We start from the raw sequence: 57,671 nt of genomic DNA on the forward strand, positions 1-57,671 counted from the left end.
ACCTTATCAAATTAACTCGGCTAAGGGGAACTTTTTAGATTGGCGAAGAGGGGTCAATTTGAAGCGGTTTATCCAAACTGTTATTGATGAATCTATAAACGATATATATGAAATGCCAGTAGGAGTGGGTGCAACACGTAAAAGCCATTCCGATGTGTGGGAACCATTTAAAATAAGTTGATGAACTCGTATATGATTAGAAAGCTACTAGCTAAGTTGTTCTTATCTATTGACAAAACAACTTCTTCGGTTGGTTCGAACAGCTCCCGAGTGCTAGATGATGAATTACAACGTTCAAGAAACAATGCCCGAGAACTCAGTATAAAAAATAGAGATCGTGTCTATGCAATGGTCAAAGAAGTATTAAATTATTACAATACTGTATCTTGCCAATGTGCATATCCTCGTTTCATTCAGTACACAAGTATAGACTGTAGAGACTACGATGGAACTTTCTTTGTTCTTGAGACAGAAGCATTTATCGAGCATGCATTTGAATACTTCGATGTAAGTAAAATCAATAATGGCGAGGAAAGCATAAGATCTATTTATACCTGCAAGAAATGCAAATCAACATTTGAATATGGTTGGAGTGATTTTAGTATAGCTATAAGTCGTGCTTATCTTAAGCCTATTCAGATTATGGCGATTCAGATTGGTGCAGAAGCTGATACTCCCATTCCTGTGGTTATGGGGCTTTGCGGACATAAACTTCGAACGATGGAATTTTATGATATGGTTACCTTTGATGACTTTTTAGCATACATTTATGAGTTGAAGTAAAGAGCGGATAATCACTTTGGGTTTTAGAATAGCCGATATCCAGAACTAATACCAATCCCCTTAAAAGAAAGAAATAGACTGAAAGTTGGATATAGGAAAGTAAGGGTGGGTAGTATTTATACAATATCACACAAATTTAAGCTTGTCCTCCCAATACGTTTATAGGAACTACGACATAAACGCTCAAGTAGCCCTCGCACAGTCTATTTATTTCGTTCCTCCTATACTTAATTGGTTTGAAAGCTTGATACAAGTGCCATATTTAAATAGATACAACTATGGTACAAGAACAATTTAAGGTAGCTGAAGTACAAGTAAGCTACAAACCAGATTACAAAATCAATGATCGTCCAAAGATCACATCATCCAAAGAGACATTCGCACTTCTAAAGCAACACTGGCATTTAGGTAGGATTTCCTTCCTTGAAGAGTTCAAGGTGGTTCTGCTTAATAATGGTAACAGGGTGTTAGGGATTGTAGATATATCAATGGGTGGACTTAGCGGAACAGTAGCAGACCCTAAGATAATATTCGCTATTGCTTTAAAAGGTAATGCTTCTGGAATGATACTTTGCCATAATCATCCAAGTGGATCAGTTAGACCAAGCGAGGCAGATATTACATTAACTAAGCGATTGAAAGAAGGAGGAAAGCTGTTGGATATATTAGTATGGGATCATCTGATTATAAGTGAAGACCTCTATTATAGCTTTGCTGATGAGGGAATAATGTAAAATAAAAAATAATAATATGCGCCAACAAATGCGCCAAAATCTGCGATTTAACTGTAAATTTATACCAGTTAGCTAGTAGAGCGATACATACAATTAATTATATTTGACAAGGGGTTAGCACAGCATATATCCATGTTAATTGAGCTTAAACACTCGAAAGGAAACAAAAAAGCCTTGAAATGTAAATTTCAAGGCTTTTAATCAGTAGCGGGGAGCAGGATCGAACTGCCGACCTCAGGGTTATGAATCCTGCGCTCTAACCATCTGAGCTACCCCGCCGGGCAAAAATATTTGTTTATATTATCAAATATTTAGGTGGTTATTTTTTGGAGTTGCAAATATAGAATAAATTACCTTTCTTTAGAAAAATAAAATAAAAAAAGTAGTCCGGAACTTTATTCTGGTAATGAATTAACATGGCAGAAAAGAAAAAATTTACGCTTGAGTACGAGGTTAAATCGTCACCACGAATACTGTATAGTTTTATAAGTGAGCCAAATGGCTTGTCGCAATGGTTTGCAGATGATGTAAATTTTCGCGATCAAGTCTACACATTTACTTGGGATGATGAGCAACAAAAAGCTAAGCTTGTTTCCATAAAAGAGAACAAATTAGTTAAATTTAAGTGGTTAGACGACGAACCTCAATGCTATTTCGAGATGGAAATTGTACAGGATGAATTAACTAACGACGTTGCGCTTTCAATTACTGATTTTACAACTGATGAATTACTTGCAGAGAAAAAGTTGATTTGGGACAACCAAATTGATTATCTGATTAGTGTTTTAGGTGCATAAAATTCCCCATGCATTGTTTAACTTTGTAGGGTGAAAAAAATCCATCTTCTTGTTATAAAAGCATTTATTAGGCCATTCATTGCTACATTCTTTGTAGTAATGTTTATCCTGTTGATGTTTTTTCTATTTAAGTACGTAGATGATTTAATCGGCAAAGGATTCGAATGGTACACCATAGTTGAATTGATGTACTATCAATCCATGGTTCAAATTTCTATGGCGTTGCCACTTTCCGTTCTGCTTTCCTCCATCATGACTTTTGGTACCCTCGGAGAAAATTACGAGCTAGTCGCTATAAAATCGGCTGGAATCTCGCTCCAAAAAGCCATGCGTCCGCTCATGATTCTAATCTTGATGCTCACGGTAACTTCTTTTTTCTTTTCCAATTATATGTTGCCGAAAGCCAATCTTAAATTCTACTCTCTAATGTATGATGTTAGAAATAAGAAGCTGGCGTTTTTAATAAAACCAGGTGTTTTTAACAACAGTATTCCGGGCTATTCCATTCGGGTGGATCGAAAAGATTTAGATGGGACATTATATGGCATCACTTTGTACGATCATAAAGGATCTAACGGGGTTCCGAAGATTATTAAGGCCAAAGAAGGGCAGATGAACAAAACAAGTGATGGAAAATATCTGGTGATGAAGCTAATGGATGGTGTTCAGTATGAAGAGCAAGCAAATAGTACCGGAATTTATAATCCCAGACAGATTTTATATAGAAGCAGATTTAAGGAAACAGAACCAAAATTCGATTTATCATCTTTTGAGCCAAACAGAACAGATCCCAATGCTTTTGGTAACAGTACGGTAATGCTTAATTTGAAGGGAATCGATAAAAAGAGAGCGCTCCTTATTAAGCAATTAGATACCTTAAACAGAAATACAACAGCAAATTTATCAAACAATTTCAAGCAGAATAATTCGGCTAAAGGCTATACAAAAGTTAAAATTGCGCCTAAAAAAATTGGCGATCAAATATTAAATAGTATTCCGGTTGGTGCCCGCAAACAAAGCTTAGAAAGTGCCTCTGGAATAGTATCTGGCATTGCACAAAATTTAAGCAATGGTGCGCCTCGATACAAAGACTTAGTGGGCGAAATCATTTTTACCAGTGTGGAATATCAACGGAAATTCACCTTAGCGGCTTCTTGCATTCTGCTGTTTTTTATTGGTGCTCCACTTGGTGCAATTATAAGAAAAGGAGGAATGGGATTACCCGTTGTAATTGCGATTTCCTTTTTTCTGGTTTATCATATCCTCACTACAGTTGCAGAAAAATCTGCTCGTGAAGGCTCTTTAAACCCAATCTTTGCCATGTGGATTGCCTTTATTGTACTTACGCCTTTGGCCGCCTTTTTAACTTATAAAGCCACGGTAGATTCGGCACTTTTCGATGTAAATTATTATAAGCAGTTTTTTATGAAACTGTTAAGAATTAAGCAGAAAGAAGACTAATATCCTTTACTTCCAAATGATATTTTATTAATCAGATTGCTTAAAATAGGTTGTACCTTTGCGTAAGCTAAATTGTTACAGTTTATAGCATATTCGATTGAATAAAAACTAGCGACTTATAACAATCAAATAATAGTGTTTTTATAACATGCAAACAAAATTAAATACCATACCTGAGGCTATAGCAGACATTAAAGCCGGTAAAGTTATTATCGTTGTAGATGATGAAGGAAGAGAGAATGAAGGCGATTTTTTAACTGCGGCAGAAAACGCAACTCCAGAAGTTATCAATTTTATGGCTACTTATGGCCGTGGCTTAATCTGCGCTCCATTAACAGAAGAACGTTGTAAGGAGCTTAATCTAACGCTAATGGTTGGTAAAAATACCGCCGCTTACGAAACCAATTTTACAGTGTCGGTAGATTTAGTTGGTCACGGTTGTACCACAGGTATCTCTGCAAGCGATCGTTCTAAAACTATGCTGGCTTTAGTTAACCCTAAAACAGATCCAGAAGAACTGGGAAGACCAGGACATATTTTTCCGCTGATTGCTAAGGATGGCGGTGTAATTAGACGTGCCGGCCATACAGAAGCTGCGGTAGATTTAGCCAGATTGGCTGGAATGAAGCCAGCTGGTTTATTAGTCGAAATTTTAAAGGAAGATGGTGAAATGGCTCGCCTACCAGATTTATTTAAAATTGCCGAACAACATCAATTAAAAATTATATCAATCGAGGATTTAATCGCTTACAGGTTAAATATTGATAGCTTGGTTAAGGCTGAAGTTACTATAGATCTTCCGACCGCTTGGGGCGATTTCAAAATGACAGCTTATACCCAATTGGACAACAATGCTACACATTTGGCAATCTCTAAGGGAGAATGGAATGCCGATGAACCAATCCTTGCTCGCGTACACAGTTCTTGCGTTACTGGAGATATTTTTGGTTCTTGCCGTTGCGATTGTGGACCTCAATTACACAAAGCTTTGGAAATGATCCAGAAAGAGGGGAAAGGAATTGTGGTTTACATGAACCAAGAAGGAAGAGGTATTGGACTAATCAATAAATTACGTTCCTACAACTTACAAGATGCTGGTTTTGATACCGTTGAAGCGAATATTAAATTAGGGTTTAAAGGCGATGAACGCGATTATGGAGTTGGGGCACAAATTTTAAGATCTGAAGGTGTTTCTAAAATGCGCTTAATGAGTAATAACCCAACTAAAAGAGCCGGCTTAATTGGTTATGGTTTAGAAGTTGTAGAAAATATTCCCATCGAAATTGAAAGCAATGTTCATAACGAACGTTACTTAAAAACCAAAAGAGATAAAATGGGTCACTCCATTATGAAAGGATAAATCTTTGCATCATCTTCCTTAAAAAACTTTTGAGGAAGATGATTGCTTAAAAAAAAGAATTCCATCAAAGCACAACAATATTGGTTCTCTACCTACAGTATTCTTCTCGTCTGCTAAAAAATGTGTTCCTATCGATCTGATGAAAGAATTATTTTCAATTTCTTTTTTTATAAAATCATTAGATAAAATATCCTGGAAATTTAGGAAAATTATAGGTGCTTTTAAGCTGGCAAGCAGGTTTTCAAATGATCTTAAATTTACTGAAGGCGTGATATATCTTTCTTGATACCCATCTTTCCCTGTCTCCAATAATCTAACTTTTCCTTCTCCAAACAATAGTCCAAGCGAATAGAGGTTGTCTTTAAATTCTTGTTTAAGATAAAATCCCATTGGCACACGATTAAAGGAAGATATGTTTGAAGTATGGCCATTATGAGCCCATATCACTGCATTTGCATTCTGCCTTAAATTTTTGTTGAGCCAAATCACATTCTCAGCCATGTAAGTATCCCTCAGTGATCTCCTTTTCTCATCAGATTTGGTATTCATCATTTCATAAGACTGTTCAAGCTGTCGCGTTAAGAAAATTAGTTTTTTATCCTCTTTAATAGATGCATTTTCTTTAAGTTTTGCAATGGCTTCTAAATTTCTGATATTCTCCTTTTTTGTAAAATATTTTAATTCGCCTGTTGCAAATATTCGTGTCATACCTATAAGTGTATGGTAAACATTTGTGTCGTTTTTTCCACTATCGGGAATCTCGTAAAGCACTCGTTTAGAGATCATAACCAGATCCTGCATATCAATACCGATAATGGCTACTTGATTTTCCTTTTGCTGAGTATGATTATAAGCCCTTACATCATAAAATAAATTAAATACTTCTTTTGTTTTATAGATGCTATAAATGCCTTTTTGTCCAAATCGCTTGCTTAGAGCAGTATCCTTGCTATCATTTTGCAAAATTTCATTAAGGTAAATTAGAGAAGAATAGTCAGATTCAATAAAAATGGTTTTAAAATTCCCATTTGTAATTAATCCTTTAATAATTTGAGTTTTCGCATCATAAAATTCTTTAGTGCCATGTGTGGCCTCACCTAAAGATACAATGTGCTTGTTTTTTAGAACATTAATGAGAGCGGAAATATCGAAACTTTGATCTTCGTTTGTGGCAACCGGCTTTATGTATTTGTTAAGCGAATCAACAATGACGTGTTTCTCCTGCGCAAAGAGTTTGCAACCAATGATTGAAAAGCAAATTATTAAAATGTAAACTTTCATGTAAGATGGATTGACTGCACATAATTTCATTTGTCAGCTAGTCAAAATACTTTATTAATTGGTGAAAGTTATCTCCTCGGATTCCCTTTACTCTGATTAATAATTGCATCCTTATTAATCGACTTGTTCGTTTTGACAGGTTGTTCGGCCTGTTTTCTTTTTAAGTTTCTACGATAAGCTCCAGAAAGTTTCTGAATAAACTCTTTAAATGTATCAAACTGTTGCGTGTACACCAAGCCAAAGGAGGTTACATTTGCTGTTGCACTAATTCCACTATTTAAAAAGATACTCTGTTGTGTTGGTGGTTTATTGGCCACCTTTCCAGTCAAGCTTCCATCTTTTTTAATCAAGAAAAGCGCTTCAACTTCGCTGCCTACATTTTTAGAAAAATCGATAATGGTTAAATCATTCAAACTATTTCGATCTACAATTCCGGCATTTATAATTAAACGGTCGTTAAAGAATTTAAATGATGCATTGGCTTCGCTTAAAGATCTTACGTTTAAATCGACAAAGTTTAAGTTTAGCGAGGATAGCACATTATTGAACTGATTGAAAACCAGCTCGGTTGCCGTACTGGAAACTGTAGATTGTAATTGATTTCCAATCGATTCACCTCCATTTCCTGGGGCAAAACTTCTTCTAATAATTAAACTGAAAGCCTGTAAGTTTAAGTTGTTTTGATCACTAAAATAGGTTTGCAACTCTTCCTTAATTGCAGGTTGAGATGGGAAATAAATATCTAATTTAATATCAGGTTTCAATAACAAGCCTGTTAATCCCATTTCCACTTCCGTATTTACCCTTTGATTTGCATTGCTACTGGCATCTCGGTTTGCCGCCTTGAAGAGCTCGTTTAAGTTAGCTCTTAAAGCGTAAACTGCTTTTAAGTTAATCTGTGCTGCGGTTGGATTGCCGGTCCATCTAATCGTTCCACCTTGTCTTATGTCGAACTTCTTATTGATTACTTCCTGAGCCGTGAAATCAAAACTTCCGGTTTCGATAATGTAATCTCCAGACATTTCGAAATCGCCCAAACTATTAATGTTTAGGTTTAATTCTGCATTACCTTTCCCGCTTAAATTACCCAGCGTAGTGTAAATATTTGCTGTGGTATTGGGATCTATCGTTAATTTGAAAGTAAGCGTTAAGCCATCAAAATTGGTGGTTTTTTTAACTATGGTTGTAGAATCTCTGCTAATAAAATTAATAAAATCTTTGTCTGAAACGGTTTCAGAACTGTTTAATGGAAGATTGAAAATGGTACCCTTTTCGGTTTTGGCCTTAATATCAATCTTCATTTTATTGGTTGGTCCATTAAACTTAAATACACCAGTTCCATATGCTCTACCGTAATAAACAGAATTATCCTTTGCAGTTGTATTTAAGGCCATAAAGCTGTTTGCCTCAAGTATTACATTTAGGTTTGGATAGTTGATATCGTTTAAATCAACCGTACCATTGGCAACCGCTTCATGTCCTTCAAGATCATTCAATTTAAATTTATCTAGCTTTATTACGCTCTTTTCAACCTTAACCTCATCGGTAATTATGTAAGTTGTTTTCAGATAATTAACCATAAGCTGGCCTTTGTCGAGCGCTAAGGTTCCGTTAATTTCAGGTTTATCAAACTTGCCTTTTACGGTTAAATCTGAAGAGATATTTCCTTTAAGATTGGATACCAATTCCTTTACAAAAGGCTCAAGGATGGTCAATTTACTTTCGTTCATCCTTACATTTAAATCGATTTCTTTTTCTTTAAGATCTAAATTTCCAGTCAGTTTAAAGGTTTCATTGCCATCGGCCATAATCCTAGTGAAAACATTTATTTTATTATCTTCGTTATTGAATGATGAGGTGTCGGTTAAGGTTCCTATGTAGATGTTATTAAAGTTTAACGAATCTATTTTAAGATCATCGCTTACCCTTGGAGCCTTTAAAATTCCATAGAGATTGGTTTCGCCATTTACGTTTCCAGCCAATTTAACACCGAAGCCTTTGGTAAAAGGGTTAAGTGTTCTCAAACTAAAATCCTTAAAGCCAACCTTAATCAAATCTTTTGGATCTTCAGAGATCAGTCCATCAATGGTAATTTGTTGGTTTCCATTGGTTAAATCAAAATTGGTAATTTCTGTTTTTCCGTTATTTAAAACAATGCGTACCTTTTCTTGAATCCGCCATTCTTCACTATTAATTTTTAAGATTGATGGTAAAATACTCAACCTTGCCGTGGTATCCTGGTTTTTTGTAAACTCAACCAAACCGTTCAAATCCAGCTGATTTGCATCGTCAGAATTCGACATTTTAACGTTGAAAGCTAAACTGTCATTTCGCAAAATATTCGAAATGTTAACATCCTTGATAAACAAACTGTCGTTAATTTGAACCCGATCAGAAGTTACAATTAATTGTAATTGTTCTTTGGTGGTGTTTTCATCCAGAATGATATTGTTAACCACAACGCCGTTAAACTTTAGTGTTTTAACAAAGCCATTCAAAGTGGCCGTGTTGTTTCTGGAGTCAAAATCGCCAATAAGGGTTGCACCTTCATCAAGCTCCAATCCGGGTGAGATAAATTGAGCCAGTGGTTCAAAGTTTTTAACCTGCAGATTAAACTGAAAAATTTGGTTTTTATACTTTATAATATCTGCCTTGAGGGATGGTACATAAGTTTTGGCAATTGCTTTGTAGTATGAAGCGATAGAATTCAGGTCATATTCACCCTTTATACTGGCATCTAAAATGTCAGATTTTATGGTTAAATTTCTATTTGCTCCAGTTCCGTTAGCTAGTAATTGTACCGAATCTACATTATAAACGCCTTTTGGATTTTGAAGTCTGATTTCTTGAATCAGAAGCGTTCCCTCTATATTATCGAGATTAGTTCCAGAGAAATTTGTGCTAAACTTTGCATCAACCATCAACGAATCTTTAAGCAGTTTCAAAGCTTTTAACTTCGCTTTTGTGATCGTTGCCTTAAAATTAAATACCGGAAGTTTTGGATTTAGGTTAACGCCTCCATCAAATACGAGCTTTACATTTTTATCGTTGATACTTAACTTTCCATCGAAATATTTTTTGTTAAAAGTACCGTCAATTTTTACATTTCTGTACCTGTAATTGTTAAAATCGATATAATCAACATCGCCATTAATATTTTCTGATAAGCTTTTAAGTTCCGTACCTCTTCCTTTAACATATAACGATGAGCTTATTCTGCCTAAACTTTTTTCATCCAATAGGTTACCAATATTAAAATCGTAAGTTTTAATGTTACCTGTGTACGAAGGAACATCATTTTTGTCGATCTTCATATTTACATCAGAAACAAAGCGACCGAGCTTCGTTTTGAATTCGCCATAGGCAATAAAATCGTTTTGGAAACCTGTAAAACTTCCATTGAAATTAATGTTGCCAAATTTGTTAACGATGCTTGGAATCAGTTTTTTCTTGCTGTTTGTAATGCCTGCCAAAACCTCGTCTAAATCCGTTTTATTTGTTCCAGCCATTTCAATGTTCAGATCCATAAAAGTTTCTTTCCATTTTGGAAGTCCTTTAATAATGAAATCGCCTTTGATGTAGGTGGCTTTGCCAGATTTTATTGATAGTTTCTTGGCTCTCAAATTATTCACCAAACCCGTTATTTGGCCATCAACATCTAAGTCGAGTTTCATTTCGTTCAGCTCTGGTGCAAAGAAAGCAACATCTCTTGATGTAATGTGGCTTTCTTTAAAAACGGCCTTCATCCTAACATTATCGATGTAATGGTTAAAATCTTTAAAAGTGTTAAAACGCATCTGGAAGTAATTTGTTAGGCGACTTTGGTTAGTCTCCAGCAACAAATTCTTTAACTCAATCGAATTGCTATCTACAGTAGTTTGGGCAGTCAGATTTTTTAAATAAAAACCACTTCTCTCTTTAAAGGTTAGGTTTTTAATGTTCGTTTTGAAAAGATGCGTTTTGGTATCCAAGCCTTCAAAAATCCCGCTTAATTCCTTAACATCAACATTATCAAAGTTTACACTTTTACCCTGCGATTGATCTTTAGCTTTATAGTTTTTATACTTAAAGCTCATTTTGTTTAAAATAATTCGGCGGAAATCGATTTTATAAGGTTCTGATTTTTTTTTCTTTACAGTAGGCTTACCACTATCAAAATAATTGATGATGAAATCAAGATTAGAAGAATTATCTTTGAAGTCTTTTAAGAAAAAGCTTCCATTGTTAATTTGAACGGTGTTAATATCAATTATCTTCTTATCGATCGATAGTTGGTTAATATCGACCATAAACTGTGGCGTACTTAACAAAGTGTCTTTCTGTAAATCGAGCACAAGTAAATCTTCGAGCACGATGGATTTGAAAGGCTTAATGTATAAGCTTTTAATTTTAATGGTAGTATTAAGCTCCTTTGATAAATATGCGGCAGCTTTCTGAGCAAAATAAGTTTGAACAGGCTTAAATTGTAAAGAAAAGATGATTAGCGCAAGCAGCAAAATTATTGATGCAATTACCCAAAGGAGTATTTTAAATAGTTTTTTAATAATTTTGCAGCTTAAATATTAATAATTTGTCTGTTATACTTGCTATCGAGTCCTCTTGCGATGATACTTCAGTTGCCATATGTAACAACGGCAAAATTACTGCCAATGTTATTGCAAACCAAACAATTCATCAAAATTATGGTGGTGTAATCCCTGAATTAGCTTCAAGAGTGCATCAGCAAAATATTGTGCCTTCCGTACAGCAAGCATTAATTGATGCTAAAGTTACAAAACAGGACATAAACGCCGTAGCTTTTACTCGCGGACCAGGTTTATTAGGTTCGCTTTTAGTTGGAGTTTCTTTCGCCAAATCTTTTGCTTTAGCTTTAAATATACCTTTAATTTCTGTCAATCATATGCATGCGCACATACTGGCGCACTTTATTGATGATCCCAAGCCCAATTTTCCCTTTTTATGTTTAACCGTTTCTGGTGGGCATACCCAAATTGTTTTGGTTAAAGATTACTTTGATATGGAAATTGTAGGAGAGACTTTGGACGATGCAGCAGGAGAAGCTTTCGATAAGACAGCAAAAATACTGCAATTGCCTTATCCAGGCGGACCATTAATTGATAAGCATGCCAAATTGGGAAATCCGCAAGCGTTTAAATTTGCAGTTCCGCAGATTCCTGAATTAAATTTTAGCTTTAGTGGTTTTAAAACTTCAATCTTATATTTTATCCGAAAGCAAGAAAAGGAGAATCCCAACTTTATTGCAGAAAATTTAGATGATATTTGTGCCTCAGTACAATACAGCATTATTCAGATTTTAATGAATAAACTTAAGAAAGCGGCCAAGCAATATGGCATTAACGAAATTGCGATTGCAGGTGGGGTTTCGGCCAATTCTGGTTTAAGAAATACCTTGCAAGAAATGGCTACTGAACTTGGATGGAAAGTTTATATTCCAGCTTTTCAATATTGTACAGATAATGCAGGGATGATTGCCATTGCAGGATATCAAAAATATCTTATAAATGATTTTGTTGGGCAAGAAGTTTCGCCAATGGCGAGAATGGAATTTTAAAGGAGGTTAACCGTTTAATGTTTGAATTGGTTATTTGATTATTGTAATTTGTTTATTGAAATTTTTATATGACTGGAGCATCGTTAGTATTTTGGATTGTTTGTGCCATCCCTTTAACCGGAATTTTATATTGGTTAATTAGAAAAGACAAAAATAAGCTTAAAGGAAGCTGGGGAATAATTATTCTAGGTGTTTTGCTAATTGCTGCACTTTTGGTAATTGTTTATGTTACTAAAGATTTTGATGCTGTTTTTAGTCAGGATAATAATTAGGTTATGATGGAATCTTTTCAATAATGCTTAACGTACTGCTCCTTCGATTTCTGATAAGATGGTAAGCTATAGTGTTGTTTGATCCGGATTTAATCAAAAATTATAATTTTTTTTAAATTACACTCGTAAATACTCGCTACTTTTCTTCACTGGTTTAACACAGCTTACTGAAAACTTCTCATTTAGAAAGGAAGTTTTTTTAATTTGTATATATTTATTTAACTGCTAACCCCTGGGCAGTTTTCACATCCCAAAGAAAACTTATTGGTTTAATATTTTGACAACATGTTACATGTTATGTAAATATTGTTTTCTTTAAGCTTATAAAACATTAATATGAATGTTATTAATATTTGGGTTTTAAATCTTTTTTTGATTGTATTTGGAGTTTTTACTAAGCCCATAATTGTGATTGCTCAGGATACTATAATAGTTAACACTTGCAGTGTTAAAAAGAAAATGGCTTTTATCAATGAGAAATTAAATTCTTGTGAAGATCAAGTTTATCCGAAGTTTAACTATTTTCAATGCATAAGAAAATCTAATGCAGATACAGAAATTAGGTTTTATTCACAGCGAGGAAATTTAGGAAATCTAAGACTTTATCAATTTTATAAGGATTCAATAAGAACAATTGATTTTAGATTTTTATTTCTAATTGATAATATAAATCATAAGAACCTTGAAATCCCGAATTATAAATTTCTGGGATTATTTAAAGAACAAAGATTATATGTGAAAAAAGTATCCGAAAATCTTATAGAAGAGAAAGAAGAGGTTTGTCGTTTTTTTTCTCAGATAGTTGATTCCGAAATATCCTCAGTGCTAGATGGTTCACTTTTAGATGAAGACATTCGATCCAAGTTTCCAGAATTAAATCAATATGCAGAGGCATTAAATTATGTTGAATTTAAATTTCAAAACCATTTTAAAGATTTAAAAATCCCGAGTATTATTTATGATTCCAATGTTGAAAATCAAATCCCCGCTCTAAAAAAGATTAGAAATTTTTACGCAGTTTTAAAGGAAATAGATGAAATGGAATAAAAAATGTCTTGGCAATTTAATTGCCAAGACATTTTATAAAATACTTTTAAAAATCTTATTTTTCTTCCAATTTATCGCCTGTAACTTCGGCTTTAATTTTAAGTTCTAATTCATCTGCCAATTCTGGGTTATCGCTTAAAAGCTGTTTAACGGCATCTCTACCTTGTCCTAATTTGGTATCTCCGTAAGAGTACCATGAACCTGCTTTTTTAATAATTCCGAAATCTACACCTAAATCTACAATCTCTCCGTTTTTTGAAATTCCTTCTCCAAACATTACATCAAATTCTGCAATTCGGAAAGGTGGCGCAACTTTGTTTTTAACGATTTTAACTTTAACACGGTTACCAGAAACTTCATCAGAATCTTTAATCTGAGAAATACGACGGATATCTAAACGCACTGAAGCATAAAACTTTAAAGCATTACCACCGGTAGTCGTTTCAGGGTTACCGAACATTACACCAATTTTATCACGCAACTGGTTAATGAAAATACAGCAACACCCAGTTTTAGAAATTGTACCTGTTAGTTTACGTAAAGCCTGGCTCATTAAACGAGCATGTAAACCCATTTTACTATCGCCCATTTCGCCTTCAATTTCACTTTTAGGTACCAATGCAGCAACAGAGTCAATTACGATTACATCAATTGCGCCTGAGCGAATTAAATTATCTGCAATTTCCAAAGCCTGCTCTCCATTATCTGGTTGAGAGATTAAAAGATTGTCTGTATCAACACCTAACTTTTTCGCATAAAACTGATCGAAGGCATGCTCTGCATCAATAAAAGCTGCAATACCACCCTTTTTCTGAGCTTCAGCAATAATATGTGTTGCCAAGGTTGTTTTACCTGAAGATTCAGGGCCATAAATTTCGATTACTCTCCCCTTAGGAACACCACCAATACCTAAAGCAATATCCAAACTAATAGAACCTGTAGAAATAAAATCTATTGGTTCAAAAGCGGTATCACCTAGTTTCATTATGGTACCTTTACCGTAAGATTTTTCTAATTTATCTAGCGTTAACTGTAAGGCTTTTAATTTGTCAGGATTCGCAGTGCTCATTTCTTTTTTCATTTTGATTGCGCAAATATAATTGATTGTCGGCTAAAGTGCTCGGATGTTTATAAGTAATAATGCTAAAATATTTAGCTAAGTTAATAGTTTTTTAGCTAATGTCAATAGCAAAGTAAAAATAATTTATGCTTTGTGTTTATCTCGTTCATTTTGTGCCATTTGGCGTTCAAAATATCTGCACATATAAGTAATCTCACAAACCGCACATTTGGGGCTTCTGGCTACGCAAACGTATCTACCATGAAGAATAAGCCAATGGTGTGCAATGTGAATATCTTGCTCCGGCAGGTTTTTAACCAAATCTTTTTCAACTGCTAAAGGTGTTTTGCCATTGGTTAAGCCCAAACGGTTTGCCACACGAAATACATGCGTATCAACCGCCATTGCGGGAGCGTTGTAAATAACAGAGGCAATTACATTCGCTGTTTTTCGCCCCACCCCAGGCATTTTTTGAAGATCATCTATATCTGATGGAACCACATCGTTAAATTCGTTAACCAAAATATTGGCCATTCCAACTAAGTGTTTGGCCTTGTTATTTGGATAGCTAATGCTCCTTATGTAATCAAAAACGATATCTGGCGTAACTTCTGCAAGTGCTTTAGCATTTGGGAAACGCTGAAATAGGGCAGGAGTAACCATATTTACCCTTTTATCAGTGCATTGAGCCGAAAGAATTACGGATACTAAAAGCTGGTAAGGATTATTGTAATGTAATTCAGTTTCAGCATCGGGTTGCTTGGCCGAAAAATGTTCTACAAAAAGTTTATAACGTTCTTTTTTAAGCATGGGCAAATATAGCTATCAAGATATGAGTATCAAGGGCTAGGTTGAGCCATTAATTTCTACAAGTAATTTATCGCATTCTGCAAAGGCATTGTAAAGGAACTTGTTCCGGTGTTTTTCACCCTGTCCGCTAAATGAAACTGATTTTCCAATCAAACTTTGCATCCATTTCTTGGTTTGTTGGCAATAAGATTGATCTTCGGTTTTTAAATAATTAAAGGTATTGAATCTGTTATAGCACGACATTGAATCTTTGTAGTCAACTAAATAAGAAATGCTCCCCAATACATCGCAGTTATACCAGTTAAAGGTATGGCTTGGATCGATGGTTTTTTTACTGCTAATGGCGTACATATTCATATCAGTTAAGCAATATCGAACCTGCTCAATAATCTGTTCTGCCAAAATTTTAGAGATGTAACCTGCTTCATAAGCATATCTAATCTGTTCGATTGTGCCGTGAACGGTATCCTTCGCCCAAATCTCTGTACAAGGAATCTCTAGATAAATCTGGTTAAGTTCCTTAGAAATTGAGATCACTTCCTTATCAAATAGACTTGGGTCGAATTTAACTTCAGTGTTCATCACACTATCCGACCAAAAGAAGAGCTTAAAACAGGTAAGTTCTGGGTATTTAAAAAAGTGAAATAAAGGTATATCATCTGTGGTAATGGTGATGTGCTTACTTTTGCTTTGCTGAATTTGCTTTAGATTTTTTAAGAGATCCTTTAAATACAAAAGCATGTTCGGAATTTCTTGATCAACACTTAAATAATCGAAAGTTACGGTTGGCAGTTGATCCGGCTTATATAAAAACGGAACGCCAAAGCTATCAGAGAGTTTTACAATCTGTTGCAGATTTAGAATACTCGTACCTCTAATTTTCTTGTAAGCCTCATTCGTGCTAATTTCCAAAACATCGGCAACGCTGAGCGCAAGGTTTTGATAATCTGGCAAGGCCGATTTAATCGAATCAAAAAATAGTAGTTGTTGATTAATCATAAAGAATATCTTAATGATTGAATTTACACATTATTAATATTTAATAAAATTTATTTAATTAAAATATTCAAATTTATTAATCTTTAAAGTTTATTAATCTTTAAAATGTATCTCTATTAATGATTGATTTCATTTTCTGAATCCTAAAACAATAATTCTCCTTTTTATTCCTCGCTATCTTCGATTAGATATTAATTCAAGTATCCTAATAATTGAAATTGAAATGAAAAAGATAATTTTAGTACTTGCATTTGCATCGTCTATTGGCGTGGCAAATGCCCAAAATAATTCTGACGGATTTTTTAATGCCTTAAGTGGAGGCATCGAGTTTGGTGCAGCTACCTTAAAGGAGCCTTTGATATCTGGCTTTCTTGCCTACAACAAACCAAATTCTTATTTGAAATTTAAATTTTCTTCTCTTTCTCAAGAGATGTACGAAATTAATGTAAATGGAGAAAAGACAACTACTCCAGGTTTTTCTGAGGCAGCATTTATGCTGGGAAAACGAATAAAATTTAACCCGAATAACAGATTGGAATTTGGAGGAGGCGTGGGCTTGGTGGCCGATTTGCGGAAATATGATGAATCGAATAGCAATACGTTAAGGGAAAAAATTATACAGAAAAATGCAGTCGGCTTAATTGGAGAAATTAAATATATTTTTCGATTCGTAGATGGAGTTGGTGTTTCTGTATCCATAAATGGGAATCTCAATCAACAGAAAAGTTTTGCGGCTGCAGGTTTAGGTTTGGTTTTAAGTTCAAAATTAATCCAATAATATGAAAAGGTATATGCTAACTTTAATACTGGTTTTGGGTTTTTGCTTGACTTTTGCTCAAAAAGATACATTACATAAAAACAGTAAGACTTACTTTGGTATAGGTTTTAGTTTGGGCAGGGGCAGTGTAAGCGGAACTTATGGGGATGTATTCTTATATGCTGAACAAAAAAGTTATTATCTGGTACTTAAAACATCTGCTATAGAAGAAATAAAGCTTTTTGGAAGTCAGCCGGATTTAATAGTATCTGACTTTAGTTTAATTGCTGGAAAAAGGATTAGTTTAGATCAGTACAATACATTTCAGGTAGGTTTAGGTATTTCCATGTTTGAGCAACAGACTAAAGGAGCAATTATCCCAAGAGAAGGGAAGGAATGTCTTTTCTGTTCTACCAATTATGAAATAATCAAGAAAAGGCAATTTGCTGTTCCTTTTGAGGTTCGATATCACCTTAACTTAGATCACACAGCTTCTTTAAATCTTAGTTTTTCTGCCAACTTAAATAAACTCAATAGTTTTTACGCTATTTCTATCGGAACAACTTTAGGGCGATTAAGGGATCGAATTAAAAAACGCTAGTGTATGGTTGCATATTTGGATTTAACAGGAGACGCGTTTGTTTGTAATGCTTCTGATGCATTTCTTTTAATCAACCAGAATGCAAAGAAAGAACCAATTAGAGCCATTGCGGCGCCAACATAGGCAGGAGAAGTATAATCAAAACCATAAACAAGTGGAAGTCCGCCGAAAAATGCGCCCAATGCATTTCCTATGTTAAAACTCGCTTGACTGGCAGATGCCGCAAGCATTTCAGATCCTTTGGCGGTTTGGATCATTAACATTTGAATGGGTGCAGCAAGAGCGAAAGAAACTGCGCCTGTAATAAAAGTCATGATGAGTGCCAATACTTGGTTGCCCGATATAAAATGAACAATTGTTAAAGTAATTACCATAATAATTAATAGTGCGGCTGATGCTTTTGCAGGTGAGTATTTATCTGCCAAAATGCCACCGATAAAATTACCAACCATCATCCCTAAACCGGCCAACATTAATATATAGGTTACGTTTTCGGCAGAGAAATCGGCAACTTCTGTCATTAATGGGGCAATGTAACTATACCAGGTAAATAAGCCACCGGTACCAATTGAAATCATGAAAATAATAATCCATGCATCTCTCTTTTTAAAAAAGCTGAGCTCTGCTTTTAAATCTCGGTTTTTTGTGGCCTCTAGTGCCGGTAACCATAATTTTAAGCTAAACAATGTAATCAAGCCTACAAGTACGACAACGGCAAAGGAAATTCTCCAAGAAAAATTATGGCCAATAAACGTTCCCAGCGGAACGCCCACCACGTTTGCAATGGTTAAACCCATAAACATGAGGGAAACTGCCTGGGCTTCTTTCCCTTTTTTTGCAATGCGACTGGCAACAACCGAACCAACGCCGAAGAATGCGCCATGTGGCAAGCCCGATAATAATCTAGCTATAAATAAGGTATCAAAGGTTGGAGCAAAAGCAGAGAAGGCATTAAAAACAGTAAACATTACCATTAAGGCAATCAATATTTTTTTTGGTGGATATTTTCCGGCAATCATAATCAGCAACGGAGCGCCAATTACAACACCTAAAGCGTAAGCAGAAATTAAATGACCAGCTTGAGGAATGGTTACCTTCAAATCTTTTGCTATATCTGGAAGTAGGCCCATCATAACAAATTCTGTTATTCCAATGCCTAGTCCGCCTAAAGTAAGTGGGATTAAATTCTTATTCATAGGATGCTTAGTGTTAAAGTTACACTATGTAAAGGTAGCGCTTTTTTAACTTATGAATTGTAAAATTCAAGCCATTTTGATTGCGATAAACCTTGATAAAACTAAAGCTATTTAAGGTCGGATTGGCTAATCAAAAAGTGCTAAAGCAATTTTGAGTGCAAAAAAAAAAGCTGCCTCACTTTGTAAGACAGCTTTTTTGGCTCGTGTAAAATTTACTTCGATTTGCTATAGGCTAAAATCCTGTTGATGGTTTCATCTTGAGGATTTGTGAGTAACCCATCTAACTTACTTTTGATCTGATCGTAAAATAAGTCAATTTCGGCATCGGATTCATTATCAGTTGTAGACTGAAACATGTTTTGGGATGGTAAATTTACATTTGTTTTTGATGTAGAGGTTTTTGTCATAAGCAACTAAATGTTTTTGTTTTATAAACTTAACGATAGTTGCTATGCTTTATTTCAATCACTAAAACATTTTACGTAACTTTTTTATTACCCTTTATAGGTCATCTCCTTTGTCTTAAGCATTTTGCGCAAATTGCTCAGTGCATAACGCATTCTACCTAAAGCTGTATTGATGCTTACATCTGTTAAATCAGCTATTTCTTTAAAGCTCAAATCTGCATAATGGCGCATCAAAAGTACTTCCTTTTGCTCATCAGGCAATAAATGAATCATCGCTTTTAAGTCTTTATGAGTTTGGTCGCGAAGCATTTTTTCCTCTGCACTTTCATCGTAAAAGTGTAGCATATTAAATACATCCATTCCATCAGAACTCGTAATAATTGGAGTTCTTTTCTCTTTCCTGAAGTAATCGATAACTAAGTTATGCGCAATACGCATCACCCAAGGTAAGAACTTGCCTTCCTCGTTGTATCTTCCAGATCGCAACGTATTTATTACTTTGATAAAAGCATCTTGAAAAATATCCTCCGCCAGATATTGGTCTTTAACCAATAAGTAGATAGAAGTATAAATTTTGCTTTTATGTCTTCGTAAAAGTTCCTGCAATCCATTCTCGTTCCCGGTAACGTATAACTTTACCAGGTCCTGATCATTGTATGATTGTAAATTCATAGGTTTACCTACACTAAATCCCGTACTATTTGCTAAAAATTAATTTGTAGATGTTTAATTTCTATAGCTTCTCTCCTATGTTTTTGACTGTTGTTAGTTTGGTTCTGAGGTTGTTAATAATCAAAGAAAGTGTTTTTTTTATCAAAAAACAAAAAATAAAATGTTAAAAAATAAATTAATCGTCTCAGTACCCTATTTTTGTATGTTTTTAAAACCCTTGTTAAACACTGGGGTTTATATTTTATATTCTTGATAATACATGAGCAAAAACGAAGCCGAAAAAGATCCGCATAAAAATATAATAATAAAAGGTGCCCGTGTGCACAACCTAAAAAACATTGATGTTGCCATTCCAAAAAATAGATTGGTGGTAATAACAGGTATGTCTGGTTCGGGTAAATCATCACTTGCATTCGATACTTTATATGCTGAAGGTCAGCGTCGTTACGTGGAGAGTCTATCATCTTATGCCCGCCAGTTTATGGGCAGAATGAATAAGCCCGATGTGGATTATATTAAAGGTATTGCGCCTGCAATTGCTATAGAGCAAAAGGTGATTACCTCTAACCCACGTTCTACAGTAGGTACATCGACAGAGATTTACGATTACTTAAAACTTTTGTTTTCCAGAATTGGAAAAACCATTTCTCCGGTTTCTGGGAAAGAAGTTAAAAAGGATTCGGTAAGTACCGTAGTAGATTATGTGAGCGCACTCCCAGAAAGTACAACAGTTACTATTTTTTGTCCTTTATATCCACATAACAATAGAACAATTAAAGAAGAGCTTGCCATTTTATTGCAGAAGGGATTTTTAAGGGTTCTGATTGAAAATAAAATTGAGAAGATTGAATCCGTTTTGGATGATGCTGATTTTAAAGATGCCGAATTGGTAGATGATAAGACGGTTCAAATATTAATCGATCGAATCGTTACCAACCAAGAAGAGGAAACTTTAAGTCGGTTGGCGGATTCTGTTCAAACAGCTTTTTTTGAAGGTAAAGGCGATTGCTATGTAGAAGCTGATGGCGTGACCAAACATTTTAGCGATCGGTTTGAGCTGGATGGAATGCGTTTTGAAGAACCAACTCCAAATTTTTTCTCATTCAATAATCCATACGGCGCCTGCAAACGTTGCGAAGGTTATGGAAATGTTATTGGGATTGATGAAGATTTAGTCATTCCTGATAAGAGCAAAAGTGTTTATGATAACGCAATTGCACCTTGGCGTGGAGAGAAAATGAACGTTTGGTTGCAGAACTTTGTTAAAGCAGCACCTAAGTTTGATTTTCCAATTCACAGACCTTATAGCGGGTTAACCGAAAAGGAACAACAATTGCTTTGGACGGGAAATAAATATTTTGCGGGTTTGGATGCATTTTTCAAGGAATTGGAAGAGCAAACCTATAAGATTCAATATCGTGTAATGCTGTCGCGTTATCGTGGAAAAACCACTTGCCCAGATTGTAAGGGTTCGCGTTTGCGTAAAGATGCATCTTATGTTAAAATTGCTGAAAAATCTATTATCGATGTGGTTTTAATGCCATTGGCTAAAGCTTTGGTATTTTTTAATGAGTTAAAACTGAACGAAAACGATACTAAAATAGCCAAACGTTTATTGGCAGAAATAGACAATCGTTTCTTATACTTAAACAATGTTGGTTTAGGTTACTTAACATTGAACAGGTTGTCCAATACCTTATCAGGAGGAGAATCTCAAAGAATTAATTTAGCAACCTCATTAGGAAGTAGCTTAGTGGGTTCCATTTATGTTTTAGATGAGCCAAGTATTGGATTACATCCTCGCGATACCAATAAACTGATTGAAGTTTTGGTTTCGTTAAGAAATGTAGGTAATACCGTAATCGTAGTAGAGCACGAAGAAGAAATGATGCGTGCGGCCGATTACATTATTGATATTGGTCCTGAAGCGGGTACACATGGTGGAAACTTAGTTTTTAGTGGGAATTACGAAGAGATTTTAAAAGATAAAAACAGTTTAACTGGGCGTTATTTAGCTGGGATAGAGAAAATTGCCATTCCAGAAAAACGACGTAAGTGGAAAGATCATATTTTAATTAAAGGTGCAAGGGAAAATAATCTTAAAAATGTTGATGTAAAGTTTCCATTGGGCGTTTTCACTGCGGTAAGTGGTGTTTCTGGCTCGGGTAAAACGAGTTTGGTTAAAAAGATTTTATATCCGGCTTTACAAAAAGCAATTGGAAACTATGCTGGCGAACAAACTGGTGCTTATGATGGCATTTTCGGTAATTACGATTTGGTAAGTGCTGTAGAAATGGTCGATCAGAATCCTATTGGTCGTTCTAGCCGATCAAACCCAGTAACTTATGTTAAAGCTTGGGATGATATTCGTGCCTTGTTCTCTAATTTGGCATCTGCAAAAGCTGCAGGTTTAAAACCAGCAGCATTTTCTTTTAATGTAGAAGGAGGTCGTTGCGATGTTTGCCAAGGCGAAGGCGAAGTTAAAATTGAAATGCAATTTATGGCGGATATTTATCTGCCTTGCGAGGTGTGCGGAGGTAAGCGATTTAAACAGCAGGTTTTAGATGTAACCTACAAAGAAAAAAATGTATCCGAGATTTTGGATATGACGATTGAAGAAGCTGTTGATTTCTTTAAAGACGAGCAGAAAATTCTGAATAAATTAAATCCTTTGGTTGATGTTGGCTTGGGCTACGTTCATTTGGGGCAATCATCCAATACTTTATCGGGTGGAGAAGCACAGCGGATTAAATTGGCTTCCTTTTTAATTAAGGGAAATAATGCCAATAAAACGGTATTTATTTTTGATGAGCCAACTACTGGTTTGCACTTTCATGATATTAAGAAACTGCTTAAAGCTTTAAATACTTTAATTGAGCAGGGTAATACCATTTTGGTTATCGAACACAATATGGATATGATAAAATGTGCCGATTGGGTAATTGATATCGGTCCCGAAGGAGGAGATGGCGGTGGTCATGTTGTTTTTGAAGGAATCCCAGAAGACCTTGCCAAAGAAAAAAATTCTTATACAGGAAAATATTTAGCCACGCATTTGAATTTAAATCCATAATTTCGGCAATGCTTTTTCTAACGTTTTTCATAGGCATCCTTCTCAACGCCATGGGTTATATTCCCCCTGGCAACATTAACTTAACCGTAGCGCAGCTTGCCATTAATAAGGGCATGCGCCAGGTTTGGTATTTCATCCTCTCTTTCTCTTGTGTAGAAGTGTGTTTCACTTTTGGCATGATGCGTTTTGCCCGTTGGGCGATGAGCGATATCAACCCGAATGAAGCTGTAAGTGAAGTACGACTAGGTACTTTGGTAGATGGCTTTATGATTTTGATGTTCTTGGTGATGGGAACCATTACATGGAAAAATAGAAAAAAAGTACCCAAGACGAGTAGCAAAAAGGAAGATAAGCGGAGTGGAAGCGTTTTATATGGCTTAATTTTAGGGGTTTTAAATCCAGTTCAAATTCCTTTTTGGCTGTTTTTTGGTAATTATGTAATTCTCCACCAATGGATAGAGACAGATTATTTATCACTCATAATTTTCGCTCTAGGTTCGGGTTTTGGTTCAGCAGGTGCTTTATATCTTTATGCTCATTTTGCAACCTATATCCAAGAGAAGTTTGCTTTGAGTAGCTTAATTGTAAATAAATCTATTGCGATATTTTTGTTTGTTTTAGCTGCATATTTAGTTGTAAAGCATGCAATAATACTCTTATAAGCCTTTAAATAAGTTTTGGTTTCCTTTTTATAGTAAAACTGCAACAGCTCTTGCGTCATGTCGATTCGTGTATCCAATTACGTTAGAAAAATATTAAAGCGATGCATTTAGGTAAATTCTTATTTAGGTGCTTATCTCGAAAGGCGCTTAACTTCCTTAATTCTTAACCAACAAACCACACCCAACAAAATCCACGAAAATCCCCAGCAACCGATTAAAGCGGCTGGTCTTTGTCCTGTTATAAGCAACAATGGATACATAAAAAAGAATGGAAAAACACCTACAAGCAATGGTGAAAAGCGTTTCCAACCTAACCAAAGTTTTGTTTTTAAACTGGCAATCCCTATCAATATCATCCCAAGTGCACTTAAAAAGGCTCCAAGTGGCGCAAAAGGAATAAGCATCCAAGTAGATAAAAAATAACAGAATCCACCCAATAACGCTACATAAAAAAACCTTCTTTTTGTACCAAAGCCAGTAGGTTCACCAACTTTATAAAGCGAATAAGAACCTATTAACAGGCCAATTGAGCATATGGTTACGCTCCAGAATTTTAAATTCATTGGAAAAAGATCATCAACTATAATTACAAAGGGTAAAAGGTTATGGTGTTTGGGTATTTCATCTACTGCGTTTAAAAACCAAAAAGGAAAACCAAAGGATATAAATGCTAGGCCGGCAATAATATAACCAGTACCAGCATATTTTAAGTAGTTAATTTTAGTTTGCGTTGTAATTTCCATAATTAATTATTTCACTGTCAATTTTTTCTTTTTTTATGGCGCTCTGATAAAGGTTTTAATTGACCAGTATTAGTTTTCATCATTGTTATTTTCAGATATCCTTTATTGATAATGTGCTGTGTTGAAACTTCAATATTCAACCTAAAATAAATGCACAGCTATAAACTTTGCAAAGGCTTGCCACCAAACCGAATGTCCGTTTGGGATGATTATAAAGGTGGTGGCAATAATGGCTAAAAAAACGGCCATCGGGAATGCAGATCTTCTTTTTATGATGTCGCTTATCATCCATACCAATGTAATAAGTGCAATTGCTCCAATCATAACGGGGATGGCAGTAAAGGGTAGATTGCAAACGGCAATCAAGAATCGACCCAATCCAGGACCCAAAATCATCAAACCTATAGAAGCAAAAAAACGGAGATGATAGGAGGTTTTTTTCTTATAATAAATGCCTAAACCGTACAAAATGCTGATGTAAAACATATCGGGAATGCCGTTGGCCATACCCGATAATGCATCGGCCTCACTGCCGAATTTAATATTCCTTAAATAGCTAGCCCTTGCAACCAGAAAAAAGGAGAGTACCAAGAAGGGGAATATAAAATAGGAAGCTTTGCCAACTGTTCTGTGCCATTCTAGCTTTTTGGTTTTAATTAAAATAGGTTGAGCAACCAATATTAAAACCCAGGTAAGCATTACAACTCCATGAAAATGGTGTGCCCAAGTAAAACCCTCAAAACTTGGGAATTTAACAAGATATGTTTTGTAAAATCCAGCAAAAGAGATGATCAGCAGAAATATAAAAAAGCAAATCAATCGGATTGTTATCCTATCGGTTTTTTTAAAGGGTTCTTGTAGGTTATCCATAAGTTTGTTTCTTGCCTAAAATTGCACAGTTTAAAAATTGCATAAAAACCAATAGGGGCTAATGCGATTTATTGTGAGTGAGCAGTAAGATTTCTTGGAGAAAGACAATAAAGCCCACATTTTTTCCATTCCCTCAAAAAACCTGTTGTTTACCATAAAGTTTCTCGAAAGCATTCTGCTTTTGTTTATATTTAAGCATATAAGCTATTTATGTATAACCGTTTGTTTTTGCTATGTTTTTTGGTTGCAACCGTTCAGGTTTGCAAGGCACAGCAACCAATTGTTTTAAATGGACAGCCAAACTGGAAAGCTGATGTAGATATTGCCGATAAATGTTTGTTTTTTGAAGATCTATCGGATAAGCCACTATCTTTTGAAGCCATACAGAAACAAAAATTTATTCCTTTTAGTAAAAACCTGCAAAAACAACGTTTATCTAACAGGCCGTTAATTACTCAATGGCTTAAAGTTATTGTTAGCAATATTTCGACAAAAGACACTATAAATCTTCATTTAGATGCTTCTGCGCATTATTACACCAAGCTATACGCCAATAATAAATTAATAGCACGTGGTGGTGCTTACGAAACCAATGCGCCTAATGATGCGCTTTTTGCAATGCCATTTACCGTTCTGCCAAAAACCACAGTTACTTTATGGGTGTTTACACAAGACCGCCAAAATCAGTTGGTCGATTCTCACCTATTTCTCAAAACACCCAATAATGATGCCGTTGGAAATGTAAAAAACAACTTTGAAGTGAGGTACCTTTTCTTGTTGATGGCCGCCATAGCTGGCTGTTTGTTTTTTATAAGCGTGTATGCCATTTATCAATATTATCTGTATCGAGATACGGCCTTTAAATGGTATATAGGCTACACCATAGCTTCGTTTTTCATCACCTTGTATTGGATGGATATTCGCCTGCATATTATGATTTTCAATCCTTTTGTAAGGGATATTATTTTCTCTATATTTTTATTTTTCGTGCCAGTACTCTATACTTTTTTTATTGGGAGTATGTTGCAACTTCCGCATCACTTTAAAAAAGGTTGGTTACTTGTAAAAGTTTTGGTGGTAATTGCTATTCTGCAAATGTTAATCGAGTTTGTGCAGGTAACTACAGGTTGGTTTATGTTTCCAGCCAATTATTATGGAGTGGTTTTATCGGTAATTCCAATTATAGTTTTAAATGTTATTTTGCTTATACTAACTGCTAAAAGCAAGGATGCTGTTAAGTGGTTTTTGTTTAGTGGGCTGGTTAGCATGTTGCTTTTATGGTGTGTGGGTTTAACTGGTTTTTTTGCTTTCATTCCGTGGCATAGTCCTGAGTGGTTTGTTATCGTAATTTTTCCGCCAGTTTTTATGATGTTAGGTATTGCTATAGAAGCGATTTGTTTCTCATTTGCGTTATCTTATCGAAGTAAGCTTGTGTTGGTTGAGAAAAATAACCTGCAAAAAAATTATAACCAGCAATTGGAAACTGCGCTACAAAAAAGAACAACCGAATTAGAAACGCAAGCCAAACTTATAGAGGCGCAAAAAATTAAGCAGCTACAAACTACATTTGAACATCAAATTGCCGAAACACAAATGACTGCCTTGAGGGCTCAAATGAATCCGCATTTTATTTTCAACTGTCTTAATTCCATTAAACTTTACACGCTTGAAAACAATGCTGATCTCGCCTCGGAATACCTAACCATGTTTTCGCAATTAATTCGGTTGGTATTAGAAAATTCACATGCTGATAAAGTTACGCTTCAAAAGGAATTGGAAACCTTAAAGCTTTACATAGAGCTTGAAGCCATGCGATTTAAGGATAAAGTGAGGTATGAGATTAACATACAATCAGATCTCGATCAGCAGTACATAGAAATTCCCCCTTTGCTACTTCAGCCTTATGTTGAAAATGCCATTTGGCATGGATTAATGCATAAAAAAGAAGGCGGTATAATTAAAATTGATGTAGTACAATTATCAGAACATCTTTTACAGGTCGAAATTACGGATAATGGAATTGGTCGAGAATTAGCCAACAGCATTAAAAGCAAATCCGCAACCAAGCAGAAATCATTCGGTTTGGAAATTACCTCAGAGCGAATCCATTTAATAAATCAGTTATATCAAATTAATACTGATGTAAACCTAATTGATTTAAAGGATGAAAAACAAAATCCTATTGGTACAAAAGTGATTATTAAAATACCGATTTAAAAACTTAAGTAGAAAGGCCAAAGCAAAATGAATGTTCTTTTAAAATTCAGAAACTATTTAAAATGCCTCGTTTAATTTACTTTCGGTTGTACGTGAGGACAAGTACAACGGCTGGTGGATTTAAAGGATGGAGAACAAAAGACTAAAGCAATAGAATAATATTCGCTTTGCACTCCCTCCCTTCTGGGGAGGGTTGGGGTGGGGCCAGTTATTTAAACAAGATGATTTACAAAATAATACAACCCGCCATTCATTTAAAAAGCATCGTTAAAGATTATTTGTTGTTGCATTATGTATTTGATCATCGTAATTCGACACCAATTAAGCCTTTTCCAGCCAACACTCAGCATTGCTTGGTTTTCTATTTAAGAGGTAGTATAACTGCCTTTAACCCTAAAACTAAGTTATACACAGCTTTCCCTAAAATTTCAATAAATGGGTCGCAAATTTCGCGGTTCGATTTTCATCTTTCACCGCAATATTCAATGTTTTCGATAAATTTTCAGCCTGGCGCCATGTCTAAATTTCTTAAAACCCCACTTACAACATTTATGGATGAAAGAATTGATGCCGAAGCTGTATTAGGTTCGGGAATAAGCGAAATATATGAGCAAATGGTAAACACAAATTGCTATGAAAGCTTGATTCAAATCGTTGAGGAATACCTCAGCAAAAGCATCCAAAAACTAAAAAATGATGACCAACCGATTGATAAAATTGCTCAGTTAATTACTCAAAATCCGAGCAATTACACGGTTGATAAAATGGCCGATTTGGCCTGTTTGTCTATTAGCCAGTTTGAGCGCAGATTCGTACAGCAATTGGGGATTACCCCAAAATTTTACGCCAGGATTAATCGCTTTTATCAAGCCTATCAAATTAAAGATCAGAATCCCGAAGCAGATTGGTTTAGTATTGCTATTAAAACTGGATATTACGATTACCAACACTTAGTGAAAGACTTTAAAGAATTTGCGCATACCTCTCCGCATTCCTTAATTGAGGCTCAAGCACAATCGCCAGAAAGATTTTTTGGAATCGGGTAATTCGCTGATTTTATACCACTAAATTGTTTTTTATGAAATCTATTTTTGTTCTATCAATCTATTAATTCATCAAAAAAACAAAAAATGGAACGTAGAAATTTTATTCAAAGTACAGTTGCATTATTGGCAACATCTAGCATTACATTACCAGTATTCGCTCAAAATAGCGTGCCACTAAAAAAAGGTTTTAAGGTGAAAGCTTTAGCGACGCGTTACAAAGAAAAAATTGTTTATGGCAAAACACCCATCGATTTTAAACTTTTAAGCAATGATACACATAACCAGTTGTCTATATTTATAAGTACAAACAACTTAAAAGGGTTTGGTCCACCATTACATATTCACCATACTTTTGATGAATTTTTCTGTGTGTTAGAGGGCGATTTTTTATTTGAGTTGGATGATCGTATTTTAACTTTAACCAAGGGGGATAGCTTATTTATTCCTAGAAATACGAAACACCGCTTTAATTATAATGGAGAAACAGCAGGAACATTATTGGTTGGGATAACCCCGGGAAAAGGAATAGAAAAATATTTTGCCGATATGGGCAAATTACTCACGAATGATGGTGTGCCCGATATGGTTAAAATGCAAGCACTCTATAAAACTTATAATTCTGAAATACTTGGTCCACCAATGAAATAAAACGTTATATGCTAAAAGCAATTATTATTGATGATGAGCCTGATTGTGTAAAATTGCTTGCATTACAACTAAAAATGTACTGCAAACAAGTTGATGTTATTGGTGAATATACACATAGTGAAGATGGATTGTTGGGCATAAAAGAATTGCAACCGGATCTTGTTTTTCTGGATATTGAGATGCCAATGATGAATGGATTTCAACTGTTAGAGAAGTTGGGCGATATTAATTTTAGCTTAGTTTTTGTAACTGCTTATGATCAGTTTGCGGTAAAAGCATTTAGATTTAGTGCTTTAGATTATTTATTAAAACCCATAGCAGGCAATGATTTAACCACGGCTGTAAAAAAAGCAGAAGCACGTAAATGGCCGGAAAAACAACAGTTGGAAATTTTGAAGCAACAATTAAAAGGTGACGAAAAAATTTGGCCGGAGAAAATAGCGTTACCTTTTCAAAACGGGGTAACTTTTGTAGAGCTAAAACAACTCATTTATTGCAAGTCTGACAATAATTACACTCATTTTTACCTAGCAGATAATCAGCAATATACAGTTGCAAAAACATTGGGAGACATACAAGAAATTTTAGAGGAAAGGAATTTTCTACGTGTTCATCGCCAATATCTAATCAATTTAGATCACATTAAAAAGTATGTGCGTGGAGAAGGCAATTATCTTATCCTTTCAAACGGACAAAGTATTCCTGTAGCTCGCAATCAAAAAGAGAGGCTAATTGAGAAATTTGGGTGGTTGTAAATTCGTTTTTAAGTCTTTAGTTTGGGAAAAATTAGAAAATCAGGTTTCTGTAATGCTTAGGTTATTGTAGCCCTGCTTTTGGTACAAGCCAAACAGAAAAGTTTGGGCTTTTCCCGCCAATCAGGTTTAATGAGGTTAAAACTGTTCTTATTTGGTAACAAATTAACTATTAACCTGAGTTCGGCAATTAAACCGCCTTTTACAATCGCTGTGAGCATGTTACAAGAACGGCCGTCATTGCGAAGCTGGCCTTGTGCGAGCTGAAGCAATCTTTTTTGCCTAAATAGATTGCTTCGTGCCTCGCAATTACGAACAATTGCTGGTAAAGTTATTGTTTACTTCAAAAACTCCACATTCCAGATTTTTTCTGCCTTTCTGCCGATGAGCCAAAACGATGCTGCCAATACAGAAAAGAATAAAGCCTTATGCCAGCTATCCCAAAAATATTCAAAATAACGGGTGTAAAGGTTTATGAATAGGAAGGTAATTCCGAATTCTCTGGCAATATCATCATGGTATTTTAAGCCAAAAACGGTGCTAATTACACAAACTGTTGCAGAAATTAATGCCCAATAAAATAAACTTAACTGCCGCACATTATACCATTCTTCCAAGCTGGCAAAGTTGCCAAAAACTGATAATGCCCAAAGCGATACAAATAAATAAACCATTCCGGCGATATATGTAACCTGAAAAAAATGTTGCGTTTTTGGTAGCGCTTTCATAATAAAGGAAGCTGCGGTTAAGATTGCTCCAAACACCACAAAACGCAAAGGATAATTCATTCCGAGGAAATAATAATTCCAGCGACTTAAATATCCGGTTTCCGTTCCAAACCAAGCCCCAAGTGAAATTAAAGCGAAAATCCAGATTAATCTCGAGCTGAAAATATAACCCAATGCGCCGTAAATAAATACCGAAATTAGAATCAGAATCGAGAAATTACCCGATCCATTATCTATCGCTTTGCCAAAGTAAGCTATTGCATTTGCAGTTAAAAGGATGGCCGAAAATACAATCGCTTCATTACTAAATTTTAAATGCGCCAGTTTTTTCTTTCTTCTAAAACCTAAAATGTACAACCAACCAGCTAAACCTCCAGAAACAATAGCAATAACAATATTTGGCGTGTTATAAACCCTCTTTAAGTAATTCAGGATAGAATTATCAATTAAAAGCGAACCCAATGCAATGAAACCACAGGCGAGCGCTACCCAAAAAGCATATTGTGCAAGGCGAAGCCAATCGAAATTTTTCGCCTCATAGCTCTTTCGAAGTTTTGTGCTGGTTTCTTCATTAATTAAGCCGTCGGTTTGCCACTGCTCAATTATATCATCAAGAAATTCACTTTTCTCTCTATCGATTTTCATAGGTTAGGTTGTATACGAAGATATAAAATTAGTATCAAGATGAAAGTACCAGATATCAACACCAATTCTTCAATCAAATCACTTCCTTAATTTTCTTATTATTTCCTACAATCCAAATTACATCACCATTATCAAAAACAAAATCGGATGATGGATTTAAAATTTTATCTTCTCCACGCTCAATACCAACAATTAATGCTTGTGCTTTTTCTCTAATTCCTGCATTTCGAATGCTTAAACCATAAACCGGAGATTCAGAATTTACAAGCACTTTTTGAAGCGTCATTTCTTTATCTGGAAAACTTTTTTCTGATTCTGTTTCTGGAATATCTACTTCGAGAAGACCTTTTACCGAAGCGAGTTGATCATCCGCACCAATTAAAAGAAGCTTATCATTCGGATATAATCGTTCATCTCGCCCGGGTGTTGGAATGTTGTTTCGCCCACGTTCAATCATCGCGATGTTTACACCATACTTCTCTCGGATCATCAACTCTGCCAATGTTTTACCAACCACTTCAGATTCTGGTGAAACCGTTAATTCGGCCAAGTGAGTGTCCCAAGGCAATATTGCAGGTTTTTCGTTTTCTCTGGCATTTAAATTTAACATAAAGCGTTTCTCCAATTTATCGTAAAACGATTGAAGTTTTCTTGAAAAAATAATCATCCCGAAAACAATTAAACCTAAGGCAATTCCTGCTGCTACCCAAGTATCAAAGAATTCGTACATCAAAAATCCGACAAAGAAGATTCCAAGCGCTATTCTGAAAAATTCTATTGCGATTAATGGTCCACGGGTATATTTTTTATTTAGCCAAAGATGAGAATACGCTGTTTTTTGGATTCTCCTAATGGAAAGTGCCCATAAAAAAGGCGACATCAAAACGAAAGAAACTACAACGCTAATAATGATTGAAGTTAGACTATTGGCGATGTTTTTTGCAATAAAAGGTTGAACGTATCTGTAGGCCAAAAAGATAATCGCGATAATAATAACGGAGTGAATAATGGTGTTGAAAATGTAGGAACGCAAAAGAACTTTCCAATCGCTTAGCGTTGTTATTCCTTCTGTACTTGAGCTGTATCTTTCAATTCCATCTAGCCATTTTTTAGGTAATACACGATTTAAATATTGATAAAATGGCTCAGATAATTTGATTAAATATGGCGTTGTAAATGTAGTGATGGCTGCAACTGCAACTGCAATTGGATATAAGAAATCACTAGTTACTTTTAGGGTTAATCCTAATGATGCAATGATGAAAGAAAACTCTCCAATTTGCGCCAAACTCATGCCCGATTGTACAGAAGTTTTTAAAGGTTGGCCAGATAATAATGCACCCAGTATGGTAAATATGATTTTACCCAAAATAACAACTAATGAGGCTATAAGAATGGGAACTGCATATTTAACCAACATGGAAGGATCTATCAGCATCCCAACGGATACAAAAAACACAGCTGCAAATAGATCTTTAACCGATTTAGTTAGATGCTCAATTCTTTCGGCCTGAGTAGTTTCAGCAAGGATTGAACCCATTATAAATGCACCAAGGGCAGGAGAGAAGCCTACCTTATCTGCCAACAGAACCATGACCAAACATAAGGCTAGAGATACTACCAGCATGGTTTCATCATTCATAAGCTTTTTGGTTGCCTTTAAGAAAGAAGGAACCAAAAATATTCCCCCTAAGAACCAAAGTACAAGGAAAAAAGCCAGTTTTAAGATGGAATAAAGCATCTCTGTACCTGCAGATTGTTGACTTACCGCAAGAGTAGAAAATAAAACAAGCAGTAAAATGGCAACTAAATCTTCTACAATTAAAACGCCGAATACCAAGCCAGCAAATTTTTTGTGCTTTAGGCCAAGTTCTTCAAAAGCCTTTATGGTAATCATAGTTGATGAAATGGATAGAATTCCGCCGAGGAACAAACTATCCATGTCTTTCCAGCCCATGCCCTTACCAACTAAATAACCCGCTAGGATTACAAATAAAACCTTCACAATCGCGGTAATGGAGGCCGAACCGCCAACCTTAACCAGTTTTTTAAAACTAAATTCTAACCCAAGGCTAAACAATAGGAAAATAACACCAATCTCTCCCCAAATATTAATGCTTTTGGTATCGGTAACGGATGGAAAGAAGCTTAAATGAGAACCAACTAGTAGTCCGGCTAAAATATAACCCAATACTAAGGGTTGCTTAATTCTTTTAAATATGAGTGTGGTTATTCCAGCGGCGGCAAGAATTAAACCTAAATCGGCAATTAAATCTGGTAAATGCATCTATTAAAAATATTATGATCTTGGGTAAATAACTTTGTACGAGCAATTTTAATTTGCTCGACTTTTGAAAAATACGACTGCGTTCTGCAGTTTAAAAAATCAAATTACTTACCAAAAAAAATGTTTTGGATAAAGCATTTTAAACAAACACCAATAATTGTATTTTAATCTTTTAATGAGGATTTTGGAGTTGATATTTCTATTAAATGTTTGTAGAAATACCAAAAATAATAAAATGAGGAATGATCCTGTAGAAATTTTTAAAGTGGTATTAGAAATGAAATCTCTTTGCAAGCTTTCATTATCCTGCTGAAAATTTGAATGCAATTTTGAAATTGCTTTGGTAGAAATGAAGCTTTCTTTATAGCCGTTATTTTTAGCATTAAATTCTTTTTTCTGCGATGCGAAACCTGCAAAATTTAATGAAATTAGCAAAAAGAAAAGGATGTAAAAAAGCCTCATTGCCGTAAATATAGCGAAAATGAGGCTTTTTTAAAAGGGAAAGTTCGTTTAAGTTGTTAATAAAGTTTTTTAAAATAATCTAAAGTTGCCTCTTTATCTTCATGTAATTTGAACGGAAAATGCCTCTAATTCGATTTATTAGTTTCTTTCGCCTGCTTAATTATTTTATGAAAAGTCTCTTTATAACTTTCTCCCCAGCCTTTCATAGCGTATAGTACTTGCAAAGCGCTTTCGCCACCTTTTGTTAATGAATATTCTACTTTCGGAGGCAAAACACTATGAATTTTCTTCTCTACAATACCATGAAATTCAAGTTCAGAAAGTTGCTGATTCAAAACTCTTGCTGATGCTTGTGGAATAGATTTATGCAACTCAGACGGTCGTTTTAAGCCTTTATTGATATTTGCCAGTAAATTGGCTTTCCATTTTCCGCCAATAATTTCAATGGCGATATTTAATCCACAGGATAAATCTTTAGGTATTTTCTTCTCGTACATTTTATGCAGTTTTTAAACCTGTAAACTTCATTAATATACGTATTTTTAATGTACGGTTAAAATTATCAGTACATGACAATTTTAACCGTACTTGTATTTAACGCATCTATGTTGAAACTTTGGCTTTAGTATAATCTACTGCAAATTATGGGTTTAAGCCGGTTTACCAAAGTATTGGTTGTTTTTGTGATTTTCGATTTTTTTATGTTTTTTATTCTGGAAGCCATTTTTTGGATGCAACCTTTTGTGCATAATCTTTTGCTTACATGGTTCGATAATCCTCCGGTAAGTTTAGGTTTCGAAATGCATGCATTAGTTTTGAAAAAACTTTTTATTAACCAAGGTTTCTACAATCTTTTTTTTGCTGTTGGGGGCATTGCGGGTTTGTATCAACTAAAAGTGAATCGTAGTGTAGGTTATGCATTAATTTTGTTGGTTTGTTTTGCTGCTGTTGGAGCGGGTATGGTTTTGGCAATCACATCAAAAGCTTATTTACTCGCTACCTTGCAGGCCGTCCCAGCTGCTATAGCATTTTACAATATTTTTATCCTAACCAAACATTATAAAACTGAAAGAAAATGATAGAGAAATTGCCTGTATTTATATCGATTACATTTGGGTTGATAACGCTAATAACACTTTGGCTTTTTTATAATTTGTTAAAAAAATCAACTGTTGAAAAAATTGCAAATCCTGTGTGCATAACCTTGATAATTTGGCTGGTTTTACAAGCGGTTTTAACACTTAAAGGATTTTATAATACCAATACTACTGTATTGCCACCAAAAATAATGCTGTTTGGGATTTTGCCAGCAATTTTTGTAATTATATTATTATTTGCAACACCCAAGGGGCGAAGATTTATTGATGCTTTACCATTGAAAGATATTACCTACCTAAACACAATTAGACTCCCGATTGAAATTGTATTGTTTTATTTGTTTTTGAACAAGGCTGTTCCTCAGTTGATGACTTTTGAGGGGCGAAATTTTGATATTATTTCTGGTATTACCGCACCTTTTATTGCATATTTTGGTTTTACAAAACAGATGCTGAGCAGGAAATTAATTTCAGGTTGGAATTTTGTTTGCCTTATACTTTTAATAAATATAGTTGCTAATGCTTTGTTATCAGCGCCATTGGCATTTCAGCAATTTGCATTTAACCAACCCAATATTGCAATTTTAAATTTTCCTTTTAGTTGGCTTCCAACATTTTTAGTCCCAATAGTTTTATTTGGACATTTAGTTTCAATAAGACAACTTTTAATTGCTCGCTAACAATGGCGTTTATTTTAAATAGCTTGATTAAAATAATCTAAAGTTGCTTCTTTATCTTTTTGTAATTGAAGGGTAAGTGCTTCTAGTCCGGTGAATTTAACATCATGACGGAGGAATTTCAGGAAATTCATTTTAATATCCTGACCATAAATTTCTTGATTGAAATCGAAAATATTAACCTCTATGTTTCTCGTCATTCCGTTTATGGTTGGGCGTTGCCCGATGTAGGCCATACCTCTATAAGTCCGAAGTCCGGAGTATGAGGCCTGAAGTGTATTTGCCGATTCTAAACCTTCTTCTCTAAATTCTGCACTCATGTCTACCGTGACAGCATAAATGCCATCGCCTGGGATAAGTTTGTAGGTTTCTTCAATAAAAATATTTGCTGTTGGGAAGCCAATAGTTCTGCCAATTTTATCGCCTTTAATTACTCTTCCAAAAATGGAAAATGGATAACCTAAATAATCGTTGGCTAAACTTACATCGCCCGCTAAAAGTGCCTGACGGATTTTAGTAGAACTTACGGCAACATCGTGAATATCCTGTTCCATAATTTCTTCTACCGTAAAGCCATAATGTAATCCAGCGCTTTTTAAATCGATTAAATTGCCCGAACGATCTTTGCCAAAACGATGATCGTAGCCAATAATAATATGCTTAGTACCAATATTATCTACAAGAGTATTTTTAATATAATCTTCTGGAAACTGATTTGAAAAATCTCTTGTAAATGGTGTAATAATTAAATGATCTACACCCAAACTTTCTAAAATTTCGGCTTTTTCATTAATGGTATTGATCATTTTTAAATCCTGATTTTCAGGATCGATGATCATTCTTGGATGTGGGAAAAAAGTTAGAATGACGCTTTCTCCTTGATCGCTCTTGGCCTTTTCTACCAATTGTTTAATAATTTTTTGATGTCCAAAATGAACACCATCAAAAGTACCGATGGTTACAATTGCTTTATCTAACTTTTTAAAATCGGAAAGGTTGTTGTATATTTTCAAGGGTGAAATTTTTTTAATAAACTGGGTTTTACATGAGTGATGGAAGCGATATCCTTTTTTGTTATTCCTTCGACAATCTTCGAATAACAATAACAAAAAAGATTTAGCGTACAGCCCGACCCCTTGCGCAGCTTGGGGGCATGCCCAAATTCTTTTTATTTATTTTAATGTAATGCATGGCGTTTAACTACACCACCTTTTAAATCGGCTATTTGTTGTTGGATTACAAAGGCATCGGCATCTATTTGCCTAATTGCTGTTTGTAATTTACTCATTTCTAGCTTTGTAACTACTGTAAATATAATGTCGATATCTTTTTTGTCGCCATAACCACCTTCGCCTTTGTAAATGGTTACGCCACGTTTCATTTCGTTAATTATAAAAGCTTTTATAGCATCTTGATGCTCGGAAATTATGGTTACGCCCGTATATTGTTCGATCCCGTTAACGATAAAATCTATCGTGCTTGAGGCCGATAAATAGGTTAGAATTGCATAAAGTGCGGTTTCGATATTTAAAAAATAGGCCGCAAAAGCGAAGATGATGATATTTAGAATCAGGATGATGTTCCCTACGGTTAAAATACTGTTTTTACTGATGTATAGGGCTAAAACTTCTGTTCCATCGATAACGCAACCGCCACGCATGGCTAAACCAATTCCGCCACCTAGAAATAAGCCACCGAAAAATGCAATCAATAATTTATCGTGGGTAATTGGCTGAAAAGGAAGAACGATCAATGCAACTGATAAGGCCGCAATGGCTACAGCCGTTTTAATAGCGAATCCTTTTCCTATTTGCCTGTATCCCAAAATTACAAATGGAATATTGATAATAACGATTAAGTAGGAAAGTTTGAAGCCTGTTAAGGTGCTGATTAAAAGAGAAATACCTGTAACGCCACCATCAATAAAATGGCTCGGCATTAAAAAACTTTTTAGTCCAAAACACGCTGAGGTAACACCGGCAATAATAAGAAGAACTTCTTTTATAAATCTGGTGTTTCTGTTTTTAATGTGGTTCATACTTCGGCCTGTGTTTTAGCTTCTTCTTTCTTACTGCGAATATAATCAACGAGTTCTAAAACCTCAAATGCATTACTGAGCAAAAAGTTTCCGCTCCGTGTACGAACGAGTTTGGAAAGATATGCGCCACTGTTTAAAGATTTTCCAAAATCGGAAATGAGCGAACGAATGTAAGTTCCTTTACTGCAAACAATTCTGAAATCGATTTCGGGTAACGCTATGCGGGTAATTTCGAATTCGGGAACGGTTACAAAACGTTTGCGAAGTTCTACTTCTTCCCCCAAACGAGCTTTAACATATAAGCGTTCGCCATTAACTTTTACCGCAGAGTGTGCGGGTGGATATTGTTCGATATCGCCTGTAAATTGTGGGGTAGCCGCGTAAATCTGCTCTTCAGTAATCTGGCTAATATCGAAAGTAGAATCTACTTCGGTTTCCATATCGAAAGATGGCGTTGTTGCGCCTAAAATCATGGTGCCGGTATATTCTTTTTCTTCTGCCTGAAATGTATCTATCTGCTTGGTTAGCTTGCCCGTGCAAATAATTAGCAAACCGGTTGCCAGCGGATCTAATGTGCCGGCATGACCAACTTTTAACTTTAATGGCTTTAACGAATTGCGGATTTTGCCAACCACATCAAAAGATGTCCATTTGTATGGTTTATTAATTAAAAGGAGTTCGCCTTCGGCAAAATTGAATTCTTTAAACTTTGAATTTTCTGTGCTCACAAATCTTTTTTGCGCAAAGATACAGATTATATAATTTGCAAGTTGTGGCCCGCTAGCAACAAGATAATAATTGCCAAACCTGCCACAATTCTGTACCAACCAAAAACCCTGAAACCGTGTTTGTTTAAATAACCGATAAAGCTTTTAATAGCAAGTAAAGCTACTACAAAAGCAATTACATTGCCTATAATTAGCAAGTTGGTTTGATCGTGAGAAATGGTATGACCTTCTTTATAAAAGTCGTAAAGCTTTTTACCTGTTGCAGCAAACATGGTTGGCACTGCTAAAAAGAAGGAGAATTCTGCTGCAACTTTTCTGCTCAACTTCTGGCTCATACCACCAACAATAGTCGCACCAGAGCGGGAAACACCCGGAATCATTGCGATACATTGGAAAAAACCGATTTTTAAAGCCGTTAAATAAGTTACATTCTCTTCTTCGTTAATTGTTGGCTTGTTAAACCATTTATCAACGAATAATAAAATAACCCCGCCAACTAGTAAAGAGATTCCAACGGCCATTGGGCTTTCCAATAACTCGTCGATTTTTTTGCTTAATAATAAACCAAAAACCGCTGCAGGAATGAAAGCTACAATTAGCTTTAAATAGAAGTTAATCGATTTGAAAAAACGTTTAAAGTATAAAACCAAAACTGATAGGATTGCACCTAACTGTATTGCGATGGTAAATAGTTTAACAAATGGATCAGAGGCAATTCCCATAAAAGAGGACGCTATAATCATATGGCCGGTGCTGGATACTGGTAAGAATTCCGTTAATCCTTCTACAATGGCAAGGACAATGGCTTCGAAATAGTTCATATTATTTGGGGTGTGAAGAGTAGAAATGAAGAAAACGCTTAAAGTAAATTAAGCGTTCTCAAAATATAACCCGTTTGGATAAATTACTTTTTTAAAACAGCGTAAATTCCAAAACCGAAACCAGATAGCACAACAAGAGGTGCTAATAAAGTTCTTCTGAAATCATATATGTCGCCAGTTGTTCCCATCATTAAAATGAAACCAACCGCTACAATTGCAATGCTGATTAATAATAATTGATAGTTTTTTTTGCTAAAAACCAATTCGCTTTGTTTAGCGTCCTTAACAATCGGACTTGCTTTTTTTTCTGCCATTATCTATATAGATGATAAGATTTTAAACGTAAATATCTGCTTACAGCAAACCAAGTACTAATACCTGTTATAAAAATACCAATGATTATTAGTCCGACAAATACGAAACCAAATTCTTTGTAGTTGTTCAAGATTATAATTTCTGGTACTTCTTTGCGTGCATAAATTAATGTAGCCAATAAGATGATGATCGCTATAAAGGCAGCAATTAAACCATGCAAAGCAGCGAATAATAAGAAAGGACGTCTGATAAAATTTTTCGTTGCACCAACCAGTTGCATACTTTTAATTAAAAAACGCTGAGAGTAAATGGCTAATCGTATCGTGTTGTTTATCAGCGCTATAGAGATAACTAAAAGTAATAGTGCAAAGGCTAAAATGATTAATCCGATGGTGTTAATGTTTTTGTTTACCATATCAATTAACGAGCTCTGATAAACTACTTCTTTAACCACAGGGTTTTTAGAAATGCTTGCTTTTAAACCATCTATACTTTTATTATTTGCATATTCTGCTTTTAAGTACACATCAAAAGTTGAAGTTAAAGGGTTGTAACCTAAAAAGTTAACAAAATCCTCACCTAAATCTTGAGTTAAATTTCTAGCGGCCAATTCTTTATTTACATATTGGGTTTGCTTAACCGCAGGGTTAGAATTTAGTTCTTTTTGGAAAGCCAAAACATCTGTTTCCTTAGCGCCTTCATCAACAATTATATTTAAAACGATATTTTCTTTAACGTAATTAGACAGGTTTTTGGCATGTACAAGTACCAACCCAAGTAGCCCCAGCATTAATAAAACCAATGCAATACTAATAATAGTAGAGATATATACGGTTTTGGTTTTCTTAGATGCATCACTTACTTCGAATTCTTCCATGTATTTCAATTTTGTTTCTGCGAAAATATAAATTATACCTGATAAACACCAATTTAATGAGGGTTTAAATCAACACTAACGCATAAGTTGAAGTTTTAGTTTTGCCAAAAATCCAAATCAAAATTGGTCTATTTTTTAATATCGGTACGAAATTTGGTTAAAGGGCGTTATTAATCATATCTAAACCCTAAATATTTTATCATGAAAAGACAAATTACATTCTTAAGCCTTTTATTCCTTGTCACGACGGGCCTTTTTTCTTGCAAGAAAGATACTGAATCTACAAAAGCCCGAATTATGGGTAAATGGACAGTGAATAAAATTGTAATCACAGGCAACACTACTGATGCAGCCAACGGCACTTTTACTTATGGTAAAACAAGTGACTACATGGAGTTTAAATCCAATGATGATGATCAAGTAGAATTAAGTTTATCTGGTCAAAGAACCATCGGGACTTATGTTGGCACCCAAGATAGTTTTAATATGGCTTTCCCAGAAGAGGGAGCGTCTTATTGTACAATTAACAGCTTAACTGAAAATGTACTTCAATTTACAGCCAAAGTTGATAAAACTAACCTTGTTAAGGTGTATTATTTATCACGCTAAAAAACCTTAATTCCGATTATTTGCTTGCGCCATTGGTTTTTACATCAATGGCGCATTTTTTTTATCAAAATTGTCGTCATTGCGAGGCATGAAGCAATCTTTCTCGTAAATAGATTGCTTCGTGCCTCGCAATGACGATATCGTTAATAACTGGTTTTTGATCCTCTTTGCGGTAAAATCTGTGTTTCCGTGGCAAAAATTATGTTTTACTAAACCCCTTAATTTCCGTAATTTCGCCCCTTTAAAAATTTAAAACTTGCAATGGATTACCAATTCAAAGAAATAGAACAAAAGTGGCAGAAATTTTGGGCCGATAATCAAACATTTAAAGCTGAAAGTAATTCTGAAAAGCCAAAATATTATGTGTTAGATATGTTTCCTTATCCATCAGGAGCAGGTTTACACGTTGGTCACCCACTGGGTTACATTGCATCAGATATTTTTTCGAGATACAAACGCCTTAAAGGTTTTAATGTTTTGCATCCGATGGGATATGATTCTTTTGGTTTGCCCGCAGAACAATATGCGATACAAACTGGTCAGCACCCGGCAATTACAACTGAAGCAAACATTGCAACTTACCGTCGCCAGTTAGATCAAATTGGTTTTTCTTTCGATTGGAGTCGTGAAGTGCGCACCAGTGAGCCATCTTATTACAAATGGACACAGTGGATTTTTATGCAGTTGTTCAACTCTTGGTATAACATTGAAAACGATAAAGCGGAAGATATTTCCACTTTAATTGAAAAATTTAACGTTTCCGGCACAGCCGATGTAAAAGCGGTTTCCGATGAGGATACTATGGAGTTTTTACCAAGTGATTGGGCGACATTTACGGAAGAAGAAAAGCAAATCGAATTATTAAAATATCGTTTAACATATCTTAGAGAAAGTACCGTAAACTGGTGCCCTGCTTTGGGAACCGTTTTAGCAAACGATGAAGTGAAAGACGGCTTCTCTGAGCGTGGTGGTTACCCTGTTGAGCAAAAGAAAATGATGCAATGGAGCATGAGGATCACGGCTTATTCTGAAAGGCTTTTGCAAGGTTTGGATACCATCGATTGGCCAGAACCAATAAAGGAAATGCAACGTAACTGGATTGGGAAAAGTGTGGGGGCATCAGTAAAATTCAAAATCCTCACCCCAACCCTCTCCGAAGGAGAGGGAGCTACAGGCTACGGTTATGAAACTGGAGACCCGATGTTATGGGATATTTTAAAAGCTAATGCCAGAGAAAACAGAGGAAATCAAACAGCTGCAGAAGATGCACTTTGGCAAGAATTAAGAAACAATAAAACTGAGCATAAAATTAGGAGACAACATCCAATAGGTACATATATCGCCGATTTTATTTGTTTAAATAAGAGATTAATTATTGAGGTTGATGGTGGCTATCACCTTGAAAATCAAAAAAATGATGAAGCTAGAACTGGAGCTCTTAATCAATTAGGCTTTGATGTTATTCGCTTTTCAAATGAAGAAGTTTTAAGTAATCCAATAACGATTGCAAATAAAATAAAACTAGTATTAGACATCAGGAAGGATAGTGCAAGGGAAAAGCTAGGCGATTCGAACTCCCTCTCCTTCGGAGAGGGGCGGGGTGAGGCGAGTATAGAAGTCTTCACCACCCGAGTAGATACCATTTTTGGTGTTTCTTATTTAGTTTTAGCACCCGAGCATGAATGGGTTGCTGAACTAACTACGCCGGAACAAAAGCAAGAAGTTGAGAACTATATTGCGCAAACGAAAAAGAAATCGGAATTAGACCGCATGGCGGATACCAAAACCGTTTCTGGAGCTTTTACAGGAAGTTATGTTATTAATCCAGTAAATGGCGAACGCGTGCCATTGTGGATTGCCGATTACGTTTTGGCTGGTTACGGAACGGGTGCGGTTATGGGTGTGCCAAGTGGCGACCAACGCGATTGGTTGTTTGCAACGCATTTTAACTTACCAATTATCCAGATTTTGGATGGACAAAAGGATATAGATGTTCAGGCAGACCATACCAAAGAAGGAAAATATATTAACTCTGGTTTTATCAATGGATTAACTTATCAAGAAGCTGTTCCGTTATTGAATAATTGGTTAGAAGAAAATGAAGTTGGAAAAGCAAAAGTAAACTTCCGCCAGCGTGATGCGATTTTCGGTCGCCAGCGTTATTGGGGAGAGCCGATTCCTGTTTATTTCAAAGATGGTTTACCTTACTTAATCAAAGAGGAAGAATTGCCTTTAATCTTACCAGAAATTGATAAATATTTACCTACCGAAACAGGAGAACCACCTTTAGCGAGAGCTGAAAACTGGGTTCCGAAAGATGGCGGACATTACGAATTAAGCACCATGCCGGGTTGGGCCGGTAGTAGCTGGTACTGGTACCGTTATATGGATGCTAATAACGATGCTGACTTTGCTTCAAAAGAGGCTGTTGAATACTGGAAAGATGTTGATTTATACATTGGTGGTTCTGAGCACGCAACCGGCCACTTGTTGTACAGCCGTTTCTGGAACAAGTTTTTGAAAGATTTAGGTTATACAAAGGAAGAAGAGCCTTTCAAAAAGTTGATTAACCAGGGGATGATTCAGGGGAGGAGTAATTTTGTTTATAGATTAGTTAAGACCAATACATTTCTTTCAAAAAATATCTATAAAAATCTATTAGAGTACGAAAGTGCACTGAACAAGAGTAAAACTGGGCAAGTATTTCAAACTTTTATTGATGATATCAATTACGCAAATTTATTATCTGAAAATACTTACAATGAAGAAGATAATACTGTTTTCGACTATAATGGTAAGTTTTTTTCTCAACCTTTACATGTAGATGTAAATATTGTAAACAACGATATCTTAGATATTGAGAAGTTTAAAAAATCAAGGCAGGAGTATTCTGACGCTAAGTTTATTCTTGAAGATGGAAAATACATTTGCGGTGTTGAAGTTGAAAAAATGTCGAAATCAAAGTTCAACGTGGTTAATCCCGATGATTTGATTGAACGTTATGGTGCCGATACTTTGCGGATGTACGAAATGTTTTTAGGTCCGTTGGAGCAAAGCAAACCTTGGAACACGAATGGTATTGAGGGCGTATTTAAGTTCTTGCGTAAGTTTTGGAGGTTGTTCCACAATGAGGCTTGGGAATTTACTGTTTCGGATGCTGAGCCAACTAAAGCGGAATTAAAAACTTTACATAAAATCATTAAAAAAGTTCAGGATGATATCGAGCGTTTCTCTTTTAATACTTCGGTATCTAGTTTTATGATTGCAGTTAATGAACTAACAGATTTAAAATCTAACAAACGAAGCATCTTGCAGGATATGGTAATTTTGTTATCCTCTTATGCACCACACATCTGCGAAGAACTTTGGGTTCAATTGGGTAATGAAGCAGGAAGTTTGTCTTACACGGCGTTTCCAACTTTCAATCCAGAACATTTGGTAGAAGATGAATTTGCTTATCCGGTTTCGATTAATGGAAAAATGAAAATGAACCTGAATTTGAGCTTAACTTTGGCTCAGCCAGAAGCGGAAGCCATTTTGTTTGCTGATGAACATTTTCAGAAATATTTAGAAGGTAAAACACCAAAGAAAATCATTTTTGTAAAGGGAAAGATTATTAATGTGGTGGTTTAAGCAGAAAGCTTAAAGACCAAAGCTGAAAGGTTTCCAGCAAAGTTTTATAACAAAACCCCGAGTTGAGCAATCAATTCGGGGTTTTTTATGCTTTCCGTCTTTGCGAGGAACGAAGCAATCTTACTACAATAGGTTTTATAGTGACCGCATTTGGATTGCTTCGTACCTCGCAATGACGACAGTTTTTGTAGGGTGCATGAATATGATAGATTCTGAATCAAGTTCAGAATGACGGCCGTTTTTGTAAGGTGTATAAGCATGAAAAACGCTGAATAGGCTTATGGTTTTTAATGCTTTCCGTCATTGCGAGGCACGACGCAATCTTACTACAATGAGTTTTATAGCGATCGCATTAAGATTGCTTCGTGCCTCGCAATGACGACCGCTTTACACTGCATCAAGTTCAAAATGACGGCCATTCCTTGGTAAACAATTCACTTATTCATCGCCGTTCGGCTTCAGCCAACGGATATTTTTTAAGGCTAAGATCATTCCCAATTTTATTAGGAATTTTAAAGCTAATTGCATTAGGATTCCCGCCTGCGCGAGAATGACGGCAATTCTTATTAGGTGCATGAGAATGAAAACCCTTAAATAAATTCAGGGTGACGGCCGTAAATGGAAAGTGTTTCAGACCATTCACCTATTCATTGCCGTCTGGCTTCAGCCGACGGATAACAAACAAAAACCCGAGCTGTAATTTACAACTCGGGTTTTATATAATTGGCAGGAAGGCTTTATTCTTTCTGCTTTAGTCTTTTATCTTTCAGCTTTTCTTCTATTACCACCGAACTTTCTTTGTCCGCTGGCATTACGAGGTTTGCCACTCATGTTACCATCACCACTTCTTTTAGCTCCACCGCCGCCACCACCTTTCGATTGTGCTTGAGGTTTGCGTTTAACTTGGTTTTTGGCCATCATACTTTGCCACGATAATGGATAAGGATGATCTTCAACAATTGGTAAAGTAATTTTAATCAGCTTCTGAATATCTAATAAGTATTCATTTTCTTCCGCATCGCAAAATGAAATTGCGATTCCATTTGCACCAGCGCGGCCAGTACGACCAATTCTGTGTACGTAAGATTCTGGAATGTTTGGCAATTCGTAATTGAAAACGTGAGATAACTGATCAATATCAATACCACGGGCAGCAATATCAGTTGCAACCAAAACGCGGATTTTTCTATCTTTAAAATCAGTTAAAGCTCTTTGTCTTGCGTTTTGAGATTTATTGCCATGGATAGCAGCCGATTTAATTCCAGCGAAACCTAAATCCTTAACAATCCGATCTGCACCATGTTTGGTACGCGTAAAAACCAAAGCGGTTTCAATTGCTTTATCATCCAAAAGGTGAATTAATAATTTCTTTTTATCAGGTTTATCAACAAAGTAAATAGACTGATTAATGGTTTCAGCAGTTGAAGAAACTGGTGTAACTTCTACTTTAGTTGGGTTAGATAAAATTGTGTTTGCTAACTTCTGAATTTCATCTGGCATAGTAGCTGAGAAAAATAAAGTTTGGCGTTTTGCAGGCAATTTAGCTACAACTCTTTTCACATCGTGAATGAAACCCATATCCAACATACGGTCGGCTTCATCTAAAACAAAAAGTTCTATTGAGTTTAAGTTTATAAAACCCTGGTTCATTAAATCTATCAAACGGCCAGGTGTAGCCACTAAAATATCGATACCTTTTTTTAAAGCTTCTACTTGCGAATGTTGATTCACACCGCCGAAAATTACAAGGTGGCGTAAGTTTAAATTGCGACCATAAGCTTTAAAGCTTTCTTCAATTTGAATGGCAAGCTCGCGTGTTGGGGTCAAAACTAAAGCTTTAATTGTTTTTGAAGCTTTGGTGTTAATGTGTTTTTCGTGCAGTAATTGCAACATCGGGATGGCGAAGGCAGCGGTTTTTCCGGTTCCTGTTTGTGCGCAGCCTAATAAATCTTTTCCTTTTAATATTGTTGGGATGGATTGCTCCTGTATAGGCGTAGGTTGAGTATAACCTTCTGTCTCAAGGGCCTTTAAAATAGGCTCAATGAGGTTTAATTCTTTGAATAACATGTATTTTTTTGTGTAATATTTATCGAAGAAGCTAGAACAATCATTTGTTGAAGGACTAACTTGCGGATTGCTTTAAATGATAAAGAAATTCTGCTTCGGGGGCAAAGGTAAGTAAATTAATTGTTTTTTGCTAAAACTAGATCGGAAGCTTCACAGTGAAAGTAATTTCGATTAATTTTTGGAAATGAAAGTTAATGACTTTTGGCGAACAGCAGGTCCAGCCCTCGCTTCAATCCCCGAAGAAATCCTGATAGCTATCGGGACGGGGTATTTCCGCTAAGTCAGGTTTATAAACTATGGATAGTATTTCAAATATCGAGCATAGACTATGATTCAAGAAAGGAATGCCCTAATCCTAAAATCCTTTAATCTTTTTAAATCCTGGTCAATCCTTATTCTCCTTAAACCTACTAAAAAACAAAAGCGCAATTAAGCAAAGCCCGAAGCCAACAACACCATTTAATCTTAATCCAAAATCATTGCCTGGATCTTTACCATAAATGGTTAACATGGCAAAAATGGCAATCCCCAAAGTTTGACCAAGCTTAACGAAAAGATATTTTACCGCGAAGAACATCCCCTCATGATTTTCTCCTGTTTCTAATGTATCCTTTTGAGCAATATCGGCTAAAATGGCTGTTGGTAAAATGCCCAATGCCGCCAATGGAAAAGAGGCAGAAAGAACCAATATGTAGATTTGAGTATAAGGACCAAAAGGCAATTTTCCTAAGAAAAATATGGTTACAAATATTAGGCAAAGTACACCGAAAGCAATCAGCACAAATGGCTTTTTTCCAATTTTGGCCGAACCAAAGTTTACCAGCGGATAAAAAAGTAGTGAAGCGAAAACCATTGCCCCCATAAACTTTCCGCCCTCCGATTCGGGCAAGCCTAAAAGTACGGTACAGAAAAATAATAATCCGCTTGAAATAATACTCAGCGCTGTATAAAAAGCAAAATCAGAAATCAGGTAATATTTGAAGTTGCTGTTTTTAAAGGTGTTTTTTATCGCTGGCCAAAGCGGAACATGCGTAGGTTTAGCGACAGAAAATTCCTTTTCATTGATAAAAAATATTGGCAAAAGCATCACTAAGCCAGATAAAATACACAATCCCCAAATTGCAATTTGAACAGCCTCACTGCGATTGGCAACATGAAAATTGTGCTGAACCAAATCGGCGAAATTATTTGTGCAAGCAGAGAGAATAATTCCAATTACAAAACCAACCTGTTGGTAACTAGATAGTTTTACTTTCTGTCTTGGTGTATTCGTTACTTCAGCAAGTAAGGCATTGTAAGGAATAATATAAGTAGTTACTGACACGAAGAATAAGCATAAAGTGATGGTTAACCACCAGGCATTATGCAAACTTTCTCCTTTTTGAATAGGATAGAACACCAATGCACAAAAAATCATTGCAGGCACTATGGCAACTTTCATAAATGGCATTCTGCGTCCATTTGGGTTCCTGCTTGCATCACTTTTAGAAGCAATAAAGGGATCGAAAACGGCATCGACCAATCTGCCAGAAGCGGCAATAATGGAAAGAATATTAAAAGCACCCAAGAAAACAAGTTGTGGTACCAATGGAGGCAAACCTGCATTACTTGGTGGAAGATAAAAATAGGGTAGCATTACGATGATGATGTTGGTCATCGTACTCCAGCCAATCATGCCTGCTGCGTAAGCAATTTCTTGTTTTAAAGAGAGTGTTTTGTTCATTAATTAATTTTAACGATTAAGTTGTTGTCTATATTTTTAAGCCGTCATTTCGACCGAAGTGGAGAAATCTTTGTAAAGAGAAACCTGGTTCAAAGACTTCTTTTTTGACACAGGTTAACTTAAATATTTAAAAGCACACCATCAAATCTAAATCTCACGGAACCTTGAAAAACGGAATCGAAATTTCAGTTTTTAGACGCTTTACAACTTTCTATTTCAGCAATAATTTGCATTTTAAACCCGACAGTAGCGACAGCCCCGAATTTTTTTTATGAGGGCTATAGCAAATGGCGGGACTATCGAAACCGATGAGCACCGAAATTGCTTTTCAAATAAAAATTTATCTACTTCCTTTTCATTATTCTACTGATAAAATATATTACCAAAAAGCCAATAAAAATATACAATCCATTTAACGCTGCATTTGGATCATCAGCATAAATGCTAAAGGCTACAAAGGTATAAGCTGCAATAAATATTATTGGCAATATAGGATATAATGGGACAGTATAAATGGTTTTTTTATCAAGATGTGCAGTTCGTTTCCTCAAGATAAAAATTGTAGCTGCGGAGCTCGCCATACTAATGCTTTCTAAAAAGATAGTGTAGTTTAAAATTTTATCGAAAGTTTTGGCAAAGAAAATAATCACAATTGCAACCACGGTAAAAACCGTTAAGCTTAAGGTCATTACTTCGGTTTTCTTATTTATTTTACTGAAAACTTTTGGCAACGCACCTTCTTCGCCCATAGCAAACATGGCTCTTGGGTTGCTCAATAAATTTACATTTACATAGCCCATCACCGAGAAAAAAATAATTACCGAAAGTAGATTAAAGCCAATTGGGCCAAATATTTTCGATGCCAATATGGCGGCAATACTCTCTGCGGATTTCAATTCTTCGAACCCGATTATTTTAACGTAAACGTAATTAATGGCTAAATATAAAGTTACAATAATGGTTAAGCCGATGATGATAGAGCGGGGAATAACTTTTTTGGCTTCCTTTACCTCGCCTCCAAAATTTATAGTTTGCGCATAACCCGCATAAGAGAATGAAACGGCAATTAAGCACAACCCCAAAGCTTTGCCATAGTCAGACCAGACTGGGAGCGCTCCACTTACGGTTTTAAAAATAGGGGTAATGGTTTCTGTTTTTCCACCAAAAAAGATAGCACATATTAAAGTAAGCACCATGCCTATTTTAATTACTGTTAATACGTTTTGGGTTTTGGCACTTGCTTTTAAGCCTAAAAGATTAATTAAATAAAAAATTAAGATGGTTGTAATGGCAATCGCAACGCGATAAGTCTCGTTTTGCTTATCTATTGGTAAGATTATTTTACTTAAATATTCTGCCCCAATAATTGAAATGGCCGCTACCGATGCCGCACTCGAAATTAATACAATACAATTAATGGCAAATGCAATTGACGGATGATAAGCAATGGAAAAAATTTTATAATAACCGCCAGTAACCGGGTAGCGTGAACCAATTTCTGCATATGTTAATGCACCACAAAAAGCTACGAAACCTCCAATTACCCAAGCCAAATAAAACAGTTCTGGAATTTGTGCTTTCGACGCAACATTAACAGGTGTACGGAAAATACCCATCCCAATAACTAAACTAACCACAATCATGGATAAATCGAAAAGAGAAAGTTGCTTTTTTTGTTGCATTTAAGAAATAATAAAGGATGGGATGAAGATAAGGAAAATAGGTTAGATGGAAGATGGAATGTGGAAGATGGAAAGCAGATTTTTGTCCTGGCCGGACGGGCTCTTTTCTTTTTGATGTCAAAAAGGAAACAAAAAACACCGGCTGAAAATTTTTCTATTAAAGTTAGTGCTTTGGCTTTGCCTAGCTATGCCGAAAAATTTGTTAGGCCGGATTAAAGTAGAACGTAGATGAAGTACTAAGGCTAAGTTGGGTTGCATATTAAGTGTACCTAGTTGTAGTCAGAAAAGGAATACACAGCATATTCTAATATCATTTACTTAAGATTTTTTACCACAGATATCCAAATATTTTATTTAAAAATTACTTTATCTGTGCCTATCCTTTTCATCTGTGGTTGATTAATACTAATAACAGCGCCTTAAGGCCATCATCCATCTTACCTTTTACATCTTCCATTGTTTCCCCTCTTTTTTGTTGAAATTTTATTTTGCTACCCTCGAAGAATAAATCTATTATTGTATAATAATTTTTGCTATTTGAGATTTTCGAAACTACAACAACAATAATTTTCAAATTCTCAGTATCAATCATCCCTAAATACTTGTCATGTTGAACGTTAAAGCTTGCTCCGACCATCCCTCGGTATGGCTGCTTTGTATCCAAAAAAAAATACAATGCTCAATCAACCTGATAACAACAAACAAAATTTATGGCAGAAGTAATTTATAACGACGACAGTATTCGATCATTAGACTGGAAAGAACACATCAGACTACGCCCTGGTATGTATATCGGTAAGCTGGGTGATGGCTCTGCGCAAGATGATGGTATTTATGTTTTGTTAAAAGAAATTGTAGATAACTCTATCGATGAGTTTGTGATGGGTACTGGAAAAACCATCGAAATTACGGTTTCTGAGCAAAAGGTAAATATTCGCGACTTTGGTCGTGGTATCCCTTTGGGGAAGGTTATAGATTGTGTAAGCAAAATTAATACGGGCGGTAAGTACGATAGTAATGCTTTTCAAAAATCTGTTGGTTTAAATGGAGTTGGTACGAAGGCTGTAAATGCACTTTCAACAAATTTTGTTGTACAATCTTACCGAGATGGCAAAACGAAAAAGGTAGAGTTTTCTAAAGGTGAAATTGTAAGTGAGCAACCGATTATTGATACTACACAACGTAACGGAACTGCGATTACTTTTTACCCTGATGAAAGTATTTTTAGAAACTACCACTACATTCCAGATTTTGTGGAGAGTATGGTTTGGAACTATGTTTTCTTAAATACCGGTTTAACTGTAAATTTTAACAACCAGAAATATTTCTCGGAAAGAGGTCTTTACGATTTACTTTCGAAATTTAATAAGCCAGAAGAAATTCGTTATCCGATTATCCACATGATTGGAAGCGATATCGAAATTGCAATGACTCATGGTCAGCAATATGGCGAAGATTACCATTCTTTTGTTAACGGACAGCATACTACGCAAGGTGGAACGCATCAAGCAGCTTTCCGCGAAGCCGTTGTAAAAACAGTAAGGGAATTTTATAAAAAGGAGTTTGAGGCATCCGATGTTCGTTCATCAATTATTGCTGCAATTTCCATTCGTGTTCAGGAGCCGGTTTTCGAATCGCAGACGAAAACTAAATTGGGTTCTCAAAACATGGGACCAGAAGGGCCTTCGGTTAGAACTTTCATTATGGATTTTGTAAAGAAAGAACTGGATGATTACCTACACAAACATGCTGATGTTGCCGATGCGCTTTTGAAACGGATTCTTCAATCAGAAAGAGAAAGAAAGGACATCGCTGGAATTAAGAAACTGGCTAATGATAGGGCTAAAAAGGCTTCGTTACACAACAAAAAACTTCGCGATTGTAAAGTTCACTTTAATACAACTCACGAAAAGCGTTATGAATCTACCTTGTTTATTACCGAGGGAGATTCTGCGTCTGGATCAATCACTAAATCTCGCGATGTAGATTGCCAGGCCGTATTTAGCTTAAAAGGAAAGCCATTAAATTGTTATGAGTTAACCAAAAAAGTAGTTTACGAAAACGAAGAATTTAACTTATTACAACATGCTTTAAATATTGAAGATGGCTTGGAAGGTTTGCATTACAACAATATTGTTATTGCGACCGATGCTGATGTTGATGGAATGCACATTAGGTTGTTAATGATGACGTTCTTCCTTCAGTTTTTCCCTGATTTAGTTAAAGCGGGGCATGTTTACATTTTACAAACTCCACTTTTTAGAGTTCGAAATAAAAAAGAAACCATTTATTGTTATAGTGATGAAGAGCGCCGAAATGCGATCGAAAAATTAGGGAACAAACCAGAAATTACTCGTTTTAAGGGATTGGGAGAGATTTCTCCAGATGAATTTGGATTGTTTATCGGAAAGGATATTAGGCTAGATCCTGTTATTTTAAAAGATCAAACGATTAAAAGTTTGCTAGAATATTACATGGGAAAAAATACGCCCGATAGACAGCAGCACATCATTAGAAATCTACGTGTAGAAAAAGACGAGATAGCGGAAGAACCTAAAATTATTGATGAAGTAGCATAAAATTCGGCGTTGATATGATCCAAAATTAAATCAACACATTTGAAACCCACTAAAATTTCTGCAACCAAGTATCTATTAGTTGTATTTTTAATTCTCATAATCTTCGGGATTACCGTTGGATTGTTTGTGAATTTCTCCAAGATACCGCTTCTTAAATCAGCAAATAAAATTGTTCAGGTACAGAGCGATTTTACCAAACTGGATAGCTGTATTTTTAAGCTTTATAATGCTGAAAATAGTTGCAGAATGTATGTGGTAAGTGGTAATCAGAGTTACTATAACCAATTTTCCAAAGAGATTAAAGAGATTTCTTTAATCATGGATACCATCGAAAGACAAAACCAAAGTGAAAAGGCAATCTCTGCCGAATCTTTTGATAACTTAATTAAACAGAAAAAAATACGAACCGCACAGTTCATCGAGTTAAAAAAGCTTTCTGATAGCTTAATCAATTTTTCTATTGCCGTAGATAAAAATGTAGAAAATATAAATCCGAAAAGCAAGCTTTTCACATTAAGACAGTTTAAAAGTATTGTTAAAGTTGATACGATAAAGCCAAGCTTAATCGCAAAACCGAAGAAGAAATTTTTTGGAAGAATCTTCGATGCGATTAATGATAAAGGCAAAAAAGTAATAGATAGTTCGAAATCTACCTATGTTAAAACCGTAATTTCTGCCGATACCTCTTCTTTAAATGTAGAGTATAATAAGATGCAGCTTAAAGCCATTAATGACTATTATTTAAAATTATATCGCATTAATAAAAAGCTTAAGGGAAAGGAGAAAGAACTTTTAGATGTTAATCATCAACTCATAAACAGCATAGTTAATGGCCTGAAAGCTTATAAAGTAAAAGAAAAGGATTACTACACCTCAGTTCAATATTTAATTGGAACCTCTACCCTTAGTAGAGTGGAGAATCTAGATCGCTTTACCATAATCCTGTTATTTTTAGCCACAGGTCTTCTTATTTTTGTTTTCTTTACCATTTATAATTTCTACAAAAACGAAAAAGCTCTAATAGATTACAGCAATAAAGCATCACTTTATGCGCTTTCAAAAAGTAGGTTTTTAGCGAATATGAGTCATGAGATTCGGACCCCACTAAATTCTATAGTTGGATTTTCCGAGCAATTAACCCATGCTGATTTAGAAATTGAGCAGAAGGAGCAGATTGGTGCCATCAGAAATTCGTCTGTTATGTTGCTTGATGTTGTAAATGATATTTTAGATTTTTCAAAATATGAAACTGGTAAAGTTTCTATGGAGCGGATTCCTTTTTCTCCAAACTTGGCCATTCAAGATATTTTTGAGAGCATGCAAATTCAGGCCACTAAAAAGAAAATAGGCTTTGTAATTAATATGCCAATTGAAAAGGAGATTTATATTTTGGGAGATCCATTACGATTAAAGCAAGCAGTGATGAATCTTTTAAGCAATGCGATAAAATTTACCACCAACGGCCATGTAACTATAAATGCAAACTTAATCAAAGGACAGGGAAGTAGCTCTGTTCTAAAAGTAAGTATAGCGGATACAGGAATGGGAATTAACCCTGTAGATCAAAAAATTATTTTTGATGAATTTGCTCAGGTTTATTATGCATCTACAAAAGAAAAACAACAAGGAACAGGTTTGGGATTAGCAATATGTAAGAAAATTGTTGAATTTCAGGGTGGCGTAATTGATGTAAAAAGTGAAGAGGGCAAAGGTTCTACCTTTTCTTTTGAACTTCCTTATGAAACTACCGAAAAACCCAAACCTAACAAATTACCAGTTTCTAGATTGAATAATGAAGCAAAGGCTTTAGAGGGTAAAAAGGTTTTATTGGCCGACGATAATATGCTGAACATCTTGCTAGCCAGTACAATTTTAAAGAAATATAAAGTTGTTTTTGATGCTGCTTACAACGGTAAGGAGGCATTGGAATTATTCAACGAAAATGAATACGACATTATTTTAACGGATATTCAGATGCCTGAAATGGGTGGAATTGAACTAACTCAGAAAATTAGAAATAGCGATAATATGGCTAAGAGAAGGATTCCAATTTTAGGGGTTACGGCAAATGTTATGCAAGAAGATAGGCAAAAGTATTTGGCATCGGGAATGAATGAATTGGTTTTAAAACCATTCCTAGAGCAGGAATTACTCGAAAAGATTTTGAAATTTATTAAATAGTTAAATCTTTTCAGTCTGAAAGAAATTTCCACTAATGGCTAATGGCTAATGGCTAATGGCTAATGGCTAATGGCTAATGGCTAATGGCTAATGACTAATTGCTATCCTTTAGGTGCATTAACCGTATCTTCAGGGTGTTGAGGAGGGAGTACATCAACTTTCTTCTCAACAATGGTAATCTTTGTAAATACCGCATATTTACTGGGTACAATTCCACCATCATATTTTTCTGCATAAGCTTGAGTAAACTCAGCACCAAAATATAAAATTATGGAGGTGTAATAAATCCAAAGTAGAATAACAATGATGGAACTTGCTGCGCCAAATGCCGAACCTGGATTTCCTTTTTCGATGTAAATTCCAATTAAATATTTACCTAAGCTGAATAAAACCGCGGTAAAAAGGGCACCAATAATTGCCGATTTCCATTTGATTACCACATCTGGAAGAACTTTAAAGATTACGGTAAATACAGCGGTAACTGCTGCTAAGGTTATAACGTTGTTTAAAATGTAAATTAAAAGTGCCATTGTATCATCAGCAACAGGAACTACTTTATCTATTTCGCTCTTAGAGAGCAGTGAAATCAGTTTATCACCAAGGCCAACTACCACACTATTTACAACTAAAGAGACCAGTAATAAAAAACCCATTGATACAATAAGCGAAAAGGATAGTAACCTATTGGTTAGCATTTTGAGCCAACCTTTCTTGGGTATGGCCTTTACCTTCCAAATCATGTTGATACTATCTTGAATTTCGATAAAAATCGCTGTTGAACCAATAACTAGCGTAGCAATACCAATAATTAGCCCAATGGTAGATTGCCCAGTTTTATTTGCATGCTCCACAAAACCCTGTATTTGTAAAGCAGCATCTTTTCCCACCATTTCAGTAACCTGAATAAAAAATCTATCTCTGGTATTTGTGTTCATCTTATCACCAAAAAACAACGTAGCTGCAGATAGTATGATAATGATTAATGGCGTTAACGAAAAAATGGTATAATAAGCAAGTGATGCGCTTAGCTTAGTAATTCTATCTTCCGCAAAACCTTTCCCCGCGGCTATAAATAGATGGTAAAGGGCAATAAAGAAATGCTTGATTTTATGGATTACTTTCATTGAAAAATTAAAATGGATAGCCTATTCCAATATTAAAGATTAAGTTTTGTTTTCGCCAATCTTTATTTCCAAAGGCGATATCATCTAATACCCAACGTTGTCCATCAGGCAAATAAGGTTTACGTACTGGAAACGCAACATCTAATCGTATAACAAAAATTGTTGCATCTACTCGCAAGCCAGCTCCAGTACCAACTGCAAGTTCATTAAGTGCGTTTTTTAACTTAAATCCAGATCCTGGTCTACCAAGATTTGTGGTTCCGGGAACGCCTAAATCTTCCTTTTGTAACCAGATATTTCCTGCATCAACAAATAGTGCTCCATATAAAACACTCACAATTTTAAACCTAAGCTCGGAGTTTAGCATTAATTTAATATCTCCACCTTGGTCTGCAAAAATTGCATCATCCTTAACTTTAAAAGTTCCGGGCCCTAAAGTTCTTGCAGCGAATGCTCTGATATCGTTACTTCCGCCAGCAAAAAACTGTCTAACAAAGGGTAAGGAAGTACTGTTTCCATAAGCATAACCATAGCCTAAATTTAAGCGGTTTGCCCAAATTAGGTTTCTGCTAATTTTGTAATAGTCTCTTAAATCTGCTTCAACCCTAATAAATTGAGATAATGGTACATTAAAAAGGTTACGTTTTCCTTCTTCATTTTTTGGAACAAATGCACCCCAAACATTACCTCCAGTTTCTAAGCCTCCATAGAAGTAAGTATTATTCCTTCTATTCTGTTCCATTTGGTTGGTATAGGTAAAGTTATAATTACTTCCAATAATGAATTGATCTTCCAAGGTTGTTCTTAACAAAGGATTTTCTTTATAAAGTCTTTCTTGAGTTGCTAAGTCTGGAAAACTTGTAGAAATATAACTTACCGAGATGGGATTGAAGTTATGTTCTTTATATAGATTCTCTTTAAAGTTATACCCAAACTCTGCCTTAAATGCATTTAGCGTATATTCAGAACCACGATTTAGCATTTGATAAGAAAGTGATGCAATGGTTTTCGGAATAAAAGCTGTCGTGCTGTTCGGCTTATAAAAAGGAACAATAAATCTTGGGAATGTTAACTTTCCTTCAGCTGTGAGTGATAATGAGTTTTTGCCCAAAGAGGTTCCGGAAGTTTGTGTTTCGAAGCCACCGCTTACACTCACATCCAATTGTTCTGCACCTCTAAAAAGATTCCTTGTTGTTTGTGTTAATTTAACTTCTGAACCCACAAAGTTGTTCGATTTACTGGTTCCGGTAACTGAAAATGTTAGTGAATTTTTCTTCAGTGGAGTTAAGTAAATATTAAGATCCAGTTGATCATTTTTAGCACTATCGGGCAAAAATTCAGCTCTAACATCTTGAAATGCTCCGATATTAACCATTCTGTTTAACGATTGATTATGATCTCTCCGATTATATGGCTCGCCCTTTTGGAAGAAAACCAATCGATCGAAAAGCCTCGGTTTAAAAGTGTTTTTATCATCGTAAATGTTGAAGTCTTTATATTCAAGCGGTTTCAGTTTTCTTAAAATACTATCTCTTCTTAAGGAGTAATTTGGGTAGATGTTAATGTTTTTAATGGTAT

Annotated in this window: 50 protein-coding genes and 1 tRNA gene (1 of these 51 running past the window's edge); 24 read left to right on the forward strand and 27 right to left on the reverse strand. The window is 35.3% G+C overall.

All coding sequences use genetic code 11. The features are described from left to right. The 3 genes from H7U22_RS22900 to H7U22_RS19705 form a co-directional block, all read left to right on the forward strand. Positions 1–181, forward strand: a 181-nt coding sequence (locus H7U22_RS22900) for a hypothetical protein (protein ID WP_222621910.1), incomplete at its 5' end; no start/stop codon positions are given. Then, entirely contained in the window at positions 181–783 is a 603-nt protein-coding gene (locus H7U22_RS19700) for a hypothetical protein (RefSeq protein WP_222621911.1), read from the forward strand. The genes H7U22_RS22900 and H7U22_RS19700, both read left to right, overlap by 1 nt. Positions 784–1,061: 278 nt before the next feature. After that, positions 1,062–1,517 (forward strand): JAB domain-containing protein, encoded by a 456-nt coding sequence (locus tag H7U22_RS19705; protein ID WP_187073061.1) that lies wholly within the window; start codon positions 1,062–1,064, stop codon positions 1,515–1,517. A 205-nt stretch (positions 1,518–1,722) separates the two neighbouring features. Here H7U22_RS19705 and H7U22_RS19710 read toward each other — a convergent pair. Further along, positions 1,723–1,796 (reverse strand) — tRNA-Met (locus H7U22_RS19710). Positions 1,797–1,933: 137 nt separating this feature from the next. Here H7U22_RS19710 and H7U22_RS19715 point away from each other — a divergent pair. The 3 genes from H7U22_RS19715 to H7U22_RS19725 all read left to right on the forward strand — a co-directional run bounded on the left by H7U22_RS19715 (position 1,934) and on the right by H7U22_RS19725 (position 5,135). Continuing rightward, the gene (locus H7U22_RS19715) at positions 1,934–2,314 is read left to right on the forward strand and encodes an START-like domain-containing protein (protein ID WP_109932622.1); all 381 of its coding nucleotides are present in this window, start codon (positions 1,934–1,936) and stop codon (positions 2,312–2,314) included. A gap of 30 nt (positions 2,315–2,344) precedes the next feature. After that, complete coding sequence (locus tag H7U22_RS19720) at positions 2,345–3,775, forward strand: LptF/LptG family permease (protein ID WP_187073062.1); 1,431 nt, start codon at positions 2,345–2,347, stop codon at positions 3,773–3,775. A gap of 148 nt (positions 3,776–3,923) precedes the next feature. Continuing rightward, on the forward strand, positions 3,924–5,135 hold the full coding sequence (locus H7U22_RS19725; protein WP_187073063.1) for a bifunctional 3,4-dihydroxy-2-butanone-4-phosphate synthase/GTP cyclohydrolase II: 1,212 nt from the start codon (positions 3,924–3,926) through the stop codon (positions 5,133–5,135). Positions 5,136–5,153: 18 nt separating this feature from the next. Here H7U22_RS19725 and H7U22_RS19730 read toward each other — a convergent pair whose 3' ends face one another. Together H7U22_RS19730 and H7U22_RS19735 are read right to left on the reverse strand one after the other, a co-directional pair. Next, positions 5,154–6,416, reverse strand: a complete 1,263-nt coding sequence (locus H7U22_RS19730; RefSeq protein ID WP_187073064.1) for an erythromycin esterase family protein — start codon at positions 6,414–6,416, stop codon at positions 5,154–5,156. Between the two features lie 68 nt (positions 6,417–6,484). Continuing rightward, a complete protein-coding gene (locus tag H7U22_RS19735; RefSeq protein ID WP_187073065.1) occupies positions 6,485–10,912 on the reverse strand; it encodes a translocation/assembly module TamB domain-containing protein in 4,428 nt (1,475 codons plus the stop codon). 74 nt (positions 10,913–10,986) lie between these two features. Here H7U22_RS19735 and tsaD point away from each other — a divergent pair, with 74 nt between their 5' ends. The 3 genes from tsaD to H7U22_RS19750 all read left to right on the forward strand — a co-directional run bounded on the left by tsaD (position 10,987) and on the right by H7U22_RS19750 (position 13,307). After that, on the forward strand, positions 10,987–11,988 hold the full coding sequence (tsaD, locus tag H7U22_RS19740; RefSeq protein WP_187073066.1) for a tRNA (adenosine(37)-N6)-threonylcarbamoyltransferase complex transferase subunit TsaD: 1,002 nt from the start codon (positions 10,987–10,989) through the stop codon (positions 11,986–11,988). A 68-nt stretch (positions 11,989–12,056) separates the two neighbouring features. Further along, positions 12,057–12,260 carry a hypothetical protein gene (locus H7U22_RS19745; protein ID WP_187073067.1) on the forward strand — a complete coding sequence of 68 codons (204 nt, stop codon included), beginning with the start codon at positions 12,057–12,059 and terminating at the stop codon, positions 12,258–12,260. 336 nt (positions 12,261–12,596) lie between these two features. Beyond that, positions 12,597–13,307 (forward strand): hypothetical protein, encoded by a 711-nt coding sequence (locus tag H7U22_RS19750; RefSeq protein WP_187073068.1) that lies wholly within the window; start codon positions 12,597–12,599, stop codon positions 13,305–13,307. A gap of 55 nt (positions 13,308–13,362) precedes the next feature. On the opposite strand, the gene recA is transcribed toward H7U22_RS19750, so the two are convergent. The 3 genes from recA to H7U22_RS19765 form a co-directional block, all read right to left on the reverse strand. Beyond that, on the reverse strand, positions 13,363–14,376 hold the full coding sequence (gene recA / locus H7U22_RS19755; protein ID WP_131562243.1) for a recombinase RecA: 1,014 nt from the start codon (positions 14,374–14,376) through the stop codon (positions 13,363–13,365). Between the two features lie 135 nt (positions 14,377–14,511). Continuing rightward, positions 14,512–15,177, reverse strand: coding sequence for an endonuclease III (gene nth / locus H7U22_RS19760; protein ID WP_187073069.1), 666 nt, complete (start codon positions 15,175–15,177; stop codon positions 14,512–14,514). Between the two features lie 36 nt (positions 15,178–15,213). Further along, positions 15,214–16,176 carry a helix-turn-helix domain-containing protein gene (locus H7U22_RS19765; RefSeq protein WP_187073070.1) on the reverse strand — a complete coding sequence of 321 codons (963 nt, stop codon included), beginning with the start codon at positions 16,174–16,176 and terminating at the stop codon, positions 15,214–15,216. A gap of 223 nt (positions 16,177–16,399) precedes the next feature. Here H7U22_RS19765 and H7U22_RS19770 point away from each other — a divergent pair, with 223 nt between their 5' ends. Together H7U22_RS19770 and H7U22_RS19775 are read left to right on the forward strand one after the other, a co-directional pair. Beyond that, a complete protein-coding gene (locus tag H7U22_RS19770) occupies positions 16,400–16,954 on the forward strand; it encodes a hypothetical protein (protein WP_187073071.1) in 555 nt (184 codons plus the stop codon). A 1-nt stretch (position 16,955) separates the two neighbouring features. Continuing rightward, positions 16,956–17,534, forward strand: coding sequence for a hypothetical protein (locus tag H7U22_RS19775; protein ID WP_187073072.1), 579 nt, complete (start codon positions 16,956–16,958; stop codon positions 17,532–17,534). On the opposite strand, the gene H7U22_RS19780 is transcribed toward H7U22_RS19775, so the two are convergent. The 3 genes from H7U22_RS19780 to H7U22_RS19790 form a co-directional block, all read right to left on the reverse strand. After that, a complete protein-coding gene (locus H7U22_RS19780; RefSeq protein ID WP_187073073.1) occupies positions 17,531–18,730 on the reverse strand; it encodes an MFS transporter in 1,200 nt (399 codons plus the stop codon). The two genes, H7U22_RS19775 and H7U22_RS19780, sit on opposite strands and share 4 nt — an antisense overlap. Positions 18,731–18,942: 212 nt before the next feature. Beyond that, the gene (locus tag H7U22_RS19785; RefSeq protein ID WP_187073074.1) at positions 18,943–19,137 is read right to left on the reverse strand and encodes a hypothetical protein; all 195 of its coding nucleotides are present in this window, start codon (positions 19,135–19,137) and stop codon (positions 18,943–18,945) included. A gap of 87 nt (positions 19,138–19,224) precedes the next feature. After that, complete coding sequence (locus H7U22_RS19790) at positions 19,225–19,809, reverse strand: RNA polymerase sigma factor (protein ID WP_121950469.1); 585 nt, start codon at positions 19,807–19,809, stop codon at positions 19,225–19,227. A gap of 259 nt (positions 19,810–20,068) precedes the next feature. Between H7U22_RS19790 and uvrA the strand changes: the two genes are divergently transcribed. Both uvrA and H7U22_RS19800 read left to right on the forward strand, forming a co-directional pair. Continuing rightward, a complete protein-coding gene (gene uvrA, locus H7U22_RS19795) occupies positions 20,069–22,882 on the forward strand; it encodes an excinuclease ABC subunit UvrA (protein WP_187073075.1) in 2,814 nt (937 codons plus the stop codon). 8 nt (positions 22,883–22,890) lie between these two features. Continuing rightward, positions 22,891–23,544: a LysE family transporter gene (locus H7U22_RS19800; protein ID WP_187073076.1), complete on the forward strand. Its 654-nt coding sequence runs from the start codon at positions 22,891–22,893 to the stop codon at positions 23,542–23,544. A gap of 131 nt (positions 23,545–23,675) precedes the next feature. Here the strand turns inward: H7U22_RS19800 and H7U22_RS19805 are convergent, their stop codons facing one another. Further along, the gene (locus H7U22_RS19805) at positions 23,676–24,287 is read right to left on the reverse strand and encodes a hypothetical protein (RefSeq protein ID WP_187073077.1); all 612 of its coding nucleotides are present in this window, start codon (positions 24,285–24,287) and stop codon (positions 23,676–23,678) included. 141 nt (positions 24,288–24,428) lie between these two features. Continuing rightward, entirely contained in the window at positions 24,429–25,157 is a 729-nt protein-coding gene (locus H7U22_RS19810) for a hypothetical protein (protein ID WP_187073078.1), read from the reverse strand. A gap of 210 nt (positions 25,158–25,367) precedes the next feature. Here H7U22_RS19810 and H7U22_RS19815 point away from each other — a divergent pair, with 210 nt between their 5' ends. The 4 genes from H7U22_RS19815 to H7U22_RS19830 all read left to right on the forward strand — a co-directional run bounded on the left by H7U22_RS19815 (position 25,368) and on the right by H7U22_RS19830 (position 29,823). Next, positions 25,368–27,374, forward strand: a complete 2,007-nt coding sequence (locus H7U22_RS19815; protein WP_187073079.1) for a sensor histidine kinase — start codon at positions 25,368–25,370, stop codon at positions 27,372–27,374. A gap of 221 nt (positions 27,375–27,595) precedes the next feature. After that, the gene (locus H7U22_RS19820; protein WP_187073080.1) at positions 27,596–28,420 is read left to right on the forward strand and encodes a helix-turn-helix domain-containing protein; all 825 of its coding nucleotides are present in this window, start codon (positions 27,596–27,598) and stop codon (positions 28,418–28,420) included. An 84-nt stretch (positions 28,421–28,504) separates the two neighbouring features. Then, positions 28,505–29,068, forward strand: a complete 564-nt coding sequence (locus tag H7U22_RS19825; protein WP_187073081.1) for a cupin domain-containing protein — start codon at positions 28,505–28,507, stop codon at positions 29,066–29,068. A gap of 8 nt (positions 29,069–29,076) precedes the next feature. Then, on the forward strand, positions 29,077–29,823 hold the full coding sequence (locus tag H7U22_RS19830) for a LytR/AlgR family response regulator transcription factor (RefSeq protein WP_187073082.1): 747 nt from the start codon (positions 29,077–29,079) through the stop codon (positions 29,821–29,823). A 335-nt stretch (positions 29,824–30,158) separates the two neighbouring features. On the opposite strand, the gene H7U22_RS19835 is transcribed toward H7U22_RS19830, so the two are convergent. From H7U22_RS19835 to H7U22_RS19850, 4 genes are all read right to left on the reverse strand, one after another. Next, entirely contained in the window at positions 30,159–31,193 is a 1,035-nt protein-coding gene (locus H7U22_RS19835; RefSeq protein ID WP_187073083.1) for a DUF2157 domain-containing protein, read from the reverse strand. 73 nt (positions 31,194–31,266) lie between these two features. Then, entirely contained in the window at positions 31,267–33,480 is a 2,214-nt protein-coding gene (locus H7U22_RS19840) for a cation:proton antiporter domain-containing protein (RefSeq protein WP_187073084.1), read from the reverse strand. A gap of 108 nt (positions 33,481–33,588) precedes the next feature. After that, the gene (locus H7U22_RS19845; protein WP_187073085.1) at positions 33,589–33,942 is read right to left on the reverse strand and encodes a hypothetical protein; all 354 of its coding nucleotides are present in this window, start codon (positions 33,940–33,942) and stop codon (positions 33,589–33,591) included. Positions 33,943–34,067: 125 nt separating this feature from the next. Further along, the gene (locus H7U22_RS19850; protein WP_187073086.1) at positions 34,068–34,439 is read right to left on the reverse strand and encodes a winged helix-turn-helix transcriptional regulator; all 372 of its coding nucleotides are present in this window, start codon (positions 34,437–34,439) and stop codon (positions 34,068–34,070) included. A gap of 147 nt (positions 34,440–34,586) precedes the next feature. Here H7U22_RS19850 and H7U22_RS19855 point away from each other — a divergent pair, with 147 nt between their 5' ends. Continuing rightward, positions 34,587–35,021 (forward strand): DUF1304 family protein, encoded by a 435-nt coding sequence (locus H7U22_RS19855; RefSeq protein ID WP_187073087.1) that lies wholly within the window; start codon positions 34,587–34,589, stop codon positions 35,019–35,021. Between the two features lie 74 nt (positions 35,022–35,095). Next, complete coding sequence (locus tag H7U22_RS19860) at positions 35,096–35,719, forward strand: hypothetical protein (protein ID WP_248284814.1); 624 nt, start codon at positions 35,096–35,098, stop codon at positions 35,717–35,719. A gap of 14 nt (positions 35,720–35,733) precedes the next feature. On the opposite strand, the gene H7U22_RS19865 is transcribed toward H7U22_RS19860, so the two are convergent. From H7U22_RS19865 to H7U22_RS19890, 6 genes are all read right to left on the reverse strand, one after another. Beyond that, complete coding sequence (locus tag H7U22_RS19865; protein ID WP_187073089.1) at positions 35,734–36,729, reverse strand: bifunctional riboflavin kinase/FAD synthetase; 996 nt, start codon at positions 36,727–36,729, stop codon at positions 35,734–35,736. Positions 36,730–36,893: 164 nt separating this feature from the next. After that, positions 36,894–37,754, reverse strand: coding sequence for a YitT family protein (locus tag H7U22_RS19870; RefSeq protein WP_187073090.1), 861 nt, complete (start codon positions 37,752–37,754; stop codon positions 36,894–36,896). After that, the gene (gene truB, locus H7U22_RS19875; protein WP_187073091.1) at positions 37,751–38,482 is read right to left on the reverse strand and encodes a tRNA pseudouridine(55) synthase TruB; all 732 of its coding nucleotides are present in this window, start codon (positions 38,480–38,482) and stop codon (positions 37,751–37,753) included. Before truB ends, H7U22_RS19870 begins: the two co-directional genes overlap by 4 nt. Before the next feature lie 26 nt (positions 38,483–38,508). Further along, positions 38,509–39,303, reverse strand: a complete 795-nt coding sequence (locus tag H7U22_RS19880) for an undecaprenyl-diphosphate phosphatase (protein WP_187073092.1) — start codon at positions 39,301–39,303, stop codon at positions 38,509–38,511. Between the two features lie 83 nt (positions 39,304–39,386). Beyond that, complete coding sequence (locus H7U22_RS19885; protein ID WP_187073093.1) at positions 39,387–39,617, reverse strand: DUF3098 domain-containing protein; 231 nt, start codon at positions 39,615–39,617, stop codon at positions 39,387–39,389. Then, positions 39,617–40,495, reverse strand: a complete 879-nt coding sequence (locus H7U22_RS19890; RefSeq protein WP_187073094.1) for a cell division protein FtsX — start codon at positions 40,493–40,495, stop codon at positions 39,617–39,619. The genes H7U22_RS19885 and H7U22_RS19890 overlap by 1 nt, the downstream gene beginning before the upstream one ends. Before the next feature lie 201 nt (positions 40,496–40,696). On the opposite strand from H7U22_RS19890, the gene H7U22_RS19895 reads away from it, so the two are divergent. Continuing rightward, positions 40,697–41,104, forward strand: coding sequence for a hypothetical protein (locus H7U22_RS19895; protein ID WP_187073095.1), 408 nt, complete (start codon positions 40,697–40,699; stop codon positions 41,102–41,104). Positions 41,105–41,365: 261 nt separating this feature from the next. After that, the gene (locus tag H7U22_RS19900) at positions 41,366–44,737 is read left to right on the forward strand and encodes a leucine--tRNA ligase (RefSeq protein WP_187073096.1); all 3,372 of its coding nucleotides are present in this window, start codon (positions 41,366–41,368) and stop codon (positions 44,735–44,737) included. A 759-nt stretch (positions 44,738–45,496) separates the two neighbouring features. On the opposite strand, the gene H7U22_RS19905 is transcribed toward H7U22_RS19900, so the two are convergent. From H7U22_RS19905 to H7U22_RS19915, 3 genes are all read right to left on the reverse strand, one after another. Next, on the reverse strand, positions 45,497–46,804 hold the full coding sequence (locus H7U22_RS19905) for a DEAD/DEAH box helicase (RefSeq protein WP_187073097.1): 1,308 nt from the start codon (positions 46,802–46,804) through the stop codon (positions 45,497–45,499). A gap of 385 nt (positions 46,805–47,189) precedes the next feature. Then, positions 47,190–48,527 (reverse strand): MFS transporter, encoded by a 1,338-nt coding sequence (locus H7U22_RS19910; RefSeq protein ID WP_187073098.1) that lies wholly within the window; start codon positions 48,525–48,527, stop codon positions 47,190–47,192. Positions 48,528–48,871: 344 nt separating this feature from the next. After that, positions 48,872–50,209: an APC family permease gene (locus tag H7U22_RS19915; RefSeq protein ID WP_187073099.1), complete on the reverse strand. Its 1,338-nt coding sequence runs from the start codon at positions 50,207–50,209 to the stop codon at positions 48,872–48,874. Between H7U22_RS19915 and H7U22_RS19920 the strand changes: the two genes are divergently transcribed. Next, the gene (locus H7U22_RS19920) at positions 50,204–50,425 is read left to right on the forward strand and encodes a hypothetical protein (protein ID WP_187073100.1); all 222 of its coding nucleotides are present in this window, start codon (positions 50,204–50,206) and stop codon (positions 50,423–50,425) included. The genes H7U22_RS19915 and H7U22_RS19920 overlap by 6 nt on opposite strands. A 169-nt stretch (positions 50,426–50,594) precedes the next feature. Here the strand turns inward: H7U22_RS19920 and H7U22_RS19925 are convergent, their stop codons facing one another. Beyond that, entirely contained in the window at positions 50,595–50,873 is a 279-nt protein-coding gene (locus H7U22_RS19925) for a hypothetical protein (RefSeq protein WP_187073101.1), read from the reverse strand. 46 nt (positions 50,874–50,919) lie between these two features. Here H7U22_RS19925 and H7U22_RS19930 point away from each other — a divergent pair, with 46 nt between their 5' ends. Both H7U22_RS19930 and H7U22_RS19935 read left to right on the forward strand, forming a co-directional pair. Beyond that, the gene (locus tag H7U22_RS19930) at positions 50,920–52,788 is read left to right on the forward strand and encodes a DNA topoisomerase IV subunit B (RefSeq protein WP_187073102.1); all 1,869 of its coding nucleotides are present in this window, start codon (positions 50,920–50,922) and stop codon (positions 52,786–52,788) included. A 39-nt stretch (positions 52,789–52,827) separates the two neighbouring features. Further along, on the forward strand, positions 52,828–54,969 hold the full coding sequence (locus tag H7U22_RS19935; protein WP_187073103.1) for an ATP-binding protein: 2,142 nt from the start codon (positions 52,828–52,830) through the stop codon (positions 54,967–54,969). Positions 54,970–55,070: 101 nt separating this feature from the next. Here H7U22_RS19935 and H7U22_RS19940 read toward each other — a convergent pair whose 3' ends face one another. Next, positions 55,071–56,093, reverse strand: a complete 1,023-nt coding sequence (locus H7U22_RS19940; protein WP_187073104.1) for a YihY/virulence factor BrkB family protein — start codon at positions 56,091–56,093, stop codon at positions 55,071–55,073. Positions 56,094–56,100: 7 nt separating this feature from the next. Continuing rightward, positions 56,101–57,671, reverse strand: the 3' portion of a protein-coding gene (tamL, locus tag H7U22_RS19945; protein ID WP_187073105.1) for a translocation and assembly module lipoprotein TamL. The gene runs 742 nt beyond the window's last position; only the last 1,571 of its 2,313 coding nucleotides appear in the window; the start codon falls outside the window, past its right edge; it ends in the stop codon at positions 56,101–56,103.

Source organism: Pedobacter fastidiosus, assembly GCF_014306625.1.
Taxonomy (GTDB): domain Bacteria; phylum Bacteroidota; class Bacteroidia; order Sphingobacteriales; family Sphingobacteriaceae; genus Pedobacter; species Pedobacter fastidiosus.

Coding starts and splice junctions, on each gene's coding strand:
- H7U22_RS19940 (WP_187073104.1), bottom strand. CDS start 56,093: ATGAAAGTAATCCATAAAATCAAGCATTTCTTTATTGCCCTTTACCAT.
- H7U22_RS19750 (WP_187073068.1), top strand. CDS start 12,597: ATGAATGTTATTAATATTTGGGTTTTAAATCTTTTTTTGATTGTATTT.
- H7U22_RS19855 (WP_187073087.1), top strand. CDS start 34,587: ATGGGTTTAAGCCGGTTTACCAAAGTATTGGTTGTTTTTGTGATTTTC.
- H7U22_RS19895 (WP_187073095.1), top strand. CDS start 40,697: ATGAAAAGACAAATTACATTCTTAAGCCTTTTATTCCTTGTCACGACG.
- H7U22_RS19785 (WP_187073074.1), bottom strand. CDS start 19,137: ATGACAAAAACCTCTACATCAAAAACAAATGTAAATTTACCATCCCAA.
- H7U22_RS19835 (WP_187073083.1), bottom strand. CDS start 31,193: ATGAAAATCGATAGAGAGAAAAGTGAATTTCTTGATGATATAATTGAG.
- H7U22_RS19745 (WP_187073067.1), top strand. CDS start 12,057: ATGACTGGAGCATCGTTAGTATTTTGGATTGTTTGTGCCATCCCTTTA.
- H7U22_RS19765 (WP_187073070.1), bottom strand. CDS start 16,176: ATGATTAATCAACAACTACTATTTTTTGATTCGATTAAATCGGCCTTG.
- recA (WP_131562243.1), bottom strand. CDS start 14,376: ATGAGCACTGCGAATCCTGACAAATTAAAAGCCTTACAGTTAACGCTA.
- H7U22_RS19770 (WP_187073071.1), top strand. CDS start 16,400: ATGAAAAAGATAATTTTAGTACTTGCATTTGCATCGTCTATTGGCGTG.
- H7U22_RS19830 (WP_187073082.1), top strand. CDS start 29,077: ATGCTAAAAGCAATTATTATTGATGATGAGCCTGATTGTGTAAAATTG.
- H7U22_RS19775 (WP_187073072.1), top strand. CDS start 16,956: ATGAAAAGGTATATGCTAACTTTAATACTGGTTTTGGGTTTTTGCTTG.
- H7U22_RS19870 (WP_187073090.1), bottom strand. CDS start 37,754: ATGAACCACATTAAAAACAGAAACACCAGATTTATAAAAGAAGTTCTT.
- H7U22_RS19825 (WP_187073081.1), top strand. CDS start 28,505: ATGGAACGTAGAAATTTTATTCAAAGTACAGTTGCATTATTGGCAACA.
- H7U22_RS19700 (WP_222621911.1), top strand. CDS start 181: ATGAACTCGTATATGATTAGAAAGCTACTAGCTAAGTTGTTCTTATCT.
- H7U22_RS19730 (WP_187073064.1), bottom strand. CDS start 6,416: ATGAAAGTTTACATTTTAATAATTTGCTTTTCAATCATTGGTTGCAAA.
- H7U22_RS19790 (WP_121950469.1), bottom strand. CDS start 19,809: ATGAATTTACAATCATACAATGATCAGGACCTGGTAAAGTTATACGTT.
- H7U22_RS19880 (WP_187073092.1), bottom strand. CDS start 39,303: ATGAACTATTTCGAAGCCATTGTCCTTGCCATTGTAGAAGGATTAACG.
- H7U22_RS19820 (WP_187073080.1), top strand. CDS start 27,596: ATGATTTACAAAATAATACAACCCGCCATTCATTTAAAAAGCATCGTT.
- H7U22_RS19810 (WP_187073078.1), bottom strand. CDS start 25,157: ATGGATAACCTACAAGAACCCTTTAAAAAAACCGATAGGATAACAATC.
- H7U22_RS19845 (WP_187073085.1), bottom strand. CDS start 33,942: ATGAGGCTTTTTTACATCCTTTTCTTTTTGCTAATTTCATTAAATTTT.
- H7U22_RS19890 (WP_187073094.1), bottom strand. CDS start 40,495: ATGGAAGAATTCGAAGTAAGTGATGCATCTAAGAAAACCAAAACCGTA.
- H7U22_RS19905 (WP_187073097.1), bottom strand. CDS start 46,804: ATGTTATTCAAAGAATTAAACCTCATTGAGCCTATTTTAAAGGCCCTT.
- H7U22_RS19915 (WP_187073099.1), bottom strand. CDS start 50,209: ATGCAACAAAAAAAGCAACTTTCTCTTTTCGATTTATCCATGATTGTG.
- H7U22_RS19885 (WP_187073093.1), bottom strand. CDS start 39,617: ATGGCAGAAAAAAAAGCAAGTCCGATTGTTAAGGACGCTAAACAAAGC.
- H7U22_RS19850 (WP_187073086.1), bottom strand. CDS start 34,439: ATGTACGAGAAGAAAATACCTAAAGATTTATCCTGTGGATTAAATATC.
- H7U22_RS19900 (WP_187073096.1), top strand. CDS start 41,366: ATGGATTACCAATTCAAAGAAATAGAACAAAAGTGGCAGAAATTTTGG.
- H7U22_RS19815 (WP_187073079.1), top strand. CDS start 25,368: ATGTATAACCGTTTGTTTTTGCTATGTTTTTTGGTTGCAACCGTTCAG.
- H7U22_RS19910 (WP_187073098.1), bottom strand. CDS start 48,527: ATGAACAAAACACTCTCTTTAAAACAAGAAATTGCTTACGCAGCAGGC.
- nth (WP_187073069.1), bottom strand. CDS start 15,177: ATGCTTAAAAAAGAACGTTATAAACTTTTTGTAGAACATTTTTCGGCC.
- uvrA (WP_187073075.1), top strand. CDS start 20,069: ATGAGCAAAAACGAAGCCGAAAAAGATCCGCATAAAAATATAATAATA.
- H7U22_RS19715 (WP_109932622.1), top strand. CDS start 1,934: ATGGCAGAAAAGAAAAAATTTACGCTTGAGTACGAGGTTAAATCGTCA.
- H7U22_RS19705 (WP_187073061.1), top strand. CDS start 1,062: ATGGTACAAGAACAATTTAAGGTAGCTGAAGTACAAGTAAGCTACAAA.
- H7U22_RS19805 (WP_187073077.1), bottom strand. CDS start 24,287: ATGGAAATTACAACGCAAACTAAAATTAACTACTTAAAATATGCTGGT.
- H7U22_RS19840 (WP_187073084.1), bottom strand. CDS start 33,480: ATGCATTTACCAGATTTAATTGCCGATTTAGGTTTAATTCTTGCCGCC.
- H7U22_RS19930 (WP_187073102.1), top strand. CDS start 50,920: ATGGCAGAAGTAATTTATAACGACGACAGTATTCGATCATTAGACTGG.
- H7U22_RS19780 (WP_187073073.1), bottom strand. CDS start 18,730: ATGAATAAGAATTTAATCCCACTTACTTTAGGCGGACTAGGCATTGGA.
- H7U22_RS19800 (WP_187073076.1), top strand. CDS start 22,891: ATGCTTTTTCTAACGTTTTTCATAGGCATCCTTCTCAACGCCATGGGT.
- H7U22_RS19725 (WP_187073063.1), top strand. CDS start 3,924: ATGCAAACAAAATTAAATACCATACCTGAGGCTATAGCAGACATTAAA.